This is a genomic window from Rhizobium sp. AN80A (assembly GCF_030053015.1).
Lineage (GTDB): Bacteria > Pseudomonadota > Alphaproteobacteria > Rhizobiales > Rhizobiaceae > Rhizobium > Rhizobium metallidurans.
This window is the reverse complement of record NZ_JASJPX010000001.1, coordinates 1,272,714-1,329,043: the sequence shown is the minus strand read 5'-3', so window position 1 is coordinate 1,329,043 and position 56,330 is coordinate 1,272,714. Positions and strand designations below refer to the sequence as shown.

Genomic DNA, 56,330 nt, shown 5'->3' with positions numbered 1-56,330 from the left:
GTATCGAGCGCGATGCGATTGTCGTAGACCTCGGGGCGCAGCGAATTGGTGATCGTATGGCCGTGGACCACGATGTGATCGAAGGGATCGACATGGTCGAGGAAGCCCGCGCGTATCCATCTGAGGTCATAATCCGTCTGCTCGGCCAGAGCGACGCCTGGACGGATGCCGGCGTGGACGAAACAGTAGCGCCCGATCTGCCTGTAGGTCAGCGCGTTGTCCAGAAGATCGGCATGACCGGGAAAAGTGCCGCGAATGTCGGCCGCGATTCCCTTGAAATCGGGAACCGGCCGGCTGGAATAGGCGCTGACGGTTGCCACGCCACCCCAGTCCATCCAGTTGACGGCGTCCTCGGGCGCAAGGTCCTCGGGCAGCAGCGCCCGCAGGTAAAAGTCGTGATTGCCGAGAATCAGGGACGAACCCGGATAGCGGTCCAGCGTCGAGGCGACGAGATCGAGCACCAGCGGGCTGCGCGGTCCCCGGTCGATCAGATCACCCAGGAAGATCACGACCGGCTTCGTCGAACCTTGATCTCGCGACGTCCGCGATGTGATCGAGCATGGCTTCGAGAAGATCGGCACGCCCGTGAATGTCGGCGATTGCATAGATCAAGGGCAGTGCGTCGTCTGTCATAATGGGCCGATTCTCCCGTGCGAAGCTGAACCGCTCCGCCGCATTTCCTGACGACAAGCATCTACGCCATGGCCCGACCGCTCCGCAAGGTGACGACGCGCAGATAACGGCGGGCGGCCATTTCAGTGAACTGTCGAGGGCCTAGAGATAGTCCAGCCCGATATCGAGCACCGGGGCGCTGTGCGTGATCCAGCCGACCGACAGGAGATCGACGCCGGAAGCGGCGATCTCGGCCGCGGTCGCCGGATTGATGTTGCCCGACGCCTCGGTGATCGCGCGGCCCGCGACAAGCGCCACGGCCTCGCGCAAATCGGCCGGTGTCATATTGTCGAGAAGCACGGCGTCGACGCCGATATCCATGGCATCGCGGAGCTGATCGAGCGTATCGACCTCCACCTCGATCTTGACCATGTGGCCAACGCCGGCCCTGGCGCGGCGGATGGCTTCGCCAACGCCGCCGGCGATCGCGACATGATTGTCCTTGATCAGCACCGCGTCGTGAAGCGCGAAGCGATGGTTCATGCCGCCGCCGGCCCGAACGGCGTATTTCTCCAGCGCCCTCAGCCCCGGCGTCGTCTTGCGGGTGCAGACGACCGACGCGCTTGTGGCGGAGACCGCCTGCACGATCCCAGCGGTGACGGTGGCGATGCCCGAGAGGTGGCCGAGGAAATTGAGCGCGGTGCGCTCGCCGGTCAGAAGCGCGCGCGACGGTCCTTCGATGGTCGCGATGACATCGCCGGGCTTGAGCGCGGCGCCGTCATCCATGTGGCGGGTCATCGAGACGGCCGGATCGACGAGCTGAAAGGACAGCTCGGCGGCATCGAGACCGGCGACGACGCCGTGCTTGCGGCTGACCATGGCAAGGCGCGACCGATGGTCGGCGGGGATGACGGCCGCGGACGTGATGTCGCCGGCAAGGCCGAGATCCTCGACAAGCGCATTGCGGACGGCCGGCTCGATGACGATGCGGGGAAGGGAAGCAAGCATGATGGTTTCACTCTTCAAGCGGTATGAGCAAGGGATTGGGGCGCGATGCGGTGCGCCGCGTCGAGAATGGATTTGAGCGTCATCCTGCGTCGCCGTGCATCGGCAAGCGGCAGCGGATAATCGGTGCGCGCATGGGCGCCGCGAGATCCTCCCGCAACGCGGCGAAGACGGCGATCGAAAGCGCGACCAGCGCCGGGTCGCTCGAAGGTCCTTCCTCCAATGCGAGCGGCAGCAGGCTGGCGACCGCGCCCTTGATCGCGCCGGCATTGCGCAACACGCCGAGGCCGCGCGACACGATCGGGCGAACGGGCGTGAGTTGCGACGGCAACGGCAGCCGCTCGGCGACGCACGGCCGAGGGTTCCGCGCCGATGTTGCAAGAATATCGCGGGCCGCCCGCATGCCCATCGCCGCGGCCTCAAGCAGCGAGTTGCTGGCCAGCCGGTTGGCGCCGTGCAGGCCGGTCGAGGCCGCCTCGCCGACGACCCACAGTCCGTCCACCGTACTACGTCCTTGAAGATCGGTCGCCACGCCGCCCATGTGATAATGGACCGCCGGGCGCACCGGGATCGGCTGGCGCGCCGGATCGACCCCGGCCTGCCGGCAAAGCCTTGTTATTCCCGGAAAGCGGTCCGGGAATCGCTGCCCCAGCGCCTCGCGTGCATCGAGAAACACGCCACCGCCTTTTTGGATCTCGGCGCTGATGGCGCGCGCGACGATATCGCGCGGCGCGAGTTCGGCGCCGGGCTGATCGGCGAGGAAACGCTCGCGTTTCTCGTTGATGAGGATCGCGCCTTCCCCACGGACCGCCTCGCTGATCAGGCCAAGGGGGTGGCCGGCGGACCAGCCGGCGGAATTGAGCGCCGTCGGATGAAACTGCACGAACTCCATGTCGGCCAGTTCTGCCCCGGCGCGCGCGGCAAGCATGACGCCCTGTCCGTAATTGCCCGTTGGCGTCGTGGTCGCTTCATAAAGACCACCAACTCCGCCCGTCGCCAGAACGATCCGCGTCGTGGGGATGATTGCGGCACCCGATGGCGTCGCGCACAAAAGGCCGGCCAGTGCATCGTCGGTCTTGAGCAACCGCCGCACCTCGACGCCCTCGATCACGGTGATCGACGGGGTCCGGCGGACCCGTTCGACGAGCGCGCTGACGATCGCAGCACCCGATCCGTCTCCCGCGACATGCACGATGCGGCGGCGGGAGTGGGCGGCCTCCAGCCCGAGCAGGTAAGAGCCATCCGGCCCACGGTCGAAAGACACGCCGAAGGTTTCCAGGGCGGCGATGACCCGCGACGCGTCGCCCAGGATCGCGGCGGCCGCCTCGGCATCGCACAGTCCGTCGCCGGCCGCCAGCGTGTCGACTAGATGCAGGCCGACGCTGTCGTCGCCCCCGAGACTGGCGGCAATGCCGCCCTGCGCCCAGGCGCTCGACGTCTCGGCGCCGAGTGCCGCCCGGGTGAGCAGCACGACGGGCTGCGGCGCAAGCGTCAGCGCCGTCATCAATCCGGCCAGTCCGCTGCCGACCACCGCGACATGGCCGGCGAACTGATCGAGGCGCTCGGTCATACCGCCAGCATCCTCTCGACCGCGCGCCGCGCATCGGCGGCGATGGCGGGATCGACCGTCACCTCGTGGCGATTGTCTTCGAGCGCCTGGCGGATATTGGCGAGCGTGATGCGCTTCATGTGCGGACACAGGTTGCAGGGACGAATGAACTCCACATCCGGGTGGTCGACGGCGACGTTGTCGCTCATCGAACATTCCGTCAGAAGCACGACGCGCGCCGGCTTCTTCTCGCCGACATAGTCCGACATCACCGCCGTCGAGCCGGCGAAATCGGCTTCCGCCACGACGTCAGGCGGGCATTCCGGATGCGCCAGAATGGTGATGCCAGGATGCGCCTCTCGCAGATCGCGCACATCCCGCGCGTTGAAGAGCTCGTGCACCTCGCAGTGGCCGTGCCAGGCGATGATCTCCACATTCGTCTCGCGCGCGACGTTCTGCGCCAGATACTCGTCCGGGATCATCAGCACCTTCGGCACGCCGAGCGACTCCACGACCTTTCTGGCGTTGCCCGACGTGCAGCAGATGTCGGAGGCGGCTTTGACGGCGGCCGAGGTGTTGACATAGGTGATGACGGGCACACCCGGATGGGCCTGGCGAAGAAGCGCGATATCCTCAGGCGTGATCGAATCCGCCAGCGAACAGCCCGCCGCCATATCCGGTATCAGCACGGTCTTTTCCGGGTTCAAGAGCTTGGCGGTCTCGGCCATGAAGTGAACGCCGGCCAGCACGATCACATCCGCCTCGACGTCGATGGCCTTGCGCGCCAGCGCCAGGCTGTCGCCGACGATATCCGCCACGCCGTGGAATATCTCCGGCGTCTGGTAGTTATGGGCGAGGATCACGGCATTGCGCCGGCGCTTCAACTCGAGGATCGCTTCGACATCCGCCTGATGGGAAAGCCACTCGGCTTCAGGCATGACTCGGCGAACGCGCTCATAGAGCGACGACATGGAAATCGGCGAATTCATCAACAAGCTCCCTATATACTCTCAGTGAGTATATCTCGGGCAAATAGATATTCTCGATTCGAGTTTATGTCAATTGCGGGAGAGAGGAAGTTTCGAACCCGACAGTGCGCGCTCCTCGAGCACCGCGTGCCGGTAGCGGAAAAGCTTGGCGGGGCGGCCACCGGTCTCGCTGGCCATGCCACCCGTTTCCTCGATCAGTTCCTGCTGATCGATCAGGCGGCGGAAATTCGGCTTGTGCAGCGTGAGCCCCGCCAACGCCTCGATCGTGCGCTGAAGCTGCAGCAGGGTGAAATTCTCCGGCATGAGTTCGAAGACGACGGGGCGGTATTTGATCTTGGCGCGCAGCCGGGCGATCCCGGTCGCCAGAATGCGGCGGTGGTCGGCGAACATCGGGCGTCCGGTCGCGGGATCGGCGGCCGCGCCGGCCTCCTTGACGATCTCGGCTTCATACATCAGTTCGTAGCGCTGCAGCGCCAGATCCTCGTTCCAGGCAGCACCGTTCAGCCCGAAAGCGAAATCGACCCGGCGTTGACGGCTTTCGCGGCGGGAGGGTTCCATTGCCGTCCATTCGCGCAGACGCTCGGCAATGGCGACGAGAACCTCCGGCCGGCCGTTTCGATGATCTTCCCAAGGGAAATACGCGTACCATCCGTGCCAGCCAGGCTTGCCGGCGCCGGGCGCCGCCTGCTCGCGAACGAGACCGAGGTAGCTGATCGAGATCGTTCTGCGCCCCTCGCTATCTCCCTGACCCTCGACCGACGAACGGTCGCGATCGGCGAAGGTGTAGAGCTGCTCGAGATAGCCGACGGGATGCCCCGTCTGATCGCCCACCCATTCGCGCAGGCCTGATTGCAGGCTGCGGTGACCGAGCTCGAACGGACCGGAGGGCAGCGCGTTGCCGGAATCAACGGTCATCACGCGTGGCTCCGCACCCGTGACCGCGGTCAGAACGGCGATCAGTTCGGTGTGGGCATGCATGGCGCTCAAAGACGATATCCCCGGTGTGTGAATGGTGCGCCCCTTCTCTCACGACGAGGCGATGCGGCGCAAGTTCATGAGGAAACGATCACCAACCAGAACCGCCGCGAAATTTCGGCAAAAATAATCTACAAAAATGATAGAAAAAGAATAAGCAATCTTTCGCCAGCGCTGCGCCCTGATAGGCTGAAGCCATGAACTGACCGCCGGAACAAGGACGCCTGCATGCCCGGCATGAAGCATCCGCACTCGTGAAAGGAAATTTGATGAGCAACGGCCTGATCGTCGGCTTCTCGGGAAACATCACCCGCCCCTCCAGCACCAGGCGCTTCGTCGACAGCGTGACCGCATCGCTTGCCGAGCGCGCCGGCTTGACGCACGAAGTGTTCGATGTGGAAGACTTCGGCCCGGCGCTGGCGCGGCGCGGGCGGTTACCGACCTCGATCCGAAGGCGCAAACCATCGTCAGGACCATCATCGAGGCGGATGCCCTCGTCATCGGATCGCCGACCTACAAGGGAAGTTTCACCGGCCTGTTCAAGCATGTGATCGATCTGCTCGATCCAGCCGACCTGCGCGGCAAGCCGATCATTCTCACGGCGACCGGCGGTGGCGACCGGCACGCTTTGATGGTCGAACACCAGCTTCGTCCGCTGTTTGCTTTCTTCGAAGCCTTCGTCGTCCCGACCGCCGTCTACGCATCAAGCCGGGACTTCACCGACGGAGCCCCCTCGCCAGCCATCAGCGACCGCATCGAACAAGCTCTCGCGCAAGCGACCGCGCTGCTGCGCGGCCGCTCGATCCCAACGGCGATCGCCGCCGAATAAGAGAGGGACTTAGGCGGTTTCCCGGCGCTTGGCCGGCTCGACGCCATAGGCGCGGCCGAAGCGGTTGGCGAGGAAATCGTCGAGCGAGATCTCTTCCTGGCGCACGAAACCCTTCTGAGGCAGCTTTCCATCCGCCAGCAGGTCGAGGACCGCCGTGATGCCTGCCGCCGTGGTGATCTGGATCGCGCTCATCCGCTTGTCCGCGACCATGCCCGCATAGACCTTGTTGGCGTAGGTTTCCTGCAGGTACCGGCCGTCCTTCCAGCCGCAGACGGTCACGAAGACGACGACGACGTCCTGCATGGTGGCCGGCAGCGCGTTCTCGAACAGATCCTTCAGCACGTCGCGGCGGTTCTTCAGGTTGAGATCGTGGAGAAGCGCCTTGATGATCGCCTGATGACCGGGATAGCGGATCGTCCTGTAGTTCATCGTGCGAACGCGGCCCTGCAGCGTCTCCGCCAATGTGCCGAGGCCACCTGATGTGTTGAAGGCCTCGTAGGTCACGCCATCGAGCGAGAATTCCTCGCGCTCCTCCATCGCCGGAACGTTGATCAGCTTGCCTTCGACGATGGCCTCGCACTGCTCGATATATTCGTTGATCAGCCCGTCCGTGCTCCAGGTCAGATTATAGTTCAGGGCATTGGACGGATATTGCGGCAGGGCGCCGACCCGCATGCGCACGCTGTCGAGGCTGTCGAACCGCTTCGCCAGATCGTTGGCAACGATGGAGATGAAGCCCGGAGCCAGGCCGCATTGCGGGATGAAGGCCGTATCGGCGCCATCCGCCAGCGTCTTGACCATTCGGGTCGTGGCCACGTCTTCGGTGAGATCCAGATAATGAACGCCGGCGTCCAGCGCCGCCTGCGCGACCTTGCCGGTCAGATGGAAGGGCGCCGCCGAGAGCACCGCGAACTTACCCTTGAGCACACCGACGAGAGCGGCATGATCGGCGATATCGACCGCCGTGACGGAGATCGCGGGATGGCGGTCGATTTTCGCCAGCTGCTGCCCATCCCTGTCGGCAACGACGACGCGGTAGCTGCCGGTGTCGGCCAGCATCAGAGCAATGGCGCCACCAATTTTCCCGGCGCCGACAACCACGATGACCTTCATATAAATCCCCTGCTATTTGCCTATAGGTTTCTTATAAGTGTAAGCTTCGGCTGGTTGATTCATAGCGTCGAAACTGTCATTTCGATGCTACAATCTAGTCAGATCGCTGTATAAGATCGACGAATTGCGAGGATCCGATGCAACTGACCCTCAAGGACCGGGAACTGCTCGCGCTACTCGGGGAAAACGCCCGGACGCCGGTCGCAGCACTCGCCAAGAAGCTGTCGCTTTCGCGAACGACGGTTCAGGCGCGGCTGGAACGGCTGGAGCGCGAGGGTGTCATAACCGGATATGGCGTCAGGCTGTCGGCGGAATATTCCTCCAGCCTGATCAACGCCCATATCCTGATCACAATCGCCCCCAAGGCGCTCTCGGAGGTGGTGGCCTCGCTGGGCAGGGTTCAGGGCGTGACGACGCTGCATTCGGTCAGCGGCTCGTTCGATCTCATCGCCATCATCGTGGCGCCCACCATCACCGAACTCGATCACCTCATCGACGAGATCGGCGCGATGAACGGCGTCGAACGAACCTTGTCCTCAATCATCCTATCGACGCGCATAAGCCGGTAGACAGCGATGGACCACAGGATTTTCCTAAAAACGTGGAGATCCTGTACACCGCGCTCTACGTAGACAGCGATAGACGGCAGACGGGCCAGAAACGGAAATGACGAGATGTATCGCTCAAGACGCTCCTTCCTCACGGCCATAGCTGCGAGCCTTTCCGCGGCAGCGCTGATGCCGCTCGACCAGGCGTTCGCCGGGAACGGGAACGGGAACGGGAACGGGAACGGGAACGGCGGTAGCAATGGTGGAGGGAATGGCAACGGCAATAATGGCAAAGGCAACGGAAATGGCGGCCCGTCGGGCACGTCACCAGGTCAGACCGGGGACCGGGACGCCGATGGCCGCAGTAACGGTGGTTCAAGCAGCGGTGGCTCGGGTAGCGATAGCTCGGGCAGCGGCCGGACCTCGCCCACCTCGGGCGCGCAGGCATCGCGAAATGCCGACGGCTCCATCCGCGTGCGCCACCGCAACGGCATCACCGAATCCGTCGCCGGCGGCCGCTACGTGATCAAGGATGGCAAGGGCCGGACGATCAGCAACCGCCCCGCCAAGCCGGCCGACATCAGCCGCCTGGACAAGTATCTGCCCTAGCTCTGGTCACGCCACTTGATGGCGGCCTCGGTCCGGTTCGTGGCGCCGAGCTTCTGCAGGATCTGCGTCATGTGATGCTTGACGGTCTTTTCCTGCAGGTCGAGCCGCAGGCCGATATGCTTGTTGGAGAGCCCTTCCGCCACGAGGTCCATGACCTCCTTCTCGCGCGGCGTCAGCTGACCCGCTGGCGACTGGGCGCCGCGCAGCGAATTTTCCACCAGCTTCGCCGACATGGCCTGCGAGATGACGCGCGTTCCCTGCAGCGCCTGACGGATGGCCTGGGCCAGGGCGCGTGACCCGACCCCTTTCAGCACGTAACCCGACGCGCCGCGCTGCAGCGCGCTGGAGAGCGTGTCGACCTCCTCGTTGGCCGTCAGCATCAGCACTTTGGTCCCGGGGCTGCGCGACAGGATCTCGGCGATCGCATCCAGCCCGCCGCCCGGCATCGACACGTCGAGCAGAAGGATGTCGGGCCGGCTCTCGGTGGCGAGGCTGACGGCGTCCTCACCGCTCGCGCCCTCACCGACGACGTCGAAATCGCTGACCTCGGCAAGGCTCCGGCTCACCCCCTCGCGAAACAGGGGGTGGTCATCAACCACGCCAATGGTGATTGCGGTCATAATGCCTCCTCCATTTCCACGGGTTCCAGGCTCATGGTCACGACCGTGCCATCCTCGCCCGTAGTGATTTCAAACCGTCCGCCCAGACTGTCGATGCGTTCGCGCAGACCCGCGAGCCCGATACTGGTCGGGCGCACCTCGCTCGGATCGAAGCCATCGCCCCGATCGCGCACTTCCACCCTGACCTTGCCGTCGCGAAGCGTGGCCTCGACGGACTGCCGCACGCCGCCGCCATGGCGGTAGGCATTGTTGAGCGCTTCCTGGGTGAAGCGGTAGATGCAGCTTTTCAGCGCCGTCGAAACCTCCGAGCCGTCGCTGTCGACGTCCGCCGCCACCGTGGTCCCGGTCCGCGCCTCATGCGCCTCGACGACGCGCTCGACGATTTCGGTGAACGAGGCGCCGTCGATCTGCGGCAGCACCAGCCCGCGGCAGATCGTGCGGATCTCGGCCATCGCCTCGGCGAGGCTCGAGCGTATCCAGGACAGCTCCTTTTCGCGTTCCTCGGTCGTCGTGTGGGAATCGGCGAGCATTTCGCTATCGAGCCTGAGCGACGCATAGGCGATATGTTGCGCCGGCCCGTCGTGGAGATCGGCGCCGACCCGCCTCAGATAACTTTCGTTGAGTTCCGCCGCCCGCTGCGACGCGCGCTGCAGGCGGCGCTGCAGCGCCTGGTTTTCGCCGAGCAGTTCCGATAGTTCCGCGACCTTGCCCTTCAGATCACCGCGTTGCCTTTCGATAAGCCTGCTGCCGCGAAAGACGATGGCGGACAAGGCCAGGAAGAAGATCGCCGTCAACAGCGCGACCGACGCCATGCTCCAAAGCCTGGTCCGCGTCAGGCTGTCGCCGAGCCCCTCGGCGGTCTCGTAGAATTCGAGGACGGCGACGGGCTGACCGGACCAGGGCTGGAGGACGGGATTGTAGATCTCGATCAACGGATTGCCGAGCTTGCTCTCCTTTTCGCTTTCGGGGTCGGACGCCTGTTCGTATCGGGCGACCAGCGATCCCGCGAAGGCCTGGCGCAGTTTGTCGGTGACCGGGAACTTGCGACCGACCAGCTCCTTCTCGTTGGAGTAGAGGATCGTTCCATCCCGGCGCCACAGCTTGAAGGAGACCAGCCGCTTGCCGAGCTCGCCCTGCGTCAGCGCTTCGTCGAGCGCCTGGGCACTGCCCTCCTCCAGAAGGTCCTCGGTCTGCATGTCGGGAAGGACCGGCGCCACGACGCTGTCGACATAAAGCGCGGTGGTCGCGCCGGTATGGCGGATGACGGCGTCCTCGATCACCTGCGTCAACAGCATGCCGATGGCGAACATCGTCCCGACGGAGAGCACGCCTCCCGTTATGAAAAACTGCGCGGCCAGAGAACGGGTGTGCCAGTGGGAAAGCCAATGCATATGCGACCTGTCGAACCTATGTCCGACGAAGATGGGACCGGGCTCGGAAAATTCCAGAAGCCGCCGCCATCGATATCAATTCGCGACGTCTCGGGTGTCGATGATCTGGGCGCCCGCCACGCTCTTGCTGATCTCGGCAGTGCCGCCCGACATCGCCTGGCCGAAGAAATAGAGAACGCCGCACAGGAAAACGACGAGGGCGATGACCGACATGTTCACCGTAACGGGTATCGAAGACGTCTCTCGACTGTTGCTCATGGCGAGAACTCCCTGTCTTTGCTGCGAATTCAATGTCTTTGCCGACAATTCAACGTGCCGGCGGGAGCAGCTGTTCCCGACCCCGGACCTTGGTCTGAGTGCATGCCGGACTGAGGTCCGGGTGGCGGAACAGCGACTTGGCCCGCCCGTTGTCTGCTCGGCGACCAAGAGCGGTCGTTCTCGAAAAGGAGGAAGAGAGATGCTCTCCAAGATCATTATCGGCGCGGCGACCGCCGCGACCCTCATGTCGGGCGTTGCCTTTGCCCAGTCTTCCACGGTCAATGGCGCCGCGGGCGGTGCCGTCACGGGCGCCATCGTGGGCGGCCCAGTCGGTGCAGCCGTCGGCGGCGTCGCCGGCGCGGTCGTCGGCACGGCGATCGATCCGCCGCCGCGCAAGGTCGTCACCTACGTCCAGCAGGCCCCGGCGCCGACCGCGCGCGTCGTCGTCAAGGAGAAGATCGTCGTCGGCCAGGCACTGCCTCAGACCGTCGTGGTCACCCCGATCCCCGAGGATCCGAACTACTCCTATGCCATCGTGAACGACGAACGCGTGATCGTGGAACCGTCGTCCCGCAAGGTCATCCAGGTGATCAACTGACCGGACGACCGACTATGCATCGGACGCGGCGCGGCCGCGTCCGGCCACCCGCGAACAAGCGCGATGAACCACCCCGTCGACAAGGACATGCACAGATGGACACAGTTGCGAGACTGACATTCGCGATATCGAGCGCCGTCGGCGCCTGCATTCTTGCCGCATCGGTCGCCTCCGTCGTCATGGCCGACCCCTCCCAAACGACCGCGATGCCGAAGCAGGACCTGTGGACCTCTGAGCCCGTCCGCGTCGATCCGCTGGCGCAGAATTACGAGCGCCTGCCACCGGCCTACTCGACCTACGCGATCGAGGCCGCAGCCGGCTTTCAACAAGCCTCCCGCTAGAATAGACACGCCAAATCCCCCACGCCGCCCGAAAGCCCGTGGTTTCAACCATGCAATCTTCACTCGGACGGGGCGCTGGAAATCACCTCGATTGAGTAAGTAAAATATGGCGCTTTCCAGCGCCCCGTTCGGCGGTTTATGCCCGCGACTCCGATCTCTCTGCCTTTCCGCCCAACTTCGCGGCGGAACCATGTGTGCCTCACAGGCACGTCCGGGCTCAACTCAGGCACCATCTCGCGATGGAACCCGCCGTCACCGGAGGGAGATCATTTTCCGCGGACCCGGACCGTGAGGTTTCGCGTCCTACCCTCACGCTCCGCGCCGATCCCGCCTCGCCGGCACGCCTGCCGGGGTATCCGATGACGGGACGCCTTTATTTTAGCGCGAGGTTTTTCGAGCGGGGAAATTCGAGACGTCGATTTCGGCCAAGATATTGATCTGCAACGCTCGCACCGACCACCACATCCCCATGCAGGGACGCGCGTCGTTCACGACGCGGCGCGCCATGGCTCATTCCGTGTGCCATCGCCTGCTTGGATAAAGCCTGGACAAGCCGGCGTAGAAGCGAAGGGAGAGCGAGCAGCGCTGGAGGTCTTGCCGATCAACGGAAAACGCCGCGAGGCAGCGGCGTTCGATGGTGAAAGCTCTCAAAACGCGACAGGCGCCGGGGTGAACCGGCGCTTGTGCGATCATTCGGCGGAGGTCAGGCCTCCCGGCCGAACGCCACTACTGAATAACCTGGACGACCTTGCGGGTCTGCGGTTCGACGATGACGCGCTGCTGGCCCACGATCACGTAACCGTAGTTCGGATCCTCGGGAACGGGCGTGACGACGACATCAGGCGGAAGGGCCACGCCGACCTTGACGCGTTCCTGGACCACGACGGGCTGTGCCGGCATCGGCGCCTGTTCGACGTAGGTGACGACCTTGGCCGGCGGAGGATCGATCACGCCGCCGGCAACACCGCCCACGACCGCGCCGACACCGGCGCCGATCGGACCGCCGACGATGGCACCGGTAGCGGCGCCACCGACAGCGCCCGTAACCGCGCCATCGGCGTAAGCGGAAGCGGCCATACAGGTCATCGCTGCTGCGAGAATAATGCGTTTCATTTTCATGCTCCTTCTCTCAATTGGTGCATGAAAAAGACTGTTGGCCGGCATTTGTTCCGCCTATCGGACTTAGGTCCGGGGCATGCGGCCGCAGGCGCGCAGGTCGCAAGTGCAGCAATGAGATGGCCCACGATCAGGCTTTGTTTGCCGCTTCCAGGGTGGAGATCAGCACGCCCGCGGTTGCCACCGAGGACCCCGGGTTCTGACCTGTGATGAGCAGCCCATCCTGAACGGCGTAGGATTGCCAATCGTCAACCTTGGAATAGAGACCGCCCTCGCTCTTCAGCATGTCCTCGACGAGGAAGGGCACGATATTGGTGAGACCGACGGCATCTTCCTCGCTATTGGTGAAGCCGGTGACCTTCTTTCCGGCGACGAGCGGCTTGCCGACGGCTGACTTCACGTGGCGCAGGACGCCGGGGGCGTGGCAGACGAACGCGATGGGCTTGCCGGCAGCATACATGCTCTCGATCAGGCCGATCGAATGCTTGTCCTCGGCCAGATCCCAGAGCGGGCCATGACCGCCCGGATAGAAGACGGCGTCGAAATCGCTTTCGCGAACCGTGGAAAGCTGGACCGTGTTGGAAAGCACCTTTTGCGCGGCGGCATCGGCGTTGAAGCGCCGGGTTTCGGCGGTCTGGAAATCCGCTTCGTCGCTCTTCGGATCGAGCGGCGGCTGGCCACCCTTGGGCGAGGCGACCGTGACATCGGCACCGGCCTTGAGGAAGGCGTAGTAGGGCGCGGCGAACTCCTCGAGCCAGAACCCGGTCTTCTTGCCGGTGTTGCCGAGTTCGTCATGCGAGGTGAGTACCATCAGAATCTTCATAGTGATCTCCTTGCCGCGTTGCGCGCAGCCTTGAAAATTGTTGCCGGCGTGTTGCGATCAACACGCTTTGCCGACAGGTTGTTCCCGTCTGGACAAGGAGGATCATGCGCCCGCTCCAGAAATTTTTGAAATTTATTTATTTGATTTCAGTTATTCACAATGGATTATAACTGAATGCAATACGACCTGAATCTTCTGCCAGTCTTCATGGCCCTCTTCGAGGAGCGCAACGTCACCCGCGCAGCCGAGCGGCTCGGGATCACGCAACCCGCGCTATCCAACGCACTGAAGCGGCTGCGCGAGACGATGCACGATCCGCTCTTCGTGCGCGAACGCTATGGCATGCAGCCGACGCAGATGGCGCAGGACCTCGCGCCGGTGATCGGCGCGGCATTGGCCGCGATCGACGAGGCCGTTCGCGGCCAGCAGGACTTCGACCCCTCGAAGGCCGACCGACTTTTCCTGATCGCGCCGAACAGTCTGGTCGAATTCGTGCTGATGCCGGCGATCGTGGCGCGGCTCAGGGAAATCGCGCCGGGCATCCGGCTGCGACTGGCGCCCTTCGGCAACGATCTCACCGAGGCCGGCGTGGTCTCCGGAACGACGGCGATGGTGATCGGTCGGATTACCGACCCGCCCGACAATCTCGTCGTGCAGCATCTGATGGACGACGGGCTCGCCTGCGTGGTGAGGGCCGATCACCCGCTGGTGGGAGAGCGGCTGACGAAGGCGGTCTATGAACAGCTACGGCATGTGAACGTCCTGCCGCCCGGGCGGCTACGCGCCGGCCTGTTCCGCACGCTCGAGGAGCGGGGACTGAAGCGCGACGTGGCCGTGTCCGTCACGCACTTCCTGGCCGTGACCGAGATGATCGCGGCGACGGATTATTGCGCGACACTGCCTCGCCTGATCTGCCGGCATCTGGCCGACGACAAGAGACTGAGAGTGGTGGAGCCGCCGGTCGATCTTGGAACCTTCCCGGTCGAAATGGCCTGGCACGTCCGCTATCGCAACGATCCCGCGCATCGCTGGCTGCGCTCGCTGATCGCGGACATGGCGCGGGAACTGGCCACCGCGACGCGGTGACCAGAGGCGGGCGAGGCGACCGGGAGAGGCTCTAAGCCCGCAGGCGCCCTCCCTCGGCATCGAAGAACAGGCGCTGGCTGGACGACAGGTCGAGCGCGATCAGGCTGCCCGGCTCTATGTCCGGCCCGGCTCTCTGCTCGACCACGAGGTTCTGGCCGTCCTCGAGCGCGCAGTAGATATACCGCGTGCCGCCGAGATATTCGAAGAATTCGACGCGCGCGGCGATCGACCGGTCGCCGGTCTCGCCGATCACGATATGCTCCGGCCGGATGCCGATCATGAACTCCGTGCCGCGCGCAATGCTCGCCGGCAGTCCCTCGTCCCCGAAGCTCTTCGCCGCGATCTCGAAGCGTCCGCCGCCCTCCCCGACCGCCTTCAGGAAATTCATCCGGGGTGAGCCGATGAAGCCGGCGACGAACATGTTGGACGGATTTTCGTAGATCTCCCTTGGTGATCCCGATTGCTCGACCTTTCCATTCTTCAGAACGACGATCTGGTCGGCCAGCGTCATCGCCTCGGTCTGGTCGTGCGTCACGTAGATCATCGTGTTGCCGAGCTCACGGTGAAGCCTGGCGATCTCGATGCGCATCGAGACACGCAGCTCCGCGTCGAGGTTGGAGAGCGGTTCGTCGAACAGGAAGACATCGGGCTCGCGAACGATCGCGCGGCCAATGGCCACGCGCTGCCGCTGGCCACCGGAGAGCTGCCCCGGACGGCGGTCGAGAAGATGGTCGATCTTCAGGATGCCGGCCGCCTCGTCAACACGGCGCTTGATCTCGACCGCGTCCGTCTTCGCCATCTTCAATCCGAATGCGAGGTTCTCCCGCACCGACATATGCGGATAGAGCGCATAGGACTGGAAGACCATGGCGATCCCGCGATCGGAGGGGTCGAGATCGGTGACATCGCGCCCCTTGATGCTGATCTCGCCATCGGTCACCTCCTCCAGGCCGGCGATCATCCTGAGCAGGGTCGATTTTCCACAGCCGGAGGGGCCGACGAAAACGACGAAATCGCCCTCCTTGATATCGAGATCGATGCCGTGCACGACAGGCAGGCTGCCGTAGGATTTTCGCACACCCTTGAGCGATACGCTCGCAGTTTCCATCGGGACCATCGGCCTACTTCCCGGTCTGGAGCCAGACCAGCATGGCGCCCGGCTCGCGGTTGTCCCAGAGATGATAGGGCACGAGCGTGACGGTTGCCGGTACCTGCTCGGCCGGACGGGTGCGATAGAGCGAGCCGTTCCAGCCGCTTGAATCTTCCCTGGAGACGTCGAGCTCGACCGCCACCGCGCCGTTCAGCCCTTCGATCGTCTTCGTCCGGTGGCCGCCGAGCTTTTGCGGGACGACGAAGGCGTTGAGGTCGTGGCCGTTATCTGTTTCCTCGACGCAATAGATCAGCGGACCGCGGGCGAGCGCAACGCGACCGACGTCCTGGCGGACCTTCGGCGAGGCGTATTGCGGGCGAAGCTGCAGCGGAAGATCGAGCGCGATGACATCGCCCTTCTTCCAGGGCCGGCTGAGCCGCGCATAGCCATCGACGACCGACGAGGCGAGATCGACCGTCTCGCCATTCACCTTCAGCGAGGCGCCCTCGGCCCATTCCGGGATGCGCAGCGCGATGCCGAATTCGGCCGTTCCGTCGACATCCACGTCGATGCGGATATCGCCATTCCACGGATAGTCGGTGTGCTGGGTCAGCTTAACCTTGCCGCCCTCGAGCTGCGCTTTGACGCTGCTCTCGCCATAGAGGTGAACGGCGATCTCGTTGTCCGCGACCGCGTACATGTAGGAGCCGACGGAGGCGACGAGGCGGGCGATGTTCGGCGGGCAGCAGGGGCAACGGTGCCAGACCCAACGGTGATGCTTGCCGGTGCTCTCAAGCGGGTTGTCGTAGAAGAAGGTCTTGCCGTCGAGCGCCAGGCCGGTCAGTGCGCCGTTATAGAGCGCCTGCTCCATGACATCGGCATAGCGGCGGTTCGGACCTCGGCCGAGCATGCGGCTTGCCCAGAAGACGAGCCCGACGGAGGCGCATGTTTCGGCGTAGGCGGTGTCGTTGGGCAGGTCGTAGTAATCGGTGAAGCCCTCGTTGCTCGCCGCCGGGCCGATGCCGCCGGTGACGTACATCTGCTTGACCGTCAGATCGTCCCAGAGCGTCTCCAGCGCATTGGTCAGCGTGTCGTCGTGATACTCGGTGGCGATGTCGGCCATGCCGGAATACTGGTACATGGCGCGCACGGCGTGGCCGACGACCTTCTGCTGCTCGCGCACGGTCTCGTGCGCCTGGCTGTATTCGTAGGTCTTGTGCACATAGTCCTTGGGATCGCGGCCGCCGCGAATGGCCTCGGCGGTGAAGAAGTGGGGCTCGCGGCCGCGCTCGTCGATGAAGAACTTCGAGAGATCGAGATACTTCTTCTCGCCCGTCACGCGCGCCATCTTGACCAGCGCCAGTTCCACTTCCTGGTGGCCGCAATAGCCGGGGATCTGGCCTTCGCCGTGGCCGAAAACGGTTATCATGTGGTCGGCATAGCGGCACATGATGTCGAGAAGCTTGCGCTTGCCGGTCGCCTGGTAATAGGCGACGGCGGCTTCCATGAGATGGCCGGCGCAATAAAGTTCGTGATGGTCGCGCAGGTTCGTCCAGCGCTTGCCGGGCTGCACGCGCTGGAACCAGGCGTTCATATAGCCATCCTCCTGCTGCAGCTTTTCATACATGTCGATGATGGCGTCGGCGCGTGCTTCAAGCTCCGCGTTCGGCTTGCGGTAGAGCGAGTAGGCGATGGTCTCGATCGACTTGCCGAGATCGGAATCCCAGAACATCTGGGTCGAGCCGGTCCACTTCTCGTCGATCGGGATGACGATCCCCGGGCTCGGCTGGTTCACGTCGATCGCCTGGATCATGCCGGCCTTCTCGCAGCGGTCGAGCAGGATCGCCGCCGTGGAATCGCATACCGCATCCTGCCACTTGCCCCAGAAGCCGTAAAGCTCGACATCGGGAACGGCGACCGGGCGGAACTGGCTCTTGTTTTGTCTGGTCATGATTGAATTCTCCTTTGAATTACTTGACGGCGCCGGCCATCAGGCCGCGCATGTAGAAGCGCTGCAGAAGCAGGAAGACGAGCAGGCAGGGGATGACCATGACGACGACGCCGGCTTGCACCGCGCCCCAATCGATGGCGCCCATTCTGGATGAGCGGACAGCGGTCATCAGTACCGGCAGGGTGAACTTGTCGTTGCTGGACAACAGCACCAGCGCCGCGAAGAACTCGTTCCAGGCATTGAGGAAGGCGAAGATCGCGACGGTGACGACACCGGGCAGCACCAGCGGAAACAGCACGCGGGCGAGCAGGCCGAGATCGCGCGCGCCATCGATGCGGGCGGCTTCCTCGATCTCCTTGGGCACGGCATCGAACGCATTGCGCATCATGAAGACGGAAAAGGGCAGCTGCAGCGTGACGTAGACGAGCGTCAGCCCGAGCAGCGAATTGTTGAGCCCGAGCTTCGAGAGAATGATGAACAGCGGCGTCAGGATCGACTGGAACGGGATCATCAGGGTCGCGATGATCAGGACGAACAGCACGTTCTTGAACGGGAACCGGTAGCGGGAAAAGCCGTAGCCGGCGAGCAGGCTGATCGCCACCGTCAGCACCACCGTCGCCACCGACACGATCAGCGAGTTCAGCATGTGATGCCAGATGCCGGCGCCGAACGTATCGAGTGCCCTGTAGGCATCGACGCTGAGCCCGCTCATGCCGCTCAGCGGCCACGGCGGCAGCGCCGTTTCGCTCCGCGGGCGGAACGAGGCCATGAGCATGACCGCGAAAGGCGCCAGGAAGAAGAAGACGATCGCCGCTCCCGCGACATGATAGCCGGCGGCGCGGCGCGCATTGCGGCGCGCGCGCAGGGCGGTGCGGCCGGTCATGGGCGATCCTCCCCGACCTTGAGCAGCCAGAGCTGGACGATGCTGAGCGCCACCAGGATGAGCAGCAACGCGATGGAGAGCGCCGCGCCATAGCCCAGGTTGAACGACACGAAGGACTGATTGAAGATGTAGTAGACGATCGAAATCATGCGGTTCTGCGGTCCACCCGAGGTCATGATGTAGAACTGGTCGAAGGCGAGGATCGAACCGGTGACCGACAGGATCAGCGCCAGCGCCATGGTTCTGCGCATCAGAGGCAGCGTCAGGTGGCGGAACCGCTGCCAGGCGCCGGCGCCATCGATGCGCGCGGCTTCCGTCAGCTCCGACGGAATGCCCTGAAGACCGGTCAGAAGAATGATCATCGTGAACCCGGCGATCTTCCAGACGACCATGACGATGATCGTCAGGAAGGCGGTGTCGAAGGTCGCGAGCAGGTTGCGCCGGCCCTGTGTCAGGCCGAGCATTTCGAAGACCGGCGAGAACAGGCCGCTGTCGACGTTGGCCAGCCATACCCACAGAAGCGACGCCGATGCCAGGCCGATGACGACGGGCAGGAAGATGATGGTGCGATAGCCCGACACGAAACGGCGCGGCTTGTCCACGAAGAAGGCGAGCGGGAAGGCCAGCGCGAAGATCGCGATCGTGACCACGAGCGTGTACTGCGCGGTGAAGCCGAGCGATGTCCAGAAGCGCGGATCGTTGAACATGCGGGTATAGTTGCCGATGCCGATCCAGCGCGGCGAGCCCATGAGCGGCCAGCGGTGCAGGCTCATCCAGACGGTGAAGAGCAGCGGCAGCACGAAGAACACGGTCACCAGGGCGATTGCCGGCGCGATATAGGCGACGCCGCGCCAGCTCCCTCTCCGCCGTCGCCTCCGCTTCGGAGAGACGGAGATGATTTCAGTCGTCATCTTTGATCTCGTTCGGTTTGTGACATGGCGAGCGATCGGGAGGTGTCGGGTCGGAACCACGCGGCGATCCCGACCCTCGAGATCCCGACCCTCGATGTTATTGCGCGCTGTCGAGGATCGACTGCATGTCCGCCTGGCCGTTGGCGAAGGCGCCATCGACGTCGTCGCTGAACATGGCGGCATTGATGAACTGCGACCACGGGCTGTTCGGGCTGTTGATCAGATCGTTGAACTGCAGCGTATAGGGGGTCTTGGCGACCTTGATCGCATCGGCGGCGACGAGCAGGCGCGGATCCTGTCCCTTCAGGACCTTTTCGGCGATGTCGGTGCGCGTCGGCAGGCTGCCGTTCTTGGCCATGATCGTCTGTCCCTCCTCGGAATAGACGAACTCGAGGAACTTCTGGATCTGGCCGACACGCGGCGTGCCCTTGGTGACGACGATGTTGTCGCCGCCGGCGAACGAGGACGGCTTGCCGTCGACGCCGGGGATCAGCGTCACACCGAAGTTGAGGTTCGGATGCTGCGTGATCATCGTGCCGATGGCGAAGGCGCCAAGGCTCTGCTGGCCGATCTTGCCGCCGAGGAACTTCAGGAAGTCCACGCCATTGTCTGTCGCGGCGCTGGCCGGAACGGCCCCGGACTTGACGAGCGCGCGATAGGCGTCGACGGCCTGGCGCATCTGCGGCGTATCCAGTGCCGCGGTCTTTCCATCGTCCGACAGGATGTCCGCGCCGGCGCCCCAGACCAGCGGTGCGAAGGTGAAGATCATGCAGCCGCCGCAACCGCCGCCCGAGAAATAGAAGCCGTAGTCGTCGCCGCCGAGCTTGCGGATCTTTTCCGCGTTGGCGGTGATCTCCTGCCACGACGTCGGCGCCTTCTCGGGATCGAGGCCGGCCTTCTTGTAGAGGTCCTTGTTCCAGGCGAAGACGGAGGTCTCGACCAGCAGCGGCAGGCCGTAGACCTTGCCTTCATAGGTGCCCTGCTTGACATGGGCGGGCGCCAACGCGTTGAAATAGCTGAGCGACTTGGCGAAATCCGTCATGTCCTCGAGCTGGCCGGCCGAAGCGAAGGACGGGGTGTAGATCAGGTCCAGCGAGATGGCGTCGGGCGCCTGCCCGCCGGCGACCGCCGTGCCGTACTTCTGGACCATCTGGTCGTTGGGGATCTCGGTGAGCTCGACCTTGTCGGTATTGGCGGCGTTGTAGGCGTCGATGACCGCCTTGAAGGCGCCGCCGCCGCTGCCCGAACGCACCCACATGCTAATGGTTTCCGCCGATGCCGCCGACCCCAGGCACATCGACAGCAATGCCGTTGCTGCAAGCATTCTCTTATGCATGATTTCCTCCAAATCATGGGGCAATCGCGCCCCGCCTCCCGTTAGATTTCCCGGTCTCCACCACAGGACTGGCGAACGACCAGCTTGCATGGAAGCTTGCGCAGGCCGGCTTCCACAGACCGTCCCTCGGCAAGATCCAAGATCGTCAGCCCGGCCGTGCGGCCGAGCTCCTTCAAATTCATGTCGACCGTGGTCAGCGCCGGCCGCGTCTGGTCGGCGAAGATCTCCCAGTTGTCGAAACCGACGATCGAAACGTCCTCGGGCACGCGCACGCCCCGCTCGCGCAAGGCGTCCACCACGCCTCTGGCGATCTGATCGTTGCCACAGAAGATGCCGTCGGGCGTTGGCTTTTCATCATCCCAGAGCAGGGCGACGGCTTCATGACCCCAGCCCTCGGTCCATGTGCCGTGCATGACGACGGCCCCAGCGCCGACGGCCTGGCGAAAGGCATCGGCACGCTCGACGGCCGAGACGAAGCTGTCGGGACCTGTCACGTGGACGATCCTTCGACGGCCGACCTTGCGAAGCCTCTCGACGGCGAGCCGGGCGCCGTCGGCATCATCGGCCGTCAGCACCACACTTCCGGGCACGCCCTCGGTGAAGGCGTAGACGACGGGCACCGGCAGGCCAGCGAGATCGACCGGGAGAGACCTGTCGATCCGCTTGCCCGTCGCGATGATGCCATCCACCTGCTTGTCCAGCATGGCGTCGACATGGACCTTGGCGAGTTCGGGGTCATCCTCGATCGCGCAGAGGAAGACGGAAACGCCGTGATCGACCAGCGCCTCCGATATCCCCGACATCAGCGGCAGGGTGAAACGACCATAGGTATCGTTGGTGAGCAGCCCCACCGTGAAACTTCTGTTGAAGAGAAGGCTGCGCGCCAGCGCATTCGGCCGGAAGCCGACATCGGCGGCGATCGACTTGATCTTCTCGCGTGTCTCCGACGCCATCCGGCCGGTGTCGTTCAGCGCTTTCGACACGGTCGAAACGCTGACGCCCGCCGCCCTGGCGACGTCATGAATTGTGACACGGCTGCTTCGAGCGACCACGCGATTTCCTCCCTCTCGCGGAGGTGAGAAAAGCGTTTCCCAAACATAAAGTCAACGTGAGAAAACGTTTTCTCATCATTTTCCCAATTTCGGGCACGGGGTAGCGCCTGGACCGATAACAAAGGTCGCCGGGCCAGCAACGGCGATCATTCGAGCCGTACATTCTCGCCGATGAAAATCCGTGGCCTCTGGGGCGGCGTTATGTCTTCGCTGGCGAAGCGGCCGGCATGGTGGAGCTGGATTTCGATGGCGCGCCGCGCCTCCATGAAAGGCTCGCGGTCGATGATCGCGTCGACGACACCTTCGTCCATCAACGCCACCCGCTCCGGCGTCACCGTGTGGGTGATGACGCAGACGGACTGGTCCTTGCCGATGGCCTTCAGCTCCTCGGCGAGCACGGGATTGCCCACCGACATGTTGTAGACGCCGCGCAGCGCGGGGTGGCGGCGCAGCAGAGCGCGGAAGTCCTTGCGAATGTTCTCCTGCTCGTAGCTCTGAAACGTCTCGACCACACGGCAGTTCGGATGCTTCCGGCCCAAGGCGTCGTGGAAACCCGCCGCGCGCTGGTCGTGCTCCAGCAACCGATGGAGACCGACGATGACGACCACGTCGCCGCCGGCCTCCCCCAGGAAACGCCCCATCAGCGCGCCTGCCGTGCGCCCTTCCTGAACGGCGTTCGATCCGACATAGGCGATACGGCCGGTGCCCGGCAGGTCGGAGGCGACGGTGACGATGGGCAGCTTGCGCGACAGCTCGTCCACCTTCGCGGTCACTTCGGGATCGTCGAACAGGATGACGACAAGGCCGTCGCACTCGGCCGCGGCCCTCGCCAGCGTCCTGATCGCCGCGTCGGCCCTGATCTGCTCGAAGTACCAGAAGGTGACGCGGATATTGTAACGCTTGTATTGCTGCGCCGAGCGGACGAAGCCCTCGCGCAGCTTGACGTAATACGAGTTCACGTTGTTCTGCAGCACCACGCCGATCCGCAGGATGCGCGTCGGCATCATCGTGAGCGCGCGGTCGACGCCGAGCGCTCTCGCGGTCTCGATGACCAGTTGCTCGGTCTTCGGCTTCACGCCGCCACGGCCGTTCAGCACCCGATCGACGGTGATCCGGCTGACGCCGGCCGCCGCCGCGACGTCATCCATGCTCGGCTTTCTCGCCACGGTATCCTCCCTCGCTCCCACGTCCGCGAGCTTAGAGAATGATGCATTTGCGTCAATATTCGCGTTGCGCCACGCCGTGTGTGGACGGATATTTTCATCCTGTCTGGAGGCGTGAAGGGAAGCACACATCATGAGCTGGATATCGGCCTGTCGTCTTGACGACATCGAGCAGGAAGGCGTCATACGCTTCGACCATGGCGGCCGCACCTACGCGGTCTACCGCTCGCCGGAGGACGAGGTTTTCTGCACCGACGGTCTCTGCTCGCACGAGGCCATTCACCTCGCCGACGGCCTCGTGATGGATTACGAGATCGAATGTCCCAAGCATTCGGGCGCCTTCGACTATCGCACCGGCACGCCGCGCCGGCCGCCGGCCTGCAAGAGCCTCAACACCTATCAGGCGAAGATCGAAGCGGGCGAAGTGCTGCTCGCGATCCCCGCCTGACAGCCAGCGAACGGGTCGTACGGAGACATCCATGTCCTCTATCGTTATCATCGGCGCCGGCGAATGCGGCGGACGTGCCGCGCTGCAGCTGCGCGAGCGCCATTTCGACGGCGCCATCACGCTCGTCGGCGCGGAAGCGCTTCATCCCTACGAGCGGCCGCCGCTGTCGAAAAACGGTATCCTCGAGGGTGCCGGGCCGAAATTCATCATGGATGCCGAGGGCTACAAGGAGCGCGGCATCGACGTTCGCCTGGGTGCCGACGCGATCGGGATCGATCGATCGAACAAGACCGTCGAGCTTTCGGACGGAACGACACTCACCTATGACAAGCTGCTGCTGGCGACCGGCGCCCGCCCGCGTCCGTTCCCCGGCATCGCCGAACGCTCCGAGCGCGTGCTGACGCTTCGCACCCATGCCGATGCGCTGGCGATCAGGCGGCATCTGCATCAGGGTAGCAGGCTTGCGATCGTCGGCGGCGGCTTCATCGGCCTCGAGCTCGCGGCCATCGCGCGCGGGCTGGGCGCCAGCGTCACGCTGATCGAGGGCCTTTCCCGTATCCTCTCGCGCGGCGTACCCGAGGATATCGCGCATGCGGTTGCCGCGCGCCACAAGGCGGCCGGCGTCGAAATCCTTTGCGAGAGCCGGATCGAGACCTTTAGGATCGGCGCCGACGGCGTGTCGATCGGCCTTGCCGGAGGGCGGACGATCGATGCCGATATCGCGGTGATCGGCATCGGCTCGATCCCCAACGTCGCGCTCGCGCAAGAGGCGGGGCTTGCGATCGACAACGGCATCATGGTCGACGACCACCTCAGGACCTCCGACCCCGACATTTTCGCAGCCGGCGACTGCTGCTCCTTCCCCATCCCCGTTTATGGCGGTCGCCGCGTCCGGCTCGAATCCTGGCGCAGCGCCCAGGAGCAGGCGATGCTCGCAGCGGCCAATCTCACGGGCGCGGACGAACGGATCAGCGCCGTGCCGTGGTTCTGGTCGGATCAATACGAGCTGACGCTGCAAGTGGCCGGCCTTGCCGAGGGCGCCGTCATCTCCGTGCGGCGAGAGGTCGGCGAAGGCGCCTTCATCATCTTCCAGATCGGCGCCGACGGGCGGCTGCTTTCGGCGAGCGGCATCGGTCCCGGCAACGGCATCGCCCGCGACATCCGGCTGGCGGAAATGCTGATCGCCTCGGGCAGGACTGTCGATCCCACGGCACTCATGCAGGCCGAGGTCAAGCTGAAATCGCTGCTGGCGGCCTGAGCGCGGCGCGGCCGATGCCGGGGAAAATCCGGCTCCATCCATTCAATGACGCATGCGGGAGGCAAGTCATGGACGATTCGAAATTCGGCAAGAGAGACAAGAGAGGGCATTGGAGGCCCGATGGCGTCCTGACGCCCGCGCCGGTCTTCGTGCTGCCGCCGAACCCGTTGAAATTCCTGAAATGGCTGCCGAACTATTTCTTTCCGTGGAACGCCTTCTTCATGGTCACGGCGGCGATCTTCTGGTTTTTCCTGACTCCCGGGACCGAGACGACGCGCACCTTCTCCGCCGGCTGGATAGCGCTTGTCTTCGCGCGCAATCTCGCGGCGTTCTTCATTTTCTACGGCGTGATCGAGCTTCGGCTCTACAAGCTTCGCCGCCAGCAAAGCCGCTTCAAGTACAATCCGAACTTCCCCGCCGACAAGAAGAACACCGCCTTCCTCTTCGGCTCGCAGGCCTATGACAGCATCATCCGCGGCGTCGGCACCGGCGTCACGATCTGGACCGCGATCGAGGTGGTGACGCTCTGGGCATTTTCGAACGACTACGTGCCGATGGCGACGTTCAGGGACAATCCGGTCTGGCTTGCCTTGATCGTGCTCTTCGTACCTGTGTTTCACGAGGCCTATTTCTTCGCGATCCACCGCGCGCTGCACATTCCCGCACTCTACAGGTTCGTGCATTCGGTGCATCACAACTCGGTCAATCCCTCGCCCTGGTCATCGCTTGCCATGCACCCGGTCGAGCACCTGCTGTTCTTCGGTGAGGCGCTGATCCATCTGGTGATCTTCTCGCATCCGCTCGTCGCCATCTACAATCTGCATTCGCTGGCGCTTGGCGCGGTCGTCGGCCATGTCGGCTTCGACAAGATCGAGGCGGGCGAGGAAGGCGGGCTCGATACTCACGCCTATGCCCACTACCTCCATCACAAGTATTTCGAGGTGAACTATGCCGACGGCCTCATCCCCTTCGACAAGTGGTTCGGCACCTGGCACGACGGCACCAGGGATGGCGACGAGGCGATGAACGCGCGCTGGCAGAAAAAGATGGAGCGCGAGAACGCCCGCAAGGCAGCTCGGGAAGGAAACCAGGCATGAGACGCAGGCGAAAACACCGTTCGCCTCCCGGCCATCTCACCAAAAGTTGTAGATGATATCGACCTCAGCATTCATCCGTCCAATCAACCCGGTTGCTAAAAAACCATAATTGCTCCACCTAGATTGCAGACAAACGCGAGCAGTCGGAATTGGATCAGAGCTTGATGCGCATTAAATACGGTTTCCTCGGCATTCTCCTGGCGATTGCGCCCACGGCCTATGCGCTGGACATGGGATCGGTGCCTGTTCTGGCGCCGCAGAAAAACCAGGAGCAGGCGGCCCAGCTGAGCTCGCAGTTTCTGACGCGCTACAGCTATCGGCCCGTCGCGCTCGACGACAGCCTTTCCGTCAAGATCATGGATCGCTTCATCAAGTCGCTCGATCCGGATCGGATGATCTTCCGTCAGTCCGACATCGACACCTTCATGGCCGACAGCACCAAGATCGACGACGCCATCAAGAAGGAAGACCTCAAGATCCCGTTTTCCATCTTCAACGTCTACGAGCAGCGCATCGTCGATCGCATGACCTATGCCCGCGACCTGCTGAAGAATGGTTTCGATTTCACCACGCAGGAAGACTACGCCCTGGTGCGCGACAAGGAGCCATGGCCGCAATCCGACGCCGAGAGCAACGATCTCTGGCGCAAGCGGGTGAAGGCCGACTGGCTGCGGCTGAAGCTCGGCGGCCAGACCGAGGCCACCATTCGCGACACGCTCGACAAGCGCTACAAGAACGCGCTCGAGCGCGCCTACAAATACAAGAGCGAAGACGTCTTCCAATCGTTCATGGGCGCCTACTCGACGTCGATCGACCCGCATACCGACTATTTCGGCGCCACCGCTTCCGCCGATTTCGATATTTCGATGAAGCTCTCGCTTGTCGGCATCGGCGCGGTGCTGCAGGAACGCGACGACTACACGACGATCCGCGAACTCGTCCCCGGCGGCCCGGCGCAACTCTCCGGCAAGCTCGCGGTCGGCGACCGCATCACCGGTGTCGGCCAGGGCGCTGACGGTCCGATCAAGGAAGTGATGGGCACGCGCCTCGACGAGGTCGTGCAGTTGATCCGCGGCGCGAAGGATTCGGTCGTGCGCCTGGATATCCTGCCGGCCGACGCCGGCGCGGATGGCGGTCGTCGCATCATCAGCCTGGTGCGCGACAAGATCAGCCTCGAAAAGCAGGCCGCCAAGAAGACCGTTCTCCCGGTCAAGGACGGTGACGTCACGCGCAATATCGGCGTCATCACGCTGCCGGCCTTCTACGAGGACTTCGAAGCGCGCCGCAAGGGCGAGAAGGACTACAGGAGCGCCAGCCGCGACGTCGCCAATCTACTGACCGAACTCAAGCAGGACAATGTCGACGGCGTGCTGATCGACCTGCGCAACAATGGCGGCGGTTCGCTTGCCGAAGCGATCGAGCTTACCGGTCTCTTCACCGGCAAGGGTCCGGTCGTTCAGCAGCGCAGCGCCGACGGAAAGGTCGAGGTTCAAAGCGACGACCTGCCGACGCCGGCATGGACCGGTCCCGTCGGCGTATTGATCAATCGCGGGTCTGCCTCGGCATCGGAGATCTTCGCCGCCGCCATCCAGGACTATGGCCGTGGCGTGATCATCGGCGAACCGAGCTTCGGCAAGGGAACCGTGCAGACCGTGGTCAATCTCGACGAGGTGGCGCGCAGCGAGAAGCCGAAATTCGGCGAGCTGAAGCTCACGATCGCGCAGTTCTTCCGCGTCAACGGCGGCACCACGCAGCTGCGGGGCGTAACCCCCGACATCAACCTGCCGGGCCTCTCCGATCCGAAGACCTTCGGCGAGACCAGCTACGACAACGCGCTTCCATGGGCGCAGATCAAGCCGGCGCGCTACAAGCCGTCGGGCAACCTCAAGGCGGAACTGCCGAAGCTGCAGGCCCTTCACGACAAGCGCGTGGAGAGCGACCCGGACTTCCAGCGCCTTCTCGAGGATGTCGCCGAACTGAAGTCACAGCGCGACAAGGGCGTGATCTCGCTGAACGAAGCCGAGCGCCGCAAGGAGCTGGCCGCGCGTGAAAGCCGGTTGAAGGCACGCGCGCAGCTGGACGGCGACGTCGACACAAGCAATGACGACGGCCTGCAATCCAACGAGCGCAGCCTGACGGCCGACATCGCGCTTGAGAACGCCCGCAAGAAGGCGAAGGACGTGCTGCTGAACGAAGCCACCGCCATCCTGTCCGACGCGGCTGGCCTGCAGGCGGGCGCGATCAACGGAAAGTCGGGTCAACTCGGCAAGGCCGGCGGCAAGTAAAGTCGGCGCGGCGGACTGCCCGAGGATTTTCAACCTCGGGCAAGCGCTGCGGCAAGCAGACCATAAAAGGCGCTCTTGTCGGCTCCGGTCAGCCAATGGGCATTGGCGGGCCGCCCTGTCACCGCGTTCACGTCCACGATGGTCTGGCCATAGGCAAGCCCCGGCGCGGTCTCGATCTCCACATTGACATCCCTGCCGGCGAAGATCTCGGGCGCGAGAAGCCATGCGATGACCGCGGGATCGTGAAGCGGGCGCGGCGCGCCTGCCCTGGCATAGGCCTCGTAAAGCCTGAGGAGGCCCTTTACCTCGGCATTGATGCGGTTGTCGGTCGCGGTGAGGCGCTCCAGCTCCCGTGCCGTGACGAGAAGCGTCTTCGTCACGTCCAGCGAGGCGACCACCTTGCGCACGGGTGCTGCGAAAACGCGCGCGGCGGCGTGCGGATCCACGAAGACGTTGAATTCCGCCACCGCATTCATGTTGCCGCCCTGCGACGCTCCCGCCATCATCACGATCGCCTTCAGGCGGCCGGCGATTTCGGGATGCTTGGCGAGCGCCAGCGCGATGTTCGTCAGCGGCCCGAGCGCGCAGATCGTCACCTTGCCGGGCGGATTGGCGAGAACCGTCTCGATGATCCAATCGGCTGCGAACTCCGACCGTGGCTCGACCGCCGAAGGCGGCAGGTCCCAACCGGCGGTGATCGCCTCGCCGTGGAGAACGTCGGCGGTGACGAGTTCGCCGACGAGCGGCGCGGCTGCGCCCATGAAGACAGGCACATCCTCGCGGCCGGCCAGAGCCAGCACCTTGAGCGCATTCGCCGCCGTGCTTTTGACGCTGATGTTGCCGCAGACCGCCGTGATGCCAAGCACGTCCAGCGCATCTCCGTGCGCAAGGGCGAGCAGGATCGCCAACGCGTCGTCCTGACCGGGATCGGTATCGATGATGATGGATTGTCTCGACACCGGATCAGCCCGCTTCCTGCATGTTCGGGATCATCACGGAGACGATCCGGTTGAGCGAAACGCGCCCGATGACGACGCCGTTTCCATCGACGACATCGGCGGCATCGGCGCCCGATGCGGCGATCTTGCGGGCCGCGTCCTGCAGCATGTCATCGCGGTTCACCGCCACGCCGTTTGAAGCGCCGCCGCCAGCCGTCATCGCCGCATCCACGCGGACGACGCGCCCCCGGTTGACCTCCTGGACGAAGCGCCGGATGTAGTCGTTCGCGGGCGTCAGCACGATTTCCTCGCTTGTCCCCTGCTGCACGAGTTCGCCGTCGCGGAGAACCGCGATACGGTCGCCAAGCTTGAGCGCTTCATCGAGGTCGTGCGTGATGAAGATGATCGTCTTGCGGACTTCCCGTTGAATTTCCAGCAGGACGTCCTGCATTTCGACGCGGATCAGCGGATCGAGTGCGGAAAACGCCTCGTCCATCAACAGGATCGGTGCATCGACGCAGAGCGCGCGGGCAAGACCGACGCGTTGCTGCATGCCGCCCGAAAGCTCGTTCGGGTACTTGGCCTCGAACCCTTCCAGACCGACCCGCTTCAGCCAGTGCATGGCGACATCGACACGCCGCGCCGGCGCGACCCTTTGCAGCTCAAGTCCATACATCGCATTTTGAAGCACGGTACGATGCGGAAGGAGGCCGAACTTCTGGAATACCATCGCGGTGTTCTTGCGACGAAACGCGATCAGTTGCTTTTCGTCGAGATCAAGGACATTGCTGCCGTCGATGATGAGCCGCCCCGCGGTCGGTTCGATCAAGCGATTGATGTGGCGGATGAGAGTGGACTTGCCGGAGCCGGAAAGACCCATGACGACCTGCAGGCATCCCGCCGGTATGTCGAGGTTGATGTCGCGCAGACCGAGGATATGGCCGTGCGACTGGATGAGTTCGGTCTTGCTCATGCCGGCCTGGACCTGCGGCACGAACCGTTCCGGCGACTGCCCGAAGATCTTGTAGAGGCCTTCGATCCTGATGGCCAAGCCCCTGCTCGATGGCTCAGTCATGGCTCGCTCCCTTGTGCTTCTGCAGACGTTGGCCGAACGCCTGGCTGACGCGATCGAAAATGACGGCTGTTCCGACGATCGCCAGTCCGTTGAAGATGCCCAGCGTGAAATACTGGTTGGCGATCGCCTTCAGCACCGGTTGTCCCAATCCCTGCACACCGATCATCGCCGCGATCACGACCATGCCGAGCGCCATCATGATCGTCTGGTTGACGCCGGCCATGATTGTCGGAAGCGCAAGCGGCAGCTGTACCGTGAGAAGCTTCTGCCGCTTCGACGAACCGAACGCGTCGGCGGCCTCGAGAATTTCCTTGTCGACAAGCCGGATGCCGAGATTTGTCAGCCGGATGATCGGCGGAATGCTGTAGATGACGACAGCGATGAGGCCCGGCACGCGCCCGATGCCGAGAAGCATCACGACCGGTATCAGATAGACGAAACTCGGCATGGTTTGCATGACATCGAGGATCGGCAGGATGACGCGCTGGACGCGATCGGAACGCGCCGCCGCAATGCCGATCGGCAAGCCGATAACGACCGCCAGGACACTGCACACGAAGATCATCGAAATGGTCTTCATCGTATCGTCCCACATATCGAAGAGCCCGATCAGGACCAGAATGGAGACGCAACCCACGACCAGTTTGACGCTTCGGCTTGCGAGCCACGCGAGCAAGGCGACAAAGGCAAGAACGAGCGGCCACGGCATGCCGACGAGGAACCGTTCGCACCAGCTCAAGCTCACCTGGAGAGGATAGAAGAGAAAATCGGCGGTCGATCCGAGCGACCGCGCGACGTCCCGAAACCAGGAATCGATCGCGAGCTTGAGCGCGGTCAGATAGCCTCTGTCCAGATCCGGAAATGAAAGAAACCAGTTCACGTTTCGCACCTTGTCTAGGAAGATTTGGGCAGCACGGCGCCAGCGCGCGTGAACCTTCGATCACGGCAACATGTCGACCCGGCAGGCGGGGCTGTATGTAGAAGCTGGTGCGTGCCGGCATGGTGACGGGCCGCCCGGCGGCGACCCGATACACCCCGTGGCCTTCGTGGTCAGAGCGCCGACTTCACCTTCTCAGCAACGTCCGGCGAGACCCACTTGGTCCAGATGTCAGGATTTTCGGTGAGAAAATACTGCGCGGCGTCTTCGCCCTTGGCCTGATTTTCGTTCATCCAGGCGAGCACCTTGTTGATCGTATCGGCCTTCAACTCACGCTTCTTCAGGTAGTCGATGGCGTCGCCGCCCGCTTCGGAAAACTTCTTCGAAACAAGCGTCTTGATGTTGTCCGATGCGGTCCAGGCATTGGGCTTCGGATCGGCGCATTCGGCAACCGCGGTGCAGCGCTTCCACTCTTCCGGATCGTTCGCGACACCGAGATCGACCTTGACCATGTCATATCGGCCGAGCAGCCCCGTGGGCGACCAGTAATAGGCGATGATGCCCTGCTTGCGTTCGTAGGCGCGCGAGATCGCGCTATCGAGGCCTGCAAGCGAGCCGGGATCGATCAGATCGAACTTGTAGTCGGCCATCTTGTTGGCCTTGTAGAGCTGCGCCGTCACGATCGTCGCGCCCCATCCCGGCGCGCCGTTGTAGATGCCGCCGCGGGAAGGATTTTCCGGGTTGGCGAAAAGCTCGGGATTCTTCAGCACGCCGGCAAGGGTCGCCAACTGCGGATCCTTGTCGACCATGTATTTGGGAACCCACAGACCCTGGTTGCCGGCGTCGGACAGCGGATCGGAAACGGCGACGATCTTGCCGGTCTCCACGCCTTCCTTGTAGAGCGCCGGAACGACATCGACGGCACCCTCGGGAATGATATCCGGCTGGCCTTTCTCGATCATCGCGGTGATCGCCGGCACGGTGTCGCCCGCCACCAGATTGGCGTTGCAGCCGAAGCCCTTGTTCAGAATGAACTTGTCCATGGCTGCAAGGAATTCCGCCGACATGGAGCTCATATCGGCAATCGTGATATCCTCGCATGACGCTGCTTGCGCCTGCTGAGCGGCAAAAAGTGAGATTGCGCCGACGGCGACCAGACCAATAATTTTCATCGCAGTTCCTCCTATTAAATGCGACGGAGGTTGCCTCCATGGTGGCGTCGATGAAGGTCGACATCACGCCGGAGAACCGCAATACCTGTATTGACCGCGGAACCTGAACAACCAACGGACATCTATTTATCACTGCTTATATGTCGCGTATCGCGCAAAAAAATCACCCGCCGTTGACCTGCCGGGTCAATTCCATCAGGGGGATTGCGGACGCGCCTGCTCGCGAAGCCACGTCTGAAAGGTCTTTGCCGCCGGTGACAATGGCTTTCTGTCGCTCCAGGCAATGCAGAAGCCGATGGGATCGACAACCGCGAGATCGGAAAAACGCACGAGCTTTCCCTGACCGATCAAGGGTTCGACCATCGCGTTCCATCCGAGCGCCAGCCCCTGATTTTCCGCGGCGGCGGCGAGGAGGACGGTGTACTTGGCGAAGCGCTGCCCGCGCAGTCCTTTATGGGCAATCGAGTTGGACTGCAGGAAATCGTGCCAGCTGGGCCAATTGGGCACGATCCAGTCGAGATGCAGGAGCGGAAGCTGCCAGATGAGCGAGGACGGCACATCGCGGTGCCTTTCCGCGAACGCCGGTCCGCAAACAGGGTAGATCACGTCGTCGTATAACGGCTCGCTGCTCTCGTTCGGCCATCCGCCATTCGCCGGGCGGACGAAGAGATCGACTTCGGCATTGCGATAGTCGCCCACCTTGTCGGGTATCAGGTAGTTCACCGTTATATTCGGGAAGCGACGCGAGAAATCCGACATGCGCGGGATGAGCCAAAGGGTGGCGAAGGCCTCGGTACAGGAAAGTGTGACGGACTCTTCAGGCTTGTCGGTGGTGATCGTGCGGATCGTTTCCGACCATTGAGAGAAGCTGGAGGAGATTTCCGCGAAGAGATCCTGTGCGGCGGCGGTCAGCTGCACACCGTTTCTGTCGCGGATGAAAAGTCGAATGCCGAGCTCGTCCTCAAGCGCCTTCACCTGGCGGCTGATCGCGCCTTTGGTGACATTCATCTCCTCGGCCGCGCGACTGAAGCTCGCGAGCCGTGCGGTCGCCTCGAAGACCGCTAAACTGGTAAGTGGCGGAAGCCCGTAATATTTCCGTACGATCTTCTCTGTCTCCCAACCCAGGACCACAGGAAGATTTAATGCATAGCCCGGGATCTCGCAACAACCATTCTCGTCGCGGTTCGGCGGGATGGTTCTTTTGTTCTCGCGCACTCGAGCGGACGGACCTCGGCGGCGGCCTGAAGCACCCCAAACGGACCGACCCGATCAGAACCCCACGGAACCACCGAACTTGGGGGTCGAGAGCTTTTCCCGGCCGCAAAATCTGCCATCGACATTGCTCGCGGAGCCGTGACGGAGGCTTTGAATATGCTCGCAAAAACGTTATTGGTCGCCGCAATTTATGCTGCATTGCGACATAATCTGCCTCAATCCCCATGTTTTTCTCGCAGGTGCGAGACAATCGCTTTCCTTTAACCCCACCGGACGGAGGAACTCTTTTCCTGCCATCCGGGCCAGACTGAGGAACAGAGCATGGGTGATCTCCTGAAAGGTATTTCCAGTTTTCGCGGTGCGGTTTTTCCCGACAATTCCGCTCTCTACGAGAAGCTGGCGCGCGAGGGGCAAAGCCCGCAAGCGCTGATGATTTCCTGCGCGGACAGCCGGGTCATGCCGGAAACGATCACGCAATCAGGGCCCGGCGAACTGTTTGTCTGCCGTAACGCCGGCAACATCGTTCCGCCCTTCCAGACGATGAACGGCGGCGTGTCTTCGGCCATCGAATATGCCGTTGTCGCGCTTGGGGTGCGCGACATCATCGTCTGCGGTCATTCCGACTGCGGCGCCATGAAGGGGCTGTGCCATCCGGAACTGCTCGAACCGATGCCCAACGTCGCGGCCTGGCTGAAACATAGCCATGCCGCCTATTCGATCGTCTGCGAGGCCTATCCGAAGACGATCGAGGATAGGGAACGGGTCCGGGCGGTGGCCATGGAAAACGTGCTCGTGCAGCTCGATCACCTGCGCACGCATCCCTCGGTCGCGGCCAAGCTCGCCAGGAACGAGGTGACGCTGCATGGATGGTTCTTCGATATCGAAACAGGAAACGTGCTGATCTACGACGGGACGGCATCGCGCTTCATCGAGATCGAGGACGGGCATCCGCTGCCCGTCGCCGTCACCGGCCGCGAGGTACCACACGTCGTTCCCACCCTGGCGGCAATCACGGCGGAGTGACGAGCATGGCAGATATCAGCTCCCGCACATCCGCTCCGGGCGGACCGAAGCCCTCGACCGCGCTTGCCGATTTCGCATCCTCGGTCGTCGTCTTCCTTGTCGCCATCCCGCTTTGCCTCGGCATCGCGGTTGCCTCGGGTGTGCCCGTGGCCATGGGTCTCGTGTCCGGCATCGTCGGCGGCATCGTCGTCGGCCTGCTGGCCGGCTCTCCTCTGCAGGTCTCCGGGCCCGCGGCCGGTCTCGCCGTCATCGTCTTCGGCTTCGTCGACCGATACGGCCTCGCCGCGCTCGGTCCCGTTCTCGTGGCGGCCGGCGCCTTGCAGATTCTGGCAGGATTTCTCCGGATCGGCTCGTGGTTCAGGGCAATCTCGCCCGCCGTGGTCCATGGAATGCTGGCCGGCATCGGCATCCTGATCGTTCTCGGCCAGATCCATGTGCTGATGGGCTCGAAGCCGGCGGCCGGCGGTATCGACAACGTCGCCGCGATGGATGAAAGCGTGGCCGCGCTCTTCAATCACGCGGAGCCCGTGGCGAACGCCGCCAGCCAGGCCGCCGCGGCGGTGCCGGCCAGCCCGACGGCGGGCGATACCGATGCCCTTCCCGTCTGGATGGCCGATATCTTCACGACCGAAGCCCTCGCGCTGATGATCGGCGTTGCATCGCTGCTGGCAATGATCGGCTGGGAGAAGCTGCGTCCGGCCCGGCTGAGGCTGGTGCCCGGCGCGCTGGTCGGCGTCGGCTTCGGCACGCTTCTGGCGGTGGTCTTCAACCTTCCCATCGCCAGGGTTCAACTGCCCGCCTCACTGCTCGACGGGATTTCGGTGCCGGCGGCGGCGGACTTCCTGCGGCTGACGGAACCAGGCATCTTCGTCACCGTGCTGGTCATCGCCGTCATCGCCAGCGCCGAAACGCTGCTTTCGGCGGCCGCCGTGGACCGCATGCACGACGGCGTCCGGACCCGCTTCAACCGGGAGCTTTTCGCCCAGGGCGTCGGCAACGGGATTTGCGGCATGCTCGGCGCGTTGCCGATTACCGGCGTCATCGTCCGCTCGTCGGCCAACGTGCAGGCGGGGGCGAAGACCCGTGCTTCCGCCGTGATGCACGGTGTCTGGGTGCTGGCCCTTGTCGCGCTGCTGCCGCAATTGCTCGGCGTCGTGCCGCTGACGGCGCTCGCCGCCGTTCTGCTCGTCACCGGGTGCCGGCTGGTCAGCCTGCATCACGTCCGCCACCTCTTCGATCACCACGGCTGGGTGCCCGTCGGCATCTGGCTGGCGACGGTGGCGATGATCGTCACGCAGGATCTGCTGATCGGCGTCGGCATCGGCCTGGCATTGTCGATCATGGAGATCGCTCCGCACCTGCGGCGCCGGCTCCGCATCGAAAGCCGCGAGGAAAACGGGGCGATCGCCCTCACCCTGGACGGCGCGGCCACCTGCAAGGACCTGCCTGCCCTGCTCGACACGCTTGAAAGCCTGCCGTCGAACCGCAACGTGCAGCTCGTCGGCCGCGATCTGCACTTCGTCGATCATACCAGCGCCGAGACGATCAGCGACTGGGTGAAGCGCGAGGCCCGCGCCGGACGCAAGATGGAGTTCATCCATCCGCGGCACGGCGACCGCCACAAGCGCCTGGGCCCTCTCTTCCACCGCCTCGACGCGGAAGCGAGAGCCTGACCAACCGACACGGCGCCGGCGGCCCGGTTGGGCCGCCGGAGGGATGGACAGGAAGAATTTTCTGATCCGGCGACCATATGGCGGCTTCGATGGGGCTTGCTTCGGTATCGCGATCACGGTTACCACGGCTGCGACGAAGGTGCCGGATCATCTGAACGACCGTGAAAAGCAGCCGCATGTGGATCGCAGACAATGAATAAGAAAACCGACCACTCCGCTGACCTCCTTGTGACGGAGAAAGACGGTGTGGTGGCAAGGCTCGCCGTGCGCGGCGGGGTTCGTCGTCCGGATGCCCTACAGGGCTTTCTGAATGCCTTTGCCTCGGCGATGCTCTCCGCCGACGCCTGCCCGACGGCAAGCTTCATCGCGGGAAAGGTGCTTCAGCGGACAGAACGAACGGGTGTCTTCAATCTCGAGGAAACGGCGCAGCGCAAGACGACGTTTGACAGCGCCCTGCGTCACGCCCGGCAATCCAGCTCGCCTCATGGGCGCCTTGCGGCCGAACTCGCCCAGCTCAGCCGATATGTCGTCTGGCAAAGCGGCCGGTCCGGTCCGTTCGCGAGCGTGAACTTCTCGAAGGCCCATGCGCACAGCGTCCTGGTTGGTCCGTCGGGTATCGAAACACGCCCGGACATTCGCATTTGCTTGATCCTCATGGAACCATACACGCGGTTTCCCGATAATGTGCAGGCCCGTTCCAAGGCCTTCGTGCTTCTGAGCCCCTCCGAGATTTGCATCGATGGCGATGCGTGGCTAAGGGCTGACGCCGGGTCGGTGTTTTCGGTCGAGGCCGGACAGGCATTCGCGATACGATGCACGTCTCAGCCGTTGCTCGCCATATGGTGCCAGCTCGAGGAAGGCTTCAAGTAGCCGGCCCGACGTGCCCTTCGAGGCTCCACGATCGCGACGCGTGAAGCGTCACATCCGGCTTGGCCGAGGGCTGGCCGGAAGGCCCACCGCAAGCCAACCCGTCGGTGACCCCGTCACTGCCATTCAAGCACGACCTTGCCCGAGTTTCCGCTCCGCATGATGTCGAAACCGCGCTCGAAATCCTGAACCGCCATTCGATGGGTTATGACCTTTCGGACGTCCAATCCGCTCTGCAGCATCGAGAGCATCTTGTGCCAGGTTTCGAACATCTCGCGCCCGTATATTCCCTTGATGACAAGCATCTTGAACACGATCCTGGTCCAGTCCACCGTCGTCGGCCCACTTGGGATTCCGAGCATCGCTATCTTGCCGCCGACAACCATGTGATCGACCATCTGGTTGAATGCCGCGGGAGAACCGCTCATCTCGAGACCGACGTCGAACCCCTCCTTCATGCCAAGTCGCCGGGTTACGGAGCCGAGGTCTTCGGCCGAGACATCGACCGGCTGTACATCGGCGACCTGCCCGGCCAGGGAGAGGCGATAGGGGTTGACGTCGGTGATGACGACGTGGCGGGCACCCGCATGCCGGGCGACGGCCGCCGCCATGATGCCGATCGGCCCGGCGCCGGTGATCATGACGTCCTCGCCCACGAGATCGAAGGACAGCGCGGTGTGGACCGCGTTGCCCAGCGGATCGAGGATCGCGCCCAGTTCGTCATCGATCTCATCCGGCAGGGGAATGACGTTGAAGGCCGGCACCTTGACGAACTCGGCGAACGCTCCGGGGATGTTGACCCCGATGCCGGCGGTATCAGGTGCGAGATGGAACTTGCCGCCGCGCGCGGCGCGGCTACCGAGGCCGATCACATGCCCCTCTCCCGAAACCCGCTGGCCCACAGCAAGCCCGCGCACAGCCGATCCGAGCTGGACGATTTCGCCCGCGTACTCGTGTCCAACCACCATCGGCACCGGGATCGTCTTGGCCGCCCACGAATCCCATGAAAATATGTGGATATCGGTTCCGCAGATCCCGGTCTTCCTGACGCCGATCAGGACGTCGTCGGGGCCGATCTCCGGCTCCGGTTGATCCTGAAGCCACAGGCCTGGCTCCGCCTTCGCCTTTACAAGTGCTTTCACGTTGGTTTCCTTGGATTTGAAGGGTTCAGATCAGCCCGATCGCCTTGCCGGCGTCCGCGAATATGTCAATCGCGATCGTGACATCGTCTTCCGTTAGCGCCGCCGACATCTGCGTCCGAATTCGCGCCTTTCCCTTGGGCACGACAGGATAGAAGAATCCGGAGACGTAGACGCCGCGCTCATCGAGCGCCCGGGTCATCTCCTGGGCGACGGGCGCTTCGTGGAGCATGACAGGTATGATCGGTGTCTCGCCTGGAATGAGCTCGAAGCCGGCGGCCTCCAGGCCGGCGCGGAACCGTGCGGAATGGCTGCGAAGGACAGCACGGCGGTCGTCAGCGCCGATCGCGATCTCGATCGCTTTCAGCGAACCGGCGGCGACGGCCGGTGCGAGACTGTTGGAAAACAGGTAGGGTCTGGCGCGCTGGCGCAGGAGGTCGATCACGGGCTGATCGGCCGCAACATATCCGCCCATCGCGCCACCGAGGCTTTTGCCCAGTGTGCCGGTGAGAATGTCGACGCGCGGCCCCACGCCCGTGAGCGACGCCGTCCCCATGCCCTTCTCACCGATGTGACCCGTGGCATGACAATCATCGACCATCACAAGCGCGCCGTAACGCCCGGCGAGCTCGCAGATCTCAGGCAGTTTCGCGACGTGGCCATCCATGGAGAACACCCCGTCGGTGGCGATGAGCTTGAACCGTGCCCCGTCCCGGTCGGCCTCCTTCAGCCTTGTCTCGAGCTCGTCCATGTCGCCATTGGCATAACGATAGCGTTTGGTTTTCGTCAGACGAATTCCGTCGATGATCGAAGCATGGTTCAGCGCATCCGAGATGATGGCGTCTTCCGGCCCGAGCAACGGCTCGAACACGCCGCCATTGGCGTCGAAGCAGGCTGCGAACAGGATGGCGTCGTCCTTTTGCAGGTAGGCCGCGATCGCCTTTTCAAGTTCGCGGTGAAGCGTCTGCGAGCCACAGATGAAGCGGACCGACGCCATCCCGAAGCCGAAGCTGTCGAGCCCGTCCTTCGCGGCGGCTACGATGTCGGGATGATTGGCCAGTCCGAGATAGTTGTTCGCGCAGAGATTAATCGCCCGGCGCGTTTCATCTAAGGAAACAACCTCGATGCGCCCTCCCTGGGGGGATGCCATGAGGCGTTCACGTTTGTAGAGACCGTCGCTCTCGATATCCGCGAGCACGCTTTTGATATGGTCTAGAAAGGTCGACATCGGACACTCCGCCTGATTGGAGATTCCGATATATAGGATATATATTTTTCAGTATAGTGGATTTTTATCGATAGACGAGCATCAGCATACCGCGCGCGATCTTGGCCGACTTGTTTGCAATATGATGAGGGACATCAGCGGGATAGCGCGCGGTCTCACCGGATTTCATGTCCTTTGTCGTGCCTCCGCTGGCGATCTCGAAGCCACTCGTCAAGGCGGTGAAATGCTCGAACGCACCGGGCGCATGGGGAGCGCTGTCAAGAATTCCGCCGGGCTGGATTTCGACTTCGTACCACTCGGTGCTTCCCGCCATTCGCGCGGGGCTCAGGATCCTCAACCGGCAGCGTCCGTCGTCGCTTCGTATTTCCGGCGTATGCGCCGTGCTCTGTATTTCGATCGGGCTTGGCTCGACCGGCGCGGTGCCGCCTTCGAGCAAATCGGCGAAATCGATCTTCAAGGCCCTCGTCAGGTTCCAGACCACGGCGAAGGTCGGATTGGCCTGACCGCGCTCGATCTGCGAAAGCATCGATTTCGAGACCCCCGAAACCGCGGAGAGTTGCGCGAGGGTGAGGTTTCTGCTCTTTCGCTGGCGCTGGAGCAACGGGCCGAGTTGCGGTGTGTTGATGTTTTCCATGGTTCAGGATATTGCATTACAGGATACTGGATATAAAACACGATTTTTCGGCTCATGTCGAGTGCACGGCATTCCGAAACCTCAATCCACCACGGAGACGTTCTGCCGGCAATCAAAGCATTCGCGACGCTACCGGGTCAAGCCGCCGACAATTGTCCAGGCGGCGTGGCGCGCGGTGATCTCGACATCGGATTGACCGGCCCGATATCGAAAATCTTTCACAGTCCGACGACGACAGTTTTGCCCCATAACGACAGATTTGAATGGAGAGGTCCCATGCGCGTAAGCATTCTCGGAGCAGGAGCAATTGCCTTTGGCGTTGCCGCCTACCTGTCGAAGGAGGGTTTCAGCCCGACCCTGTGGTCACCATCCGGAGAACGCACGCGCGCACTTGCTTCGGGAGAGCCGCTGGTCGCGACGGGCGCTGTCGAAACCACGGCCACCGTGCGCGTGGCCGGGGAATGCCGGGAAGCCGTCGAGGACGCCGACGTGGTCATGATCGCACTCCCTGCTTATGGCCACAAGAAGGTCATCGACGCGGCCGTCCCCTACCTGAAGGCCGGAACGCCGGTGATCATCAGTTCGCACAGCTCTTTCGGCGCGCTTTACCTCTCGCAGCAGCTTGCCCATCGGCAGGTGAGCCTCCCCATCATCGTGTGGGGCACCACACTGGTCACCGGCAGACAGAGCAGCCCCACCAGCGTTCAGGTGGCGACGGTCCGGCAAAAGCTCGACGTCGCCACCCTGCCCGCGAGCGCCGCCGACGAAGGCTTCGAACTGTGCACCAAACTTTTCGGCGACCGCTTCGTTCGCCGGGACGGCCTCCTCGCCATCGCCCTCAGCAATCTCAACCCGCAGAACCATCTCGGCATCGCGCTTCTCAACCTGACGCGCATGGAGAAGGGCGAAACGTGGAGCCAGGGCGGCAATGTGACGCCCGCGGTGGGGCGCTTCATCGAAGCGCTCGACGCGGAAAGGCTCGCGATCGCCGGTCACTTCGGAATTTCGGTCCGCACGGTCGAGGAACATTTTTCGCTGTCGTTTCATGTGCCGATGGGCACCGTCTCGGAAATGAACCAGGAAATGGACCGACAGGGGCGCGGCGGCCTTGGGCCGACAACAATCGAAAGCCGCTACATTCTCGAGGACTTTCCATTCGGGATCTTTCCGACCGCGGTCCTGGGGAAGATCATCGGTCGGCCCGCGGTGCTTCACGAGTCCGGCATTTCGATCATGTCCGCGGCCTATGGCCGTGACCTGACCGCCGACAATGATCTTCTTCCGGCGCTTTCGATCGAAGGCATGTCGGCGGAGGATCTGCAAAGCATTTGCCGAAACGGCTACCAGGACTGAACGACACCCCGTCGTCATAGCCGCACAGTCATAGACACGCGACTATCTAGCCTGTGGCCACAGCGGCGCCGGCTGTAAGCGCGGAGTACGGCATTGGCTTCGTACTCCGCGCTCATCGCGGCGCGGAGTAGACCCGGCCCGCGCAAGGACGTCCAAACTCACTTTTCCTCAAACGGTCAAGCCCGGCGCAGGCACCTGCGCGTCGGGCATTTTCGCATGTGGGTACCTGCCTGGCGGGCAAAAACGGTGCCGTACACCAGAGTGCCGTTTCCGCTTGACAGATATCAAAAGTGAATGGAATGATACCACTCATTCGAAAAGTGCATGTAGGTGGTTATGGAAACGCGTGACCTTCAAACCTTCCTTGCCGTTGCTGCCAGTGGCAGCATCACGAAGGCGGCCGACCTGCTCGGCCGGTCCCAGCCATCCGTCACGCGAACCATTCAAGACCTGGAAACGGAGCTGGGCTTCGAGTTGCTGCACCGCATCGGGCGCAGGGTACAGTTGTCCGAGGAAGGCGTTGCGTTCGAGGAAGAGGCCCGCCGCCTCCTCATGTCGTTCAGCGAACTTGCCGCCCGCGCCAAGACGATCGCCGCCGGAAAGGGGCGAATTCTCCAGATCGTGGCGACATCGGCCATCGGCACGGGGCTGATCCCGCGTGCGATGGCCGAGCTGAAGGATGTCCAGCTTCCGCACGAGACGCACCTTGGGCAGTTCATTCCCTCGGTGGTCGCCCAGGAGGTGCGGGGCGGAAGGGCCGAACTCGGTTTCTCGAGCATGCCTTTGGATACGCCAGGGCTGGACGTCCTGCGCCTCTATTCCGCGCCCGACGTCGCGGCCCTGCATGAAGACGATCCGCTCGCGAAGCTCGATATCGTGCCGTTGACGGAATTGGCGGGAAGGCGCGTGGCGACCCTTCTCAACCCCTTGCGCTTCCAGCTTCACATCGCGCGGGCGCTTGCCGCGCGCGGGATCGAAACCGGCCCGGTCATCCGGACCAACACGGCATACGGCGCATTGCAGATCGTCCGCCAGGCCGGCATTCCGGCCATCATCGATCCGGTAACCGCCTACGGCATCAGCCAGCCCGGCGTCATCATACGGCCGATCGACGAAACGGTGCCTTTCTACTGGGGTGTCCTCGCGGCATCGAAAAAGCCTCTGCGACCGGTCGCGCAGGCGCTGATCGAAGCCGTCGAAGCCGTTGCCGAGCGATCGATCGTCGGCTTCGCCAAGCTCGACCCCTCGGTGGCCGGGCAATTGGTGACCAGCAACCCGGTGGATTCCAATAACGGAAAAGACACATGACGTATGTACAAAGCCCCTCCCTGCCCATCGGTCTCGCCCTGCTGGAGGAGCAGTTGGCTCGGGACCTCGAGTACCTGGAACTGCCCGGCAAGCCCTGGGTTCCGGAACGTTCGAGCGGCGGCCAGCCCGTCAGGGACGTCGTCGTCATCGGCGCCGGGATGTGCGGGCTCGCGGCAACCGCCAAGATGGTGCTGACGGGCATTACCAACATCGTCGCCTACGACGCCGCACCCGCGGGTCTCGAAGGGCCGTGGGAAACCTTTGCGCGGATGCAGACGCTGCGGTCTCCCAAAACCCTGCACGGCCCCGCTCTGGGCCTGCCGCAACTCACCTTCCGTGCCTGGTTCACGGCGCAGTGGGGTACGCAGGCCTGGGATGCGCTCGACAAGATCCCCAAGGGCCAGTGGATGGATTACCTCGTCTGGTATCGCCGCGTCCTGAATTTGCCGATCGTCAACGGCGTGCGGATGACCGCAATCAAGCGGTCCGGCGATCTCATCCAGATCGACATCGAGGGCGCCGAAACCGGTCCGGTCCTCACCCGCAGACTGGTTCTCGCCACCGGCCGTTCGGGCCTCGGCGGTTTTGCCGTCCCGGATTTCCTGCAGGGTATCGACCGCACTTACTGGGCCCATTCCGCCGACGAGATCGACTTCGATGCGCTGAGAGGCAAGCGGGTGGCCGTCATCGGCGCCGGCGCTTCGTCGATGGACAACGCGGCGACGGCCCTGGAAGCCGGCGCGAAATCGGTCGATCTCCTGATCCGCCGAAAGCAGATGCCGCGCATCAACAAGATGACGGGAATCGGCAGCCAGGGCGTCGTGCATGGCATGCATCAGGTTCCCGATAGCTGGAAGTGGAAGTTCGTGGACTATACGTCGGCGACGCAGACGCCACCGCCGCGCTCCTCGACGCTGCGCGTGTCCCGTCACGCCAACGCCCGGTTCCTGCTTGATTGCGGTATCCTGGCCGTCAGACAGGATAGCGATGGGCTGCTCATCGAAACCACGCAAGGACCGCTACGCTACGACTTCCTCGTGGCTGCCACCGGCTTCTTGAACGACTTCAACGGCCGCCCCGAATTCTCCGCCATCGCGCCGTTCATCCGCACATGGGCGGACGGCCGCTACACGCCCGACATGGGGCCGCAGCGCCCGAGCATGGCCGACGCGCCGGACCTCGGCCCCTCTTTCGAATTCAGGGAGCGGGTCGCCGGGACCTGCCCGATGCTGGCGAACATCTACTGCTTCAATGACGCGGCGATGCTGACGCACGGCAAGGTCTCCGGTGACATCCCGGCGGTGAGCGCCGGGGCGGACCGCCTGGTTCGCGGCATTGCCGCATCACTCTTCGCCGAAGACGTGGAAACACATTTTGCCAATCTCGTCGCCTTCGACACTCCCGAACTGATGGGAGACGAGTGGGTGGACGCCACACCCCTGTTGCGGAAGGAGAATGCGTAGTGACCGACGCCATGGACAAGATCGCGGGGCTTGCGCCTGACGATCCAATCTACGCCGCCCGGCGGCTTCGCCCGGAGTTCGTGGAGGGAGCGGAACTATGCCGGGTGGCCGTATTGCATCCCGCAAACGGCCACGGCATCGACACTGGACTGCGCCTCTCGCTTGCCTACCGCATGGCCGTCCTCAACGCCGATCAATCCCTTATCAGGGACTACGGCGACCAGCTGTCGGAAATCGGCGCGTCGGAAGAGCTGATGGCGCTCGCCCGTGGAGCGACGGACCTTGCCGAACCGCTTGCCACGATCGCCAGGCATGTCGACCTCGTCACGCTGACGCCGATCGACGCCGCGGCGAGCGACATCGCCCGCCTTCAATCGGCGGGGCTCACCAATCCGCAGATCGTCGCGCTCTCCGAACTGATCGCATTCGTCAATTTCCAGACACGCGTGGCCTCCGGCCTGCGACTCATGAGGTCGGCATGATTTCCGCGGTCCGCCTCAAGCCACTCAACTGGCATCCCTATATCGACCCGGTCGAAGTGTCGGACGCCACGCCCGAACAGCTCGACGCGATGAAGGTCACCCCTTCCGCGAAGAAAGTATCGGAATACGTCCGTACCCTGGTGCACGATCCCCAAAGCTATGTCGCCAGGACCGTGCTGTTCAACGCCATCATGTATGTTCCGGGCGGCCTGCCCCGGCCCGACAGGGAGCTCGGAGCGCTCGGCGCCTCGATCGTCAATGGCTGCAAGTTCTGCGCCGTGACCCATGCGCGGCGCCACGCGGAATTGACAAGGAGCGACGCCGTCGTGACCGCGCTCTATCTGGAGCGTCCCGAGGCCCTCGGCCCACGCGACGCGGCGATCAACGCATTCGCCCGCCGGCTCTCGCAGGTGCCATCGCAAGCCAACGAGGAAGACATCGCCTCGTTGCGGGCCGTGGGCATGGACGACGCCGAAATCATCGATCTCATCCACGCCGTCTCGATCTTCGGCTGGGCCAATCGCCTGATGCATGTCCTCGGCCATGCCGATAGCGGAAAGTAGTGTTTGCTCGCGACTTGAAACAAGGACGTTGACATTTTCAATATACAGGATAGCGTATCCAATATCCTGTATATTGAAAATAGTATCCACGCCGCGCGGCCTGGATATCGGAATGGCATCCGCGAGGATGTTTCTCAAAGGGCTGACGAGAACGTCCGCCCGCAACAAAAAGGGGTCTGAAATGCTCGTGAAATCTGGGAACTTTGAAGTCGTCCGCCTGGTTCGGCTGCCTCGATCCTAACGAGACGCCAACACCTCATAATCAGAAGGACACAGCCAGATGCTGGAACTCAAGAACATCAAACTGTCGTATGGGAATTCGCAGATTCTGAACGGCGTCAATCTCTCGGTGAAACGCGGAGACGTCGTGTCGATCATCGGCCCCAGCGGCACCGGGAAAACCACGCTGCTGAAGTGCATCAACTACCTGGCGAAACCCTCTTCCGGCACCATCGCGTTCGACCAGATCCAGATGGATTACCAGCGCGCCGACAAGGCCTCCGTGCAGGCGATCCGGCTACGCACGGCGATGGTCTTCCAGCAATTCAACGTGTTCAAGAACATGACCGTTATCGCCAACGTCATGGACCCGCTGATCGTCGTGCAGCGCAAGTCGAAGGAAGAGGCACGGGAAATCGCGCTGCGCGAACTCGAACGCGTCGGTCTTTCCGCCAAGCGCGACAGCTATCCCTCTCAGCTTTCAGGCGGGCAGCTTCAGAGAACCGGCATCGCACGGGCGCTGGCTGTCCGTCCCGATGTGATGCTCTTCGACGAACCCACATCGTCCCTAGACCCCGAACTCGTCGGCGAAGTTCTCAAGGTCATCAAGGACGTGACGTCCTCGGGCATCACCTCGTTGCTGGTGACGCACGAAATGCAGTTCGCGAAGAACATCTCGAACCGGATCGTCTTCATGGACCGCGGCATTGTCGCGGCAGATGGCAGCCCGGCCGAAATCTTCGACACGCCGAGCAATCCGCGCCTGGCTCAGTTCCTGAGCACCGAACATACACTGCAGTAGACTGAAAACTCAACCAAAAGGGGAACTACATCATGTTTGCTATCAAATCCACATCGCGTCGTCAGTTCGGCCTCGCCATCCTCGGCGGCGTCGCCATCGCCTTCGCCGTTGCCGGCGCAGGCAATGCACAGGAGGTCCGCACGATCAAGATCGCGACCTCGGCTGAATCCAAGCCTCTCGCCTGGGGCGCCATCGGCGTCGAGCCGCAGGGATACGAGCCCGATCTGCTGCGCGCGATCAACGCCAAGCTGCCCCAGTACAAGTTCGAAATGGAAGGCGTCGCCGACATCGCCCAGGAAACCGGGCTCGCGACCGGCAAGTACGACATGGCCTGCGGCGGCTACTACAAGTCGCCGGAACGGGAAAAGCAGTTCTACATTCCCGAGAACCCCATGGGCGCCAGCCTCATGAAGATCTACAGCCGCAAGGATAGCGGCATCAAGGAAATGAAGGACCTTGTCGGCAAGAGCATCGTTCCGGCAACCGCCGGTGGTGGCACCTACAAGTTCATGATGAACTGGCAGAAGGAAAACCCGCAATACAAGCTCGAAGTTACCGCATCGAGCGCCGGCATCCCCTACCCCAATCGTCTCGACGAAATCCAGAACGGCAAGTTCGACGCGCTCGTCCTGCCGTCCAATCTCGGCGAACAGACCGTCATCGACAACAAGAAGCTCGATGTCGTGGCTTCCGACCCCGTCTACAGCAACAACACCTACATGCTGATCCACAAGTCCGAGGAAAACAAGGTTCTCTCCGACGACATCAACCGCGTCCTCAAGGAACTGCGCGACGACGGCACCATGGACAAGCTTTCGCAGAAATGGTTCGGCGAAGAAATGGTCAAGTACCTCAAGTAACAGGCTCCTTCCCTGACGGCAGCGATGCCGTCAGGGCTCGGGCTGACATTGCAAGAAGGAGTGTTCATAGTGAATATCTCGACCATGATTCCCGAGCTGCTCTCGGCATTGCCGCTGACGCTCGCGATTACCTTCACCGCCCTCATCGCCGGCTTCTGCCTGGCCTTGATCGCGACGACGCTCCGCGTGCGACGGGTGTTCCTGATCAGCCATCTGGCCGATCTCTACGTTTCCTATGCGCGAAGCGTCCCTGTCGTTCTTCAGTTGTTCGTCACCTTTTACGGGCTCCCGCTGTTCGCGGCGGTGTTCGGCTTTTCGGATTTCTTCTCGGCGAACGTCGCGGCGATGGTCGGGCTGAGCTTGTACCATGGCGGCTACCTCTCGGAGGTCATGCGGCCGGCCTATCTCTCGGTGGAGCGCGGCCAGCATGAGGCGGCGGATAGCCTGGGCTACAGCTTTCGGCAGAAAATCTTCCGCATCGCCGGTCCTCAGGCGGTCCACATCGGCCTGCCCGGCTACGGCAACTCGCTCATCTACCTGGTCCACAACGTCGCATTGGTCATGTACATCGGGGCGGCCGACGTCATGGCGACCGCGCACCTGATCATGCAGCGCGACTACAACCAGTACCAGTTCGAAACGTATCTCGTTCTGGCGGTCATCTACTCCTTGATGTGCCTGATCGTCTGGCTCGTCGTCCGCTTCTTCGAGCTTCGCTCGTCGATGCGCGCGCCGGAGACGGCCAACGCCGGACGCGTCAAGAACGTGCTCCTGCCAAGTGTTTGACCGAGAAGGGGTATCAGTAAATGTTTGAAACCGACATTCTATTACAGGACACCCGGGAAATACTTGGCGCGGTGCCTGTCACGCTCGCGATGGCAGCCCTTATCTTCGTATTCTCGACACTGATCGGCAGCCTGTTCGCGTTCATCGAGTACAGGAAGATCCCGGTCCTGAGGGAAGCCGTGTTGACCTACAAGGTCGCCTTCAAGGGCGTACCGATGGTCATCGTGATCTTTCTCGCCTACTTCGGCCTGCCCGCCGGTCTGCAGATGCTGACCTCGCTGGTGGGGATCAACTACAATGGTCATTCAATGCCGAACTGGGTCGTTCTGGTCGTTGCGATCACGGGCTGTATCGCGGCTTTCCAGGCCGAGATCATCAAGGGAGCCCTGAACTCCTTCGACAACGGCCAGGCTGACGCCGCCCATTCGCTTGGGTACACCAATGCCCAGCTGTTTCGCCGGGTGATGTTTCCGCAGGTGGTCGTGGCGGCGATACCGGACCTGACGACATCGATCATGGTCATCATGAAGGCGCTTTCGCTCGGATTTGCGATCGAGGTCGTCGACATCTTCGCCCAGTCACAGCTGACCGCAGCCCTGAACTTCTACTATCTCGAGGCGTTCGTCATCGCGGTGGTCATCTACATGGTCATCGCCTACATCGTCACGCAGGTCGCCGACATGCTGGAACGCAACCTTCGCCTTCGGGCGTAGTTCGCACCGTCGCCGTGCGTCTTATGCCCATGCCGGCATAAGACGCACGATGCCGGGCAAAGCCTCGTCACGGCCTGTCCTCGCGGCGACGGCAGAGATGATCGGATCGTCACTGGCGATCCCGAACAGACCCGCTATCCCGTCGATCGGCACCCATCGGGTTCTTCAGGCGCGGGCCGAGATGCCCCGACCCTGCCACGTAACCCTCATGTTTTCCCGCGTCTTGCGATTACTGCCACTGACCATCCGGCAGACGGCCGTGATACGGCGTGTCCCGGCAGTGGCCCCACGGGCCGAGCCAGTAGCCGGGCGGGCACGGATTTGCGGGTGGATAGTATGCGGGGGGCGGATAACAAGGTTCGACATAACGCGGGCCCGCCAGCGATGCCCCGATGGCCGCACCCGACGCGGCACCAAGCGCGTACCAGCCGGCGTTGTTCCAGCCACGCCAATGGTCGATAAACAGCGCCGCTGGACCGGTCACGCCGGTGAGACTGCCTTCCAGCACCGAAACGTCGAACGTGAGCGTCGTCCCGTCGAGCTTTGGAGACTTGAGCGTGACCACCGCATCGCTGACATTCGAGCCGCCCCCGAGAACCGAGACCGTCGCGTTCGGCGGGTCCTTGTCGAAACTGTCGGCGCCGGCGCCCCATTGACTGACGATTTCACTGGTGGCGATATGGCCGGCGGCGCGGGTTGGGCGATCGGCGAAGATGATGGAGTTGGCGGAAACGCCCGTCAGGACCAGCGTGTTGCCTTCCAGCTTCGCGCCGTCGGCGTTGACCACCAGGAGTGATGCTACCGGCGCCTGCTGGCTGACCTGTCCCACGGTCTTCCGCAACGGCGCATTGGGTACCCTGGCGGCATCCTGCGCGATTGCGGCTCCCGCAAGCAGTGCGATCAAGCCAGGCAACAATAGTCTGATTGGTTTGATGCGTATCATTGTCGAATCCCCCTTGTGAGTTCCGTCGTGGATAGCCCGCGATCAGCCGCCGCCACGGCTGGCGGCATAGTCGATGCCGGCATGGACTTCCTCCATGGCCTGCATGACCAGTTCGGCGGCGCGCTCCTTGTGTCCGCCCTTGTTCGGCGTCGCACGGCGAAGCGAGGCCAACGCAGCCTGCAACTGACGCAGCGCGGCATCCATGTTGCCTTGCTCCGCCGTGGCTGGAGACGATACGAGGGGCGTGGCGGAGGCCGCGGCCAGGACCACACCCGCGCCAGCGAGCACGCTCCTGCGTGAAATGGTGAATTCGGTCACGTCGTTTCTCCGAGTTCGAGGGTCGGTTTGCTGCGATGGCCGGGGGATTAGCCGGTATCGATCCTCTGCCGCATCACCACTTCTGGGTATGCGATGAGAACAATGTCTGGCTATTTCGCTTCCGACGGTCGCGAGACTGCAAAATCGAAGCTTGGAGCGGTCCAGGCCTCTTGAACTGACGTCGACTTCGTGTGTCGATACGGTTCGTGCCTTCAGCTGACCATTGAGGATCAGTCATGAAACTTCTCGCCTTTGCCCTTTGCCTCACCAGCGCGTACCTGCCGGCGAATCTGGCCAGGGCGACGCAAAGCGGAACGATCGAACTGCGAAGCGAAACGAAGATCGAACGCAGACATGCGAACTACGACTGCGGGTCCGTGGGCAAGCTTGCGGTAACCTACATCAACGCCGATCCAAACTTTCTCGCGCTCGTGCCCGTGCCTCAGCAGCCGCAGCCGCTGGTGTTCACATCGGTCATTTCCGGCTCGGGAGCGCGTTATGCGGCGGGGAAATATGTCTGGTGGACCAAAGGAAATTCCGCGAGCCTGTATGACACGACACTGGGCGAAAATGCGCCGCCAACCATGACATGCAACGCGTCCTGACAGCCTGCAATGTCGGCATAGGGCACGGACAAATCCGGGGCTCAGTGAACATAGGTTGCGAGCAGCGCGCCGATGCGTTCGAAGTCACGAAGGTTGGCTGCATCGGTCTTGCGCAGCACTGTTCGTATCTGCGTGCGGACCGTGTCGAGCGAGACCTTGCGATCTCGTGCGACTATCTCGGCCGTCTGCCCGCCCAGAAGGGCCGCCGCCACCGCTCCCTCAGCCGCGCTCAACCCGAACAATTCGCTGAAGAGGCGCGGCGGCGCCGATCGCGGCTGCGAGATGTCGTTGATCAAGACAAGCACCGGCGTGCCGAAAGCGAGCGCGGTCCCGCACGCCGGCAACGGGGTCGCGACCACCGCAAGCTGACCTATGCGGGCGTTCTCGATGTCGTCGAATTCGATCCGAATTGCGCCGCCACTGCCCCCTTGGGCGCCGCCGCGGACAATATCCCGAAACTTCGCCGCCTCGCCTCGATCGACGAGCAATCGGATGCTTCCGTCGGTGGGAAGCCTGGATAGGGAAATCGGAAAGCCTTTGCGTGACAACGTTCGGTTGGCCGTGGTGTTCGCGAACAGTATGTTGCATTCGCCGTCGACAACGACGGCGCTTCCGGGCAAGGCTTCGAAGGCCGCATATGCGAGGCGCGATTCAAGCTCGGATTTGATTAGCCTTTGGCGCATGCTCAGTCCGCGGCGCACATGCGGCATAAGTTGCTCGAGAGCGGTCCTCTCCCTGTTGCCGAAAGCCCGGCCATCGCGAAAGAAGCTCATGACGGTGTGATCGCTGTCTCCGACGAGGCCGATCAACATGTTCTCCCGCCCATTCGGCCTGGCGAAATCCTGGTAGAACTCGGATCGGCGATAGCTTTCTCGATCAACGACTTCATCGGCGAGCACGACTGTCTCCGCTCCTGCTGCCGCGGGCTTCATCCGCGATATGGCCGATCGCACGGGGTCGATGTGAAGATAGTAGGTGCTGTACCTGTCGTCATCGGCCTCGGATGCCTGAAAGACGTTGGTATAGCGGCCATTGCAGTCTCGAAAGCGGAACGCCCCTGCTTCGGCGTCCAGATACCGGCACAGCCGTTGGCCCAAGCATGACCAGTCCTGGCCGCTGGTGGACGCATCGTAAATGTCGCTGATTATAGAACTATTGTCCAAATGCATGCCACGCCCCACAATGCTTGAGTGCAACAAGCGCCAACGCCCGTGAATATCTGCAGCACCTTCGAGCGAACAACCCGCTCCGATTGATAAAAATCATCATCCAAAACAATGAAGCCAGGGCATTGTGCTATACCGCCTTGGACGACATACTTTACGTTACGTATATTATACTACCGTCAGGTTGTATTGCGCAACACGCAACGACGGCATATCGTCGCAAACAGGAAAATAGATGCGTTGATACGAACGCGCGGCGGCGGATGGAGGCGTGCGTATCGGCCACTGAATTGCCGCACGACCTTGCCGGAAGGCTAGTCTATGATGTGATATCCGCCATCGATGTAGATCGTGTCGCCGGTGATGAGCCGTGCCGCGTCGTGCGCCAGGAACGCGGTTGCCATGCCGACATCGTCGATCGATACCAGGCTGCGCGCCGGCGCCGTTTCCTGCGCCTTGCTCAGGAGTTCATCGAACTCGGGAATGCCGGAGGCGGCGCGTGTCGCCAGTGGCCCGGGGGAAATGGCGTGCACGCGAATGCCCTTGGGCCCAAGTTCAGCGGCGATATAGCGGACCGAGGCTTCCAGCGCCGCCTTGGCAACGCCCATGATGTTGTAGTTCTTCACCACCATCTGGCTGCCATAGTAGGTCATCGTGAACAGCGTCCCACCGTGCTTCATCAGGGGTTCGGCGAGATGCGCCATCCGAATGAACGACCAGCAGGAAATATCCATCGTCTTTAGAAATCCGTCGTGCGGCACATCGACGACGCGCCCCTGCAAGCTGTCCTTCGGCGAGAAGGCGATGGAATGCACCACGAAATCGAGCTCGCCCCACATCTCCGTGATGCGTTCGAACACGGCTTCCAGTTGTCCCGGCACCGATACATCGAGCGGCATGAAAATCGGCGCCTCGAGAGCCTGCGCGAGTGGCTCGACATAGGGCTTGGCCTTGTCGTTGAGATAGGTCACGGCGACGTCGGCGCCCAGCGCGCGGAATGCCCGCGCGCAACCCCAGGCGATCGACTGATCGTTGGCGATGCCGACAACCAGCCCGCGCTTTCCTTCAAGAAGTTTAGCCTTCACCGTCGGAATCATCTGCGGCCCTTCCTTCTATGCATATAGCTGGGGCGTGCCGGCGGGCTCGGCCCCACCGGCGGCGATAAGCGCGAAAGTGTGCCGCGCGATCATCAGTTCCTCGTCGGTCGGGATGACGAAGACCTTGACCTTGCTGTCGTCGCTCGACACCAGGAGCTCGCCGGCATTGTTCCGCTCCACGTCGAGCGATACGCCGAGCCAGGCGAGCTTTCTCGCGATCCGTTCGCGCATCGCCGGCGAGTTTTCACCGATCCCCGCCGTAAAGACGAAGGCGTCCAGCCCACTCAATGCGGCCGCGAGCGCACCGGCATTGAGGCCGATGCGATGAACGAAATGGTCGAGCGCCAGTGTCGCGCCGGCCGCTTCGCTATCAAGCAGATCGCGGACGTCGTTGCTGATGCCGGAGAGCCCCTTGAGGCCAGACTCCTTGTAGAGAAGATCCTGCAGCTGCCTGGCCGACAGGCCGTGCTGCTCGAGCAGATAGAGCAGCACACCCGGATCGATCTGCCCGCACCGTGTGCCCATCGGCAGACCGTCGAGCGCCGTGAAGCCCAGCGTGCTCTCCACGCTTCGCCCCTCGCGAAGCGCGCACATCGACGCGCCGCTGCCGAGATGGGCGACGATGACACGGCCGCCGGCAACATCGGGCGCAACCTCCGCCAACCGTCCCGCGACATATTCGTAGGACAGGCCATGAAAGCCGTAACGCCTAACCCCCTCCTCGAAATAGCGCGTCGGTATCGCATAGTGATCCGCCATCGGATCATGACCGCGATGGAAGGCTGTATCGAAACAGGCAACCTGCGCCAAGTCGGGCTGGCGCTCCAGCAGCACCTTGATGGGCGCGAGATTGTTTGGCTGGTGCAGCGGTGCAAGCGGAGTGTACCACTCCAGCTCCCGTAGCAGGCTGTCATCGACCTTCACCGGGCCGGCGTGGTTCGGGCCGCCATGGACGACCCGGTGGCCGACCGCGATCAGGCGACCTTCAATCCGCCCGTGCAGCCATTGCCCAACCAGGCGCATCGCCGAAGGCAGATCCGCGACGAGTTCGCACGGATAGTCTTCCTGCGCCAGTTGGTCACCACCGACGTTCCTGATGGACAGGCGCGGCGCGGTGCCGATGCCTTCCATCTTTCCCTTGATCTGCCGCGCCAGTGTATCCGCGACGGCGAAAACCTCGAATTTCAGGCTGGATGAACCGGCATTGATCACCAGTATAGTGTCCATGGCATCAACCGCCCTGTATCGACGCCGCACGGCGGCGGGCTTGCGCAAGCAATACGGCGACGGCGCACGAGGCAAGGCGCGTGCGCACCGAATCCGCCCGCGAGGTGAGGATGATCGGCACACGCGCGCCAAGGACGAGGCCCGCGGCATCCGCCCGCGCCATGAAGGTCAGGTTCTTCGCCAGCATGTTGCCAGCCTCCAGATTCGGCACGACCAGGATCTCGGCGTGGCCGGCGACGGGGGAGCGGATGCCCTTAATCCTGGCAGCCTCCGGATCGATCGCATTGTCGAAGGCGAGCGGGCCGTCCAGAACACCACCCGTTATCTGTCCACGCTCGGCCATCTTGCACAGCGCGGCCGCCTCGATCGTCGATGGTATCTTCGACGTGACCGTCTCGACGGCCGAAAGGATCGCCACGCGCGGCGTGCCGAGACCGATCTGCGTGAAGAGATCGATCGCGTTCTGAATGATATCGCGCTTGGCATCGAGATCCGGCGCGATATTGATGGCGGCGTCGGTGATGAAGAGCGTTTCCGAATGGCCCGGAACATCCATCACGAAAACATGGCTGATCCGGCGCGCGGTCCTGAGCCCCGTGGCTGATGACGTTACAGCCCGCAAAAGCTCGTCCGTGTGCAGGCTTCCCTTCATCAGAAGATCGCCGCCGCCTTCCCTGATGATCTCCACCGCCTTGGCGGCAGCCGCGTCGCTGTGAGGGGCATCGACCAGTTCGAACGGCGAGATGTCGAGACCATGCGATCTGGCGATCCCGCGTATTCTCTCAGCCGGGCCGACAAGCAGCGGCTGGATCAACCCGACATCGGCGGCTTCGACGACCGCACGCAGAGATGTTTCATCGCAAGGGTGGGCCACGACCGTGGTCATCACAGGAACCTGCTTGGCCTTGGCGATGAGCCGCTCGTATTTCTCGTGCCGGCCGACCTCGCCAACGCTTTCCAAGTTCGACATTTGCACAGCTCCATGCTGGAACACTCGTTCAAACCAAGGTTCTTCAATGATCCCGCCGGCTAGGTGACACGACGGATGGCCTTCACCGACGCCGTCTTTGCCGGCGGCGCGGCGGCCGGCTCTTCGGAAAGGTCGAAAATGCCGACGATCCTTTGCCAACGCCGCTCGGCCTCGTCTGCCAGCGGGCCACGCGCATGCAGGACCTCCCGCAGCGATGACAGGCCTTCACGGCGAACCCCCGCGTCAGACGGCAGCAACCGGGCGATGGCGGCAACGGCCGCCTCCTCGTCGATCAGCAGCATGAAGAACTGGTCGCGGATCAAAGCCTTGAATTGCGCCAGCGGGATCACCGGCATGCCGTCCTCGATACGCCGCATCCGGCGGATAGCGGCAAACCCGCGCTCGTCTGCCGCGCCATTGGCCATGGCCACGTAAAGCAGGCTGCGCGCCAACCCCTCCCGAAGACCGCCGCGGTCCATTCGCGCCCTGAGCTCTTCTATCCTGTCCTTGAGGACGCGCGCATGCAGCGCGGTCTTGCCTGCCCGCCGCTGCGGCCTTGTGTCCGAACTGTCGATGCCAACGGCCGCCTGCAGGAACGGCGATCCATAAACCGAGAGGAACATCGCCTCGCTCAGCATCTCCACCCCTTGCCGCCATGCGTCCAGCCCCGCCACGATCTGGCGCGAGACCGCCTGCTCAATCGCCAGGAAGGGATTGCCGGCGGCGACCGGACGACGCTCCTGCGTCACCTCGTTCGCGAGATCCGCGACAGGCGCCATCCACGGATTGACGTCCGAGAACAGCTCGTACTGCAGCCGCAGCGGATGCATGTCGCGAAGACCCCGGCTGGCCCAGTCCGGCACCATGGCACGCACGACGGGCTGAAGGAAAGCGCGGTAAAGCGAGAGGTTGATGTCCGACACTTTCGCGACAGTGGCAAAGCGCCTGTCGTCAGCCGGGCCATTGCATCCAAGCGCGCGGATGTCATCGAGCGTTCGCGCCTCGCAACGCATGATCCAATCGCCCTCGACAAGGTCTCCGCCGATGGTTTCATCGGTCTTCGCCTCGAAAATCGCCTCGTACAGTCCGGGCGGCAGCGCGTCGATCAGATCGATATTGCTGGAGAATTCGCCGTGTTCCTTGCGGGCGACACTTGCGGAAACGAAGATGCCGAGATGGCCGATCGTCTCGTGCACGGTGTAGACGATCGTCTGCCCGTGCGAGCGTATCTCGTTCACATCGTCGTAGAGGCCCAGAATCCAGCCGAGCGCTTGCGCCGGCGGCGTGACATTGTCTCCCTTCGAGCAGAACACGACGATCGGCGCGCGAATGTTGCGAAGATCGATCGCCTGCCCATTCGGTGCCTCGATGCGACCGGCGGCGAGATTGTTGCCGACAAAGAGTTCGTCCACGATGAACTGGATCTCGTCCGCGTTGAGACTGACATGGCCGCCCCACCATTGCTCGAAGCCGAGATAGCGTGGCGCCTCGGTGTCGATCTTCGAATACAGATTATACTGCTTGGTCCAGAGCGTGTTGGCCGGGTTCTGGTTCTCGAAATTCTGCACGAGCCACGCACCGTCAAACTGCCCGTGGCCGAGATCGCTCGTGAGCGCCGTCAGCCAGGTGCCGCCAAGCAGCCCTCCAGAGTAGCGCATCGGATACTTGCCGCGCTCGC

The 56,330-nt window shown here is 63.0% G+C and carries 57 protein-coding genes and 2 pseudogenes (2 of these 59 cut by a window edge); 23 read left to right on the top strand and 36 right to left on the bottom strand.

The window, feature by feature from the left end:
* The 7 genes and pseudogenes from P3R82_RS06100 to P3R82_RS06070 form a co-directional block, all read right to left on the bottom strand.
* Positions 1-509, bottom strand: the 5' portion of a protein-coding gene (locus P3R82_RS06100; protein WP_283193423.1) for a metallophosphoesterase. It extends 121 nt beyond the left edge of the window; only the first 509 of its 630 coding nucleotides appear in the window; the start codon lies at positions 507-509; its stop codon lies off the left edge, out of view.
* Entirely contained in the window at positions 493-633 is a 141-nt protein-coding gene (locus tag P3R82_RS06095) for a hypothetical protein (protein WP_283193422.1), read from the bottom strand. The genes P3R82_RS06100 and P3R82_RS06095 overlap by 17 nt, the downstream gene beginning before the upstream one ends.
* Before the next feature lie 141 nt (positions 634-774).
* Positions 775-1,623, bottom strand: a complete 849-nt coding sequence (nadC, locus tag P3R82_RS06090) for a carboxylating nicotinate-nucleotide diphosphorylase (protein WP_283193522.1) — start codon at positions 1,621-1,623, stop codon at positions 775-777.
* A gap of 11 nt (positions 1,624-1,634) precedes the next feature.
* Positions 1,635-3,187: pseudogene (locus P3R82_RS06085) on the bottom strand (L-aspartate oxidase).
* The gene (gene nadA, locus P3R82_RS06080) at positions 3,184-4,155 is read right to left on the bottom strand and encodes a quinolinate synthase NadA (protein WP_283193421.1); all 972 of its coding nucleotides are present in this window, start codon (positions 4,153-4,155) and stop codon (positions 3,184-3,186) included. The pseudogene P3R82_RS06085 and the gene nadA overlap by 4 nt, the downstream one beginning before the upstream one ends.
* A gap of 69 nt (positions 4,156-4,224) precedes the next feature.
* On the bottom strand, positions 4,225-5,142 hold the full coding sequence (locus P3R82_RS06075; RefSeq protein ID WP_283193420.1) for a hypothetical protein: 918 nt from the start codon (positions 5,140-5,142) through the stop codon (positions 4,225-4,227).
* Between the two features lie 39 nt (positions 5,143-5,181).
* Positions 5,182-5,376 (bottom strand): hypothetical protein, encoded by a 195-nt coding sequence (locus tag P3R82_RS06070; protein WP_283193419.1) that lies wholly within the window; start codon positions 5,374-5,376, stop codon positions 5,182-5,184.
* Positions 5,377-5,399: 23 nt separating this feature from the next.
* On the opposite strand from P3R82_RS06070, the pseudogene msuE reads away from it, so the two are divergent.
* Positions 5,400-5,959 (top strand): annotated as a pseudogene (gene msuE / locus P3R82_RS06065) (FMN reductase).
* A gap of 9 nt (positions 5,960-5,968) precedes the next feature.
* Here the strand turns inward: msuE and P3R82_RS06060 are convergent.
* Entirely contained in the window at positions 5,969-7,072 is a 1,104-nt protein-coding gene (locus P3R82_RS06060) for a saccharopine dehydrogenase family protein (RefSeq protein ID WP_283193418.1), read from the bottom strand.
* Positions 7,073-7,209: 137 nt separating this feature from the next.
* Here P3R82_RS06060 and P3R82_RS06055 point away from each other — a divergent pair, with 137 nt between their 5' ends.
* On the top strand, positions 7,210-7,641 hold the full coding sequence (locus tag P3R82_RS06055; protein ID WP_283193417.1) for an Lrp/AsnC family transcriptional regulator: 432 nt from the start codon (positions 7,210-7,212) through the stop codon (positions 7,639-7,641).
* 105 nt (positions 7,642-7,746) lie between these two features.
* Positions 7,747-8,229, top strand: a complete 483-nt coding sequence (locus tag P3R82_RS06050; RefSeq protein WP_283193416.1) for a hypothetical protein — start codon at positions 7,747-7,749, stop codon at positions 8,227-8,229.
* Here the strand turns inward: P3R82_RS06050 and P3R82_RS06045 are convergent.
* The 3 genes from P3R82_RS06045 to P3R82_RS06035 all read right to left on the bottom strand — a co-directional run bounded on the left by P3R82_RS06045 (position 8,226) and on the right by P3R82_RS06035 (position 10,498).
* The gene (locus P3R82_RS06045) at positions 8,226-8,849 is read right to left on the bottom strand and encodes a response regulator transcription factor (RefSeq protein ID WP_283193415.1); all 624 of its coding nucleotides are present in this window, start codon (positions 8,847-8,849) and stop codon (positions 8,226-8,228) included. The genes P3R82_RS06050 and P3R82_RS06045 overlap by 4 nt on opposite strands.
* Positions 8,846-10,240, bottom strand: coding sequence for a sensor histidine kinase (locus P3R82_RS06040; RefSeq protein ID WP_283193414.1), 1,395 nt, complete (start codon positions 10,238-10,240; stop codon positions 8,846-8,848). The genes P3R82_RS06045 and P3R82_RS06040 overlap by 4 nt, the downstream gene beginning before the upstream one ends.
* Positions 10,241-10,315: 75 nt before the next feature.
* The gene (locus P3R82_RS06035) at positions 10,316-10,498 is read right to left on the bottom strand and encodes a hypothetical protein (RefSeq protein WP_283193413.1); all 183 of its coding nucleotides are present in this window, start codon (positions 10,496-10,498) and stop codon (positions 10,316-10,318) included.
* A gap of 199 nt (positions 10,499-10,697) precedes the next feature.
* Between P3R82_RS06035 and P3R82_RS06030 the strand changes: the two genes are divergently transcribed.
* Together P3R82_RS06030 and P3R82_RS06025 are read left to right on the top strand one after the other, a co-directional pair.
* Positions 10,698-11,096 (top strand): DUF1236 domain-containing protein, encoded by a 399-nt coding sequence (locus tag P3R82_RS06030; RefSeq protein ID WP_183898686.1) that lies wholly within the window; start codon positions 10,698-10,700, stop codon positions 11,094-11,096.
* A gap of 95 nt (positions 11,097-11,191) precedes the next feature.
* Positions 11,192-11,437, top strand: coding sequence for a hypothetical protein (locus P3R82_RS06025; RefSeq protein WP_283193412.1), 246 nt, complete (start codon positions 11,192-11,194; stop codon positions 11,435-11,437).
* A gap of 378 nt (positions 11,438-11,815) precedes the next feature.
* On the opposite strand, the gene P3R82_RS06020 is transcribed toward P3R82_RS06025, so the two are convergent.
* From P3R82_RS06020 to P3R82_RS06010, 3 genes are all read right to left on the bottom strand, one after another.
* A complete protein-coding gene (locus P3R82_RS06020) occupies positions 11,816-11,944 on the bottom strand; it encodes a hypothetical protein (protein WP_283193411.1) in 129 nt (42 codons plus the stop codon).
* Positions 11,945-12,163: 219 nt separating this feature from the next.
* Positions 12,164-12,550 carry a DUF1236 domain-containing protein gene (locus tag P3R82_RS06015; RefSeq protein ID WP_183898684.1) on the bottom strand — a complete coding sequence of 129 codons (387 nt, stop codon included), beginning with the start codon at positions 12,548-12,550 and terminating at the stop codon, positions 12,164-12,166.
* 133 nt (positions 12,551-12,683) lie between these two features.
* A complete protein-coding gene (locus P3R82_RS06010; protein WP_283193410.1) occupies positions 12,684-13,376 on the bottom strand; it encodes a type 1 glutamine amidotransferase domain-containing protein in 693 nt (230 codons plus the stop codon).
* Between the two features lie 174 nt (positions 13,377-13,550).
* On the opposite strand from P3R82_RS06010, the gene P3R82_RS06005 reads away from it, so the two are divergent.
* Positions 13,551-14,462: a LysR substrate-binding domain-containing protein gene (locus P3R82_RS06005; protein WP_283193409.1), complete on the top strand. Its 912-nt coding sequence runs from the start codon at positions 13,551-13,553 to the stop codon at positions 14,460-14,462.
* Positions 14,463-14,493: 31 nt separating this feature from the next.
* Here the strand turns inward: P3R82_RS06005 and ugpC are convergent, their stop codons facing one another.
* The 7 genes from ugpC to P3R82_RS05970 form a co-directional block, all read right to left on the bottom strand.
* On the bottom strand, positions 14,494-15,570 hold the full coding sequence (gene ugpC, locus P3R82_RS06000) for a sn-glycerol-3-phosphate ABC transporter ATP-binding protein UgpC (RefSeq protein WP_283193408.1): 1,077 nt from the start codon (positions 15,568-15,570) through the stop codon (positions 14,494-14,496).
* 13 nt (positions 15,571-15,583) lie between these two features.
* Positions 15,584-17,503, bottom strand: a complete 1,920-nt coding sequence (locus P3R82_RS05995; protein WP_283193407.1) for a glycoside hydrolase family 127 protein — start codon at positions 17,501-17,503, stop codon at positions 15,584-15,586.
* Between the two features lie 19 nt (positions 17,504-17,522).
* A complete protein-coding gene (locus P3R82_RS05990; RefSeq protein WP_283193406.1) occupies positions 17,523-18,386 on the bottom strand; it encodes a carbohydrate ABC transporter permease in 864 nt (287 codons plus the stop codon).
* Positions 18,383-19,297 (bottom strand): sugar ABC transporter permease, encoded by a 915-nt coding sequence (locus P3R82_RS05985; protein WP_183898679.1) that lies wholly within the window; start codon positions 19,295-19,297, stop codon positions 18,383-18,385. Before P3R82_RS05985 ends, P3R82_RS05990 begins: the two co-directional genes overlap by 4 nt.
* A 97-nt stretch (positions 19,298-19,394) precedes the next feature.
* Positions 19,395-20,633, bottom strand: a complete 1,239-nt coding sequence (locus tag P3R82_RS05980) for a sugar ABC transporter substrate-binding protein (RefSeq protein ID WP_283193405.1) — start codon at positions 20,631-20,633, stop codon at positions 19,395-19,397.
* 41 nt (positions 20,634-20,674) lie between these two features.
* On the bottom strand, positions 20,675-21,685 hold the full coding sequence (locus tag P3R82_RS05975; RefSeq protein WP_283193404.1) for a LacI family DNA-binding transcriptional regulator: 1,011 nt from the start codon (positions 21,683-21,685) through the stop codon (positions 20,675-20,677).
* Between the two features lie 146 nt (positions 21,686-21,831).
* Positions 21,832-22,851 (bottom strand): LacI family DNA-binding transcriptional regulator, encoded by a 1,020-nt coding sequence (locus P3R82_RS05970; RefSeq protein ID WP_283193403.1) that lies wholly within the window; start codon positions 22,849-22,851, stop codon positions 21,832-21,834.
* Between the two features lie 130 nt (positions 22,852-22,981).
* Between P3R82_RS05970 and P3R82_RS05965 the strand changes: the two genes are divergently transcribed.
* From P3R82_RS05965 to P3R82_RS05950, 4 genes are all read left to right on the top strand, one after another.
* On the top strand, positions 22,982-23,296 hold the full coding sequence (locus P3R82_RS05965; RefSeq protein ID WP_183898675.1) for a MocE family 2Fe-2S type ferredoxin: 315 nt from the start codon (positions 22,982-22,984) through the stop codon (positions 23,294-23,296).
* Positions 23,297-23,327: 31 nt separating this feature from the next.
* Positions 23,328-24,554: an FAD-dependent oxidoreductase gene (locus P3R82_RS05960; protein ID WP_283193402.1), complete on the top strand. Its 1,227-nt coding sequence runs from the start codon at positions 23,328-23,330 to the stop codon at positions 24,552-24,554.
* A 68-nt stretch (positions 24,555-24,622) separates the two neighbouring features.
* Positions 24,623-25,651 (top strand): sterol desaturase family protein, encoded by a 1,029-nt coding sequence (locus tag P3R82_RS05955; RefSeq protein WP_283193401.1) that lies wholly within the window; start codon positions 24,623-24,625, stop codon positions 25,649-25,651.
* Positions 25,652-25,815: 164 nt separating this feature from the next.
* Positions 25,816-27,936: a carboxy terminal-processing peptidase gene (locus P3R82_RS05950; RefSeq protein WP_283193400.1), complete on the top strand. Its 2,121-nt coding sequence runs from the start codon at positions 25,816-25,818 to the stop codon at positions 27,934-27,936.
* A 29-nt stretch (positions 27,937-27,965) separates the two neighbouring features.
* Here the strand turns inward: P3R82_RS05950 and P3R82_RS05945 are convergent, their stop codons facing one another.
* From P3R82_RS05945 to P3R82_RS05925, 5 genes are all read right to left on the bottom strand, one after another.
* Positions 27,966-28,895, bottom strand: coding sequence for a nucleoside hydrolase (locus tag P3R82_RS05945; RefSeq protein ID WP_283193399.1), 930 nt, complete (start codon positions 28,893-28,895; stop codon positions 27,966-27,968).
* 4 nt (positions 28,896-28,899) lie between these two features.
* Positions 28,900-29,949 carry a betaine/proline/choline family ABC transporter ATP-binding protein gene (locus P3R82_RS05940; RefSeq protein ID WP_283193398.1) on the bottom strand — a complete coding sequence of 350 codons (1,050 nt, stop codon included), beginning with the start codon at positions 29,947-29,949 and terminating at the stop codon, positions 28,900-28,902.
* Positions 29,942-30,829: a proline/glycine betaine ABC transporter permease gene (locus tag P3R82_RS05935; protein ID WP_283193397.1), complete on the bottom strand. Its 888-nt coding sequence runs from the start codon at positions 30,827-30,829 to the stop codon at positions 29,942-29,944. Before P3R82_RS05935 ends, P3R82_RS05940 begins: the two co-directional genes overlap by 8 nt.
* 170 nt (positions 30,830-30,999) lie before the next feature.
* Positions 31,000-31,998: a glycine betaine ABC transporter substrate-binding protein gene (locus tag P3R82_RS05930; RefSeq protein ID WP_283193396.1), complete on the bottom strand. Its 999-nt coding sequence runs from the start codon at positions 31,996-31,998 to the stop codon at positions 31,000-31,002.
* Positions 31,999-32,193: 195 nt separating this feature from the next.
* On the bottom strand, positions 32,194-33,129 hold the full coding sequence (locus tag P3R82_RS05925) for a LysR substrate-binding domain-containing protein (protein ID WP_283193395.1): 936 nt from the start codon (positions 33,127-33,129) through the stop codon (positions 32,194-32,196).
* A 405-nt stretch (positions 33,130-33,534) separates the two neighbouring features.
* On the opposite strand from P3R82_RS05925, the gene P3R82_RS05920 reads away from it, so the two are divergent.
* From P3R82_RS05920 to P3R82_RS05910, 3 genes are all read left to right on the top strand, one after another.
* Entirely contained in the window at positions 33,535-34,236 is a 702-nt protein-coding gene (locus P3R82_RS05920; protein WP_283193394.1) for a carbonic anhydrase, read from the top strand.
* 5 nt (positions 34,237-34,241) lie between these two features.
* On the top strand, positions 34,242-35,909 hold the full coding sequence (locus tag P3R82_RS05915; RefSeq protein WP_283193393.1) for a SulP family inorganic anion transporter: 1,668 nt from the start codon (positions 34,242-34,244) through the stop codon (positions 35,907-35,909).
* Positions 35,910-36,101: 192 nt separating this feature from the next.
* The gene (locus tag P3R82_RS05910) at positions 36,102-36,779 is read left to right on the top strand and encodes a dimethylsulfonioproprionate lyase family protein (RefSeq protein ID WP_283193392.1); all 678 of its coding nucleotides are present in this window, start codon (positions 36,102-36,104) and stop codon (positions 36,777-36,779) included.
* 113 nt (positions 36,780-36,892) lie between these two features.
* Here P3R82_RS05910 and tdh read toward each other — a convergent pair whose 3' ends face one another.
* The 3 genes from tdh to P3R82_RS05895 all read right to left on the bottom strand — a co-directional run bounded on the left by tdh (position 36,893) and on the right by P3R82_RS05895 (position 39,777).
* Complete coding sequence (gene tdh / locus P3R82_RS05905; RefSeq protein WP_283193391.1) at positions 36,893-37,918, bottom strand: L-threonine 3-dehydrogenase; 1,026 nt, start codon at positions 37,916-37,918, stop codon at positions 36,893-36,895.
* Positions 37,919-37,943: 25 nt separating this feature from the next.
* A complete protein-coding gene (locus P3R82_RS05900; protein WP_283193390.1) occupies positions 37,944-39,143 on the bottom strand; it encodes a glycine C-acetyltransferase in 1,200 nt (399 codons plus the stop codon).
* Positions 39,144-39,207: 64 nt separating this feature from the next.
* Positions 39,208-39,777 carry an XRE family transcriptional regulator gene (locus P3R82_RS05895; protein WP_183898661.1) on the bottom strand — a complete coding sequence of 190 codons (570 nt, stop codon included), beginning with the start codon at positions 39,775-39,777 and terminating at the stop codon, positions 39,208-39,210.
* A 276-nt stretch (positions 39,778-40,053) separates the two neighbouring features.
* Here P3R82_RS05895 and P3R82_RS05890 point away from each other — a divergent pair, with 276 nt between their 5' ends.
* From P3R82_RS05890 to P3R82_RS05850, 9 genes are all read left to right on the top strand, one after another.
* Positions 40,054-41,130: an NAD/NADP octopine/nopaline dehydrogenase family protein gene (locus P3R82_RS05890; RefSeq protein WP_283193389.1), complete on the top strand. Its 1,077-nt coding sequence runs from the start codon at positions 40,054-40,056 to the stop codon at positions 41,128-41,130.
* A gap of 336 nt (positions 41,131-41,466) precedes the next feature.
* Positions 41,467-42,438, top strand: coding sequence for a LysR family transcriptional regulator (locus tag P3R82_RS05885; protein WP_283193388.1), 972 nt, complete (start codon positions 41,467-41,469; stop codon positions 42,436-42,438).
* Positions 42,435-43,901 carry an NAD(P)/FAD-dependent oxidoreductase gene (locus tag P3R82_RS05880; protein ID WP_283193387.1) on the top strand — a complete coding sequence of 489 codons (1,467 nt, stop codon included), beginning with the start codon at positions 42,435-42,437 and terminating at the stop codon, positions 43,899-43,901. Before P3R82_RS05885 ends, P3R82_RS05880 begins: the two co-directional genes overlap by 4 nt.
* Positions 43,901-44,383, top strand: a complete 483-nt coding sequence (locus tag P3R82_RS05875) for a hypothetical protein (RefSeq protein WP_283193386.1) — start codon at positions 43,901-43,903, stop codon at positions 44,381-44,383. The genes P3R82_RS05880 and P3R82_RS05875 overlap by 1 nt, the downstream gene beginning before the upstream one ends.
* Complete coding sequence (locus P3R82_RS05870; RefSeq protein WP_283193385.1) at positions 44,380-44,946, top strand: peroxidase-related enzyme; 567 nt, start codon at positions 44,380-44,382, stop codon at positions 44,944-44,946. The genes P3R82_RS05875 and P3R82_RS05870 overlap by 4 nt, the downstream gene beginning before the upstream one ends.
* Before the next feature lie 280 nt (positions 44,947-45,226).
* Positions 45,227-45,967 carry an amino acid ABC transporter ATP-binding protein gene (locus P3R82_RS05865; RefSeq protein WP_183898656.1) on the top strand — a complete coding sequence of 247 codons (741 nt, stop codon included), beginning with the start codon at positions 45,227-45,229 and terminating at the stop codon, positions 45,965-45,967.
* Between the two features lie 32 nt (positions 45,968-45,999).
* A complete protein-coding gene (locus tag P3R82_RS05860; protein WP_283193384.1) occupies positions 46,000-46,827 on the top strand; it encodes a transporter substrate-binding domain-containing protein in 828 nt (275 codons plus the stop codon).
* 69 nt (positions 46,828-46,896) lie between these two features.
* Complete coding sequence (locus tag P3R82_RS05855) at positions 46,897-47,613, top strand: amino acid ABC transporter permease (RefSeq protein WP_283193383.1); 717 nt, start codon at positions 46,897-46,899, stop codon at positions 47,611-47,613.
* Positions 47,614-47,633: 20 nt separating this feature from the next.
* Positions 47,634-48,326: an ABC transporter permease subunit gene (locus P3R82_RS05850; RefSeq protein WP_183898653.1), complete on the top strand. Its 693-nt coding sequence runs from the start codon at positions 47,634-47,636 to the stop codon at positions 48,324-48,326.
* A 229-nt stretch (positions 48,327-48,555) separates the two neighbouring features.
* Here P3R82_RS05850 and P3R82_RS05845 read toward each other — a convergent pair whose 3' ends face one another.
* On the bottom strand, positions 48,556-49,269 hold the full coding sequence (locus P3R82_RS05845; protein ID WP_283193382.1) for a hypothetical protein: 714 nt from the start codon (positions 49,267-49,269) through the stop codon (positions 48,556-48,558).
* Positions 49,270-49,311: 42 nt separating this feature from the next.
* Positions 49,312-49,587 (bottom strand): hypothetical protein, encoded by a 276-nt coding sequence (locus tag P3R82_RS05840; protein WP_283193381.1) that lies wholly within the window; start codon positions 49,585-49,587, stop codon positions 49,312-49,314.
* A gap of 236 nt (positions 49,588-49,823) precedes the next feature.
* Here P3R82_RS05840 and P3R82_RS05835 point away from each other — a divergent pair, with 236 nt between their 5' ends.
* Positions 49,824-50,192 (top strand): MliC family protein, encoded by a 369-nt coding sequence (locus P3R82_RS05835; RefSeq protein ID WP_283193380.1) that lies wholly within the window; start codon positions 49,824-49,826, stop codon positions 50,190-50,192.
* Positions 50,193-50,233: 41 nt separating this feature from the next.
* On the opposite strand, the gene P3R82_RS05830 is transcribed toward P3R82_RS05835, so the two are convergent.
* From P3R82_RS05830 to P3R82_RS05810, 5 genes are all read right to left on the bottom strand, one after another.
* Positions 50,234-51,289: a hypothetical protein gene (locus tag P3R82_RS05830; protein ID WP_283193379.1), complete on the bottom strand. Its 1,056-nt coding sequence runs from the start codon at positions 51,287-51,289 to the stop codon at positions 50,234-50,236.
* A gap of 383 nt (positions 51,290-51,672) precedes the next feature.
* Positions 51,673-52,455: an enoyl-ACP reductase FabI gene (gene fabI, locus P3R82_RS05825; RefSeq protein ID WP_283193378.1), complete on the bottom strand. Its 783-nt coding sequence runs from the start codon at positions 52,453-52,455 to the stop codon at positions 51,673-51,675.
* 15 nt (positions 52,456-52,470) lie between these two features.
* Positions 52,471-53,682 (bottom strand): acetate/propionate family kinase, encoded by a 1,212-nt coding sequence (locus P3R82_RS05820; protein WP_283193377.1) that lies wholly within the window; start codon positions 53,680-53,682, stop codon positions 52,471-52,473.
* 4 nt (positions 53,683-53,686) lie between these two features.
* On the bottom strand, positions 53,687-54,652 hold the full coding sequence (locus tag P3R82_RS05815; RefSeq protein ID WP_283193376.1) for a phosphate acetyltransferase: 966 nt from the start codon (positions 54,650-54,652) through the stop codon (positions 53,687-53,689).
* 59 nt (positions 54,653-54,711) lie between these two features.
* On the bottom strand, positions 54,712-56,330 hold the 3' portion of the coding sequence (locus P3R82_RS05810) for a DUF3141 domain-containing protein (protein ID WP_283193375.1). 622 nt of this gene lie beyond the right edge of the window; the window shows 1,619 of its 2,241 coding nt (coding positions 623-2,241); its start codon lies beyond the right edge, outside the window; the stop codon is at positions 54,712-54,714.

Bases quoted from the DNA above. Each gene is read 5' to 3' on its own strand.
- P3R82_RS05850 (WP_183898653.1), top strand. From the start codon at position 47,634: ATGTTTGAAACCGACATTCTATTACAGGACACCCGGGAAATACTTGGC.
- P3R82_RS05885 (WP_283193388.1), top strand. From the start codon at position 41,467: ATGGAAACGCGTGACCTTCAAACCTTCCTTGCCGTTGCTGCCAGTGGC.
- ugpC (WP_283193408.1), bottom strand. From the start codon at position 15,570: ATGGAAACTGCGAGCGTATCGCTCAAGGGTGTGCGAAAATCCTACGGC.
- P3R82_RS05920 (WP_283193394.1), top strand. From the start codon at position 33,535: ATGGGTGATCTCCTGAAAGGTATTTCCAGTTTTCGCGGTGCGGTTTTT.
- P3R82_RS06095 (WP_283193422.1), bottom strand. From the start codon at position 633: ATGACAGACGACGCACTGCCCTTGATCTATGCAATCGCCGACATTCAC.
- P3R82_RS06045 (WP_283193415.1), bottom strand. From the start codon at position 8,849: ATGACCGCAATCACCATTGGCGTGGTTGATGACCACCCCCTGTTTCGC.
- P3R82_RS06070 (WP_283193419.1), bottom strand. From the start codon at position 5,376: ATGCTTCATGCCGGGCATGCAGGCGTCCTTGTTCCGGCGGTCAGTTCA.
- P3R82_RS05965 (WP_183898675.1), top strand. From the start codon at position 22,982: ATGAGCTGGATATCGGCCTGTCGTCTTGACGACATCGAGCAGGAAGGC.
- P3R82_RS05860 (WP_283193384.1), top strand. From the start codon at position 46,000: ATGTTTGCTATCAAATCCACATCGCGTCGTCAGTTCGGCCTCGCCATC.
- P3R82_RS05995 (WP_283193407.1), bottom strand. From the start codon at position 17,503: ATGACCAGACAAAACAAGAGCCAGTTCCGCCCGGTCGCCGTTCCCGAT.
- P3R82_RS06050 (WP_283193416.1), top strand. From the start codon at position 7,747: ATGTATCGCTCAAGACGCTCCTTCCTCACGGCCATAGCTGCGAGCCTT.
- P3R82_RS05870 (WP_283193385.1), top strand. From the start codon at position 44,380: ATGATTTCCGCGGTCCGCCTCAAGCCACTCAACTGGCATCCCTATATC.
- P3R82_RS06030 (WP_183898686.1), top strand. From the start codon at position 10,698: ATGCTCTCCAAGATCATTATCGGCGCGGCGACCGCCGCGACCCTCATG.
- P3R82_RS05880 (WP_283193387.1), top strand. From the start codon at position 42,435: ATGACGTATGTACAAAGCCCCTCCCTGCCCATCGGTCTCGCCCTGCTG.
- P3R82_RS05835 (WP_283193380.1), top strand. From the start codon at position 49,824: ATGAAACTTCTCGCCTTTGCCCTTTGCCTCACCAGCGCGTACCTGCCG.
- P3R82_RS05820 (WP_283193377.1), bottom strand. From the start codon at position 53,682: ATGGACACTATACTGGTGATCAATGCCGGTTCATCCAGCCTGAAATTC.
- P3R82_RS06020 (WP_283193411.1), bottom strand. From the start codon at position 11,944: ATGGCGCGCCGCGTCGTGAACGACGCGCGTCCCTGCATGGGGATGTGG.
- P3R82_RS05845 (WP_283193382.1), bottom strand. From the start codon at position 49,269: ATGATACGCATCAAACCAATCAGACTATTGTTGCCTGGCTTGATCGCA.
- P3R82_RS05865 (WP_183898656.1), top strand. From the start codon at position 45,227: ATGCTGGAACTCAAGAACATCAAACTGTCGTATGGGAATTCGCAGATT.
- P3R82_RS06040 (WP_283193414.1), bottom strand. From the start codon at position 10,240: ATGCATTGGCTTTCCCACTGGCACACCCGTTCTCTGGCCGCGCAGTTT.
- P3R82_RS05915 (WP_283193393.1), top strand. From the start codon at position 34,242: ATGGCAGATATCAGCTCCCGCACATCCGCTCCGGGCGGACCGAAGCCC.
- P3R82_RS05900 (WP_283193390.1), bottom strand. From the start codon at position 39,143: ATGTCGACCTTTCTAGACCATATCAAAAGCGTGCTCGCGGATATCGAG.
- fabI (WP_283193378.1), bottom strand. From the start codon at position 52,455: ATGATTCCGACGGTGAAGGCTAAACTTCTTGAAGGAAAGCGCGGGCTG.
- P3R82_RS05895 (WP_183898661.1), bottom strand. From the start codon at position 39,777: ATGGAAAACATCAACACACCGCAACTCGGCCCGTTGCTCCAGCGCCAG.
- P3R82_RS05980 (WP_283193405.1), bottom strand. From the start codon at position 20,633: ATGCATAAGAGAATGCTTGCAGCAACGGCATTGCTGTCGATGTGCCTG.
- P3R82_RS05930 (WP_283193396.1), bottom strand. From the start codon at position 31,998: ATGAAAATTATTGGTCTGGTCGCCGTCGGCGCAATCTCACTTTTTGCC.
- P3R82_RS06015 (WP_183898684.1), bottom strand. From the start codon at position 12,550: ATGAAACGCATTATTCTCGCAGCAGCGATGACCTGTATGGCCGCTTCC.
- P3R82_RS06005 (WP_283193409.1), top strand. From the start codon at position 13,551: ATGCAATACGACCTGAATCTTCTGCCAGTCTTCATGGCCCTCTTCGAG.
- nadA (WP_283193421.1), bottom strand. From the start codon at position 4,155: ATGAATTCGCCGATTTCCATGTCGTCGCTCTATGAGCGCGTTCGCCGA.
- P3R82_RS06025 (WP_283193412.1), top strand. From the start codon at position 11,192: ATGGACACAGTTGCGAGACTGACATTCGCGATATCGAGCGCCGTCGGC.
- P3R82_RS05955 (WP_283193401.1), top strand. From the start codon at position 24,623: ATGGACGATTCGAAATTCGGCAAGAGAGACAAGAGAGGGCATTGGAGG.
- P3R82_RS06010 (WP_283193410.1), bottom strand. From the start codon at position 13,376: ATGAAGATTCTGATGGTACTCACCTCGCATGACGAACTCGGCAACACC.
- P3R82_RS05950 (WP_283193400.1), top strand. From the start codon at position 25,816: ATGCGCATTAAATACGGTTTCCTCGGCATTCTCCTGGCGATTGCGCCC.
- P3R82_RS05815 (WP_283193376.1), bottom strand. From the start codon at position 54,652: ATGTCGAACTTGGAAAGCGTTGGCGAGGTCGGCCGGCACGAGAAATAC.
- P3R82_RS05960 (WP_283193402.1), top strand. From the start codon at position 23,328: ATGTCCTCTATCGTTATCATCGGCGCCGGCGAATGCGGCGGACGTGCC.
- P3R82_RS05890 (WP_283193389.1), top strand. From the start codon at position 40,054: ATGCGCGTAAGCATTCTCGGAGCAGGAGCAATTGCCTTTGGCGTTGCC.
- P3R82_RS05985 (WP_183898679.1), bottom strand. From the start codon at position 19,297: ATGACGACTGAAATCATCTCCGTCTCTCCGAAGCGGAGGCGACGGCGG.
- P3R82_RS06035 (WP_283193413.1), bottom strand. From the start codon at position 10,498: ATGAGCAACAGTCGAGAGACGTCTTCGATACCCGTTACGGTGAACATG.
- P3R82_RS06060 (WP_283193418.1), bottom strand. From the start codon at position 7,072: ATGAAGGTCATCGTGGTTGTCGGCGCCGGGAAAATTGGTGGCGCCATT.
- P3R82_RS05940 (WP_283193398.1), bottom strand. From the start codon at position 29,949: ATGACTGAGCCATCGAGCAGGGGCTTGGCCATCAGGATCGAAGGCCTC.
- P3R82_RS05990 (WP_283193406.1), bottom strand. From the start codon at position 18,386: ATGACCGGCCGCACCGCCCTGCGCGCGCGCCGCAATGCGCGCCGCGCC.
- P3R82_RS05910 (WP_283193392.1), top strand. From the start codon at position 36,102: ATGAATAAGAAAACCGACCACTCCGCTGACCTCCTTGTGACGGAGAAA.
- P3R82_RS06055 (WP_283193417.1), top strand. From the start codon at position 7,210: ATGCAACTGACCCTCAAGGACCGGGAACTGCTCGCGCTACTCGGGGAA.